This window comes from Clostridia bacterium (assembly GCA_035628995.1).
Taxonomy (GTDB): Bacteria; Bacillota; Clostridia; order Lutisporales; family Lutisporaceae; genus BRH-c25.
Map to the genome: position 1 here is coordinate 1 of DASPIR010000009.1, position 57,671 is coordinate 57,671.

Sequence of the window (57,671 nt, forward strand, 5' to 3'; positions counted from 1 at the left end):
AAATGCTCCAACGTAATACTTACACAATAAACGCATGGACGACGCGGCCTTTTGCCTCATCTGTCCGGTAACGGGTTCGCACTCACGACACCACTGAACCGGACCCACAGAGCCTTTCCCCTTGGCGGAGCTTCGTTCCCGGTGAAGGGGTGTGGTTGCTGACCTTCTCCAGAGCAATGGCTTCTTCAACCCAAGGCATGCCTGCTTCTTGCTTCTACCCTCTGTGCCGCAGCGTGAGTGTTGTGTTAAGTGATGTTCGGTGCCCCTAGCTTCAGCAGTTGGCATGGATGCCAACATCCCTAAAATAATTATCCTAACTTACTTCGCCAATCCGTCCAATTAATGTCTCTCCCTGGAAAGGCTACTCTCTCAAATGGCCATTCTTTAATCCAAGTCTTAACCATTTGATACAAATAGTCTTCCAACCCATTTGCAAGCTCACTTTGCCTTGCCCATAAGTATACCTCTGCATCATACTCTTCAGCTTCACTTGGGTTAATATATACACAACCTAAACAAATAGTCTCATCTAATGATACTACTGTATATGTGAAAGCTCGTCTATTTACAAAATCATCTTGATGCCTTTTCAAATCCCTCAAACATACTTCAACTGTCATGTCTTCTTCTGGCCATGTATCATCATCCATTGGGTCTAGTATACTTCTCAGGTATTCTCTGCTAGACATTACTGCTTCGTAGTCTTTCTCTACATCTTCTACCGTTAATATTCTTAGTCGAAACTTTTCTGCCTCAAGGCAACCCGGAATAATAAACCCATCGGGCACAAACTTATCTTTCATTATAAGCCCTCCTTATCTAGAATTATCTTAATAAATCCACGGCACGATGCCACGGTAATGCACCGAATGTCATTTAACGTCTCCGCACTCACGACTCCGAGACACTTAGAGCCACGTCTCTTAGTGTCGCAGGTGTGGTTGCCCTGCCCCTGCTCCGAAGCAAATCCATCCGGCAACCCAAGGCACGCATACTCCCTGCCCTTGCTATCGTGCCGCAGCGTGAGCGCATTGTTATATGGTGTCGACTGGTCTATTCGAAGGCTGTCATATTTTACAGCCTACCTTTTTAGAAATCTATCCCCTTCTCATATAAAGCAAACTCCCTCTCCCCAAGAATCCTCTTTCCAACTCTTATGAATCCAAGGCTCTCGTATAGCTTACAGAGAGGCTCCCTACCCCAACCAGTATCCAATCTCAAATATCTTATTCCTCGTTTCTTGCATTCAGCTGCTGCAAATTCAACCATCTTCCCAGCCAAACCTATTCCCGAAAACTTTCTTCTGACACAAAGCTTATGTATATAACCTGCTTCATTCCCTTTTGATTCTGGCCAAAACAAAGTGTCATGCCATTGAAGAATCATGCTGCAAGCATTTTCTTCTCCAATCTTACCAACACAGAAGTTCTCCTTCTTCACTCCAACTAATAAACTCTTTTTTGTCAAATCACTTACCTTCCACATGTTCATCCTATTGTCTTCACACCATTGTGCAACTTCTCTTAGTATGTCAATTGAAACGTCAACCTCACCTACAGTCACATTGAAATTATCAATCATAATCAAAATCATCCTCTCTATCTAAATAAACTGTTGTCGTTCTATACAACACTATTAATGTCCATCATCCGAACTACCCATTCGATATCATATAACGGTTTCGCACTCACGACGTCCCTGAACCGGACCCGCAGAGCTCTCCCCCCTGGAGGAGCTTCGCTCCCGGTAAAGGGGTGTGGTTGCCCTGCTCCCGCTCCGAAGCAAATGCATCCGGCAACCCAAGGCACGCACACTCCTTGCTCGTACCCGACGTGCCGCAGCGTGAGGGCATTGCTATATGATGTCACCTGCCCCACGAAGTAAGGAGCATCATTTATAAAGACATTCATGAATCTATATTCCTTATGCCTATCAATCCTCAATTAATTGCTGTAATTCAAAAATGTTCGCTCCCACATGTTCTGGCTTATGTGCATCAGATGCTGTCCTTATCTTTACATCATTTTCTTTGAATACCTCAAGCATAATCTTATTCAAGCCAAGTTCTGATAAACCATAATTCAGAGCTAATCCGCCGCTTTGCTCAGCATACATTTTTGACTTATTAAGCAAGTTAGCAATTTCTATGTATGTATCCCTCAAATTATATGATGGGTAGTATTGAAAACACTTTATTGAATCTGGATGGGCTACACCATCGAAGATCTCTGTTTTAATCAACTCTGCCATTATCTCATAGTATCTTCTGTATGCATTATCTGCATTGATATCTTTCCAGAACTCTGCTTTATGGTCAAAGCCCCAGCCATCAATATAATGTACCGACCCAGTTAAAAAATCAAATTTATATTCCTTCAAAATACTATCAAGTAGATCCGCTGTCTTTGGAATAAAACACACTTCCAAACCGAACTTAATCTTCAAATCATATTTTTTCTTCTTTGCTGATTCTATGAAACTTAGGTAATTTTCTATTGTCCCTCCCATTCTCGTTGTCAGCCAATCATGTTGATATAAATTAAAATTATCAACTGGCTCATACACCTTTCTGAACTCACTGAACTGATGAGTATGCTCAAGCAAGTAAATCTCATCCATTTTGGAATTGACTGCTGCAGACACTATTTTATCTAACAGTTCAAAGGTATATTTACCAGTAGTATTGTGAAGAAAATGAACATGTACATCTTCCAATATTTTTCCTCCCTATGCAAGCTATTACCACTTATAAATAAAGCTATGCTCATTCCGATCGTCTCAGAAGAATCTATGCAGGTGATATCATATAACGGTTCCGCACTCACAACACCACTGAACCGGACCCCGGAGCCTTTCCCTTAGGTGGAGCTTCGCTCCCGGTGAAGGAATGTGGCGAGCCCTTCTTCATGTCCGAACAACAGAGCCCTACTTCATGCTTCAACCCGCGAGCCCTTGTGTGAAGCCGTTGTTAGATGACGTTCACCGGCTTCTTGTTCAGAGAGTCACACGGACGTGACTCCCTTAAGCAAACCTAACATAGTGCTACATTACTTCAGTTCAATCTCCACAATTGACTTAACAGTATCATTATCATATACTGCAACATCCAAAGTTTTTATCGTTCCACATATATTTATATTACTTGAATTTATACTATCTACAAGCTTTTTACATATCCTTTTATCTTTTGAATTTGCTACACCAATGTGTGGTACAAATTGTATTTCAAGATATAATGTATCAAGTAGTACATCCGAGTATAACTTATCATGAAGCTTTACAATTTCACTATGTCCCTCATCTGGAACTAATAAAACATGCCAATATTCGTTAAATGCATTTTTGTTTATCACAGCACATCTAATACAAAAGTCGATAGGCTTAAAATCCTTTACTTTCTTAAATACTTCATCTTTAAATTCTTTCTCATCTTTACCAAATGTCGGAAATACAAATGTGAAATGTGGATAAACAATATTGTAATTTAATTCATCATGTTCTTTCCTAAAATCCTGTATCCAATTATAATCACTTTCTTTTATATCAAGTTTTCCTAATACTAGAAATGCCATCAAATCAACCTCCTTGGTTAAGCAATGTTTTAATTAAAATCTTCAGCGCCCTGCCCGTAAAATGAAGTACATGGATGTGCGTGCTTTTCGGTGCATGTCATCTAACGGTTCCGCACTCACGACGCCCCTGAGCCCTAAGGCGCCGGCCGAACCTTAGATAACTCCTATCTTAGGTTCGGCCAAGCCGGGTCATGCCTGACTTGGGCTCAGGGAGTGTGGGCGGCCCTTCCCAAAAATCCTGACTACGCCGCCCCCTGCAGGAATGCCTTGTTAGCTGATGTCGGACTCCCGTAATCCAAAGGCTGCCATGTACGGCAGACCCTTTAGATTACATTGCAACTATAGTTTCGCAATATATAGAAGATACACATTAGCACCTGCTAGTTAAATTAAACATAACCTTCTTTTAAGCTTGTTATTCTCAGCTTCAAACTCAACAATCCTTTTGATTTCAACATCCTTTCATAATTTAGTTATACAATCACGATTCGTATTCGTCAAAGTGGGAATTAGCACTTCTATTCAATTTATCACATATAATGTATCAGCAATTTTGTAAGGAGGTGATACTTTGAGTATTGATAAATTTACACGCGCGAAACATCCTGTCAAAGGAGATCAAATCCCGCGACCTCCCAAAAAATGTGACGGTCAACTTTATACTGTACAACCTAACCATACAGTCTTCAGTATTGCTCGCAAATTCGGAGTAACAGTTGAGGAGATTCTTGCTGCGAATCCACAGATCATAAACCGGGATATTATCTTTGTGGGTCAGGTAATATGCATCCCCACCAGGGCACCCAAACCTGTTTGTGATCTTCGTGTGCTTACACTAAGATTCCTGACAGAGGCTGGTCAACCACTGCCCGTAGTTGGCGGAGCTGTCCAGCTTAATAAACGTGTAATTGTACGACCCACATTCAATCGTCCGGTTTCCCGAGCCTTCTTTTTCCTGGAGCCTACCGGAACTGAAACCTGTGAACTTGCCAGTCTCATCGGTGTTGATTGTCCCAGTGCTGTTACTGGTGTAGCTGAGATACTTTGGCAGGTACCCCCAGGCACTTTGGGACGTGTTTTTGTTGTGGCATGCATTAATAGTTGCTGTGCGAAATCAGATGAGGTCCTTGTTGTCCGGAATTCTTGATAAATCACAGACGTAAGTCCATGGTACATGATCATTGTGCACTATTTTGTTTGCTGTCTATAACATAAAAGTCTTCTCGGCAATTATGCCTATAACTCTGTGCCATGGACGGCGCAGCCATAGTCCGATTTCAGCTAACGTCTCCGCACTCACGACACCACTGAACCGGACCCCAGAGCCCTCCTCCCTGGTGGAGCTTCGCTCCCGGTGAAGGGGTGTGGTTGCTGCCCTTCTTCAGAGCAATGGCTTCTGCAACCCAAGGCACGCACGCCTCTTGCTTCTGCCCTTCGTGCCGCAGCGTGAGCGCTTTGTTAGGCGACGGAATTATTCTAGACTAATTCATCCAACAAACTTAAGAAAGTATTAATTGTCTCAATAAAACGGTCAAAATCATCAACCAGAATACGATGACCTGCATTTTCAAATACTTCTACTCTACAATTACTAATATTATTTAAATATACCTCAACTGCTTCATCTGTTAATTGTGAGGAATCTTTCATACCCCTCATAACTAATGTTGGACATTCAATTACATGAAGCAAATTGCTAAAATCAACTTGCTTAGACTCTCGTTCGATACCAAGAATGGCAGCATACTTAATATTAGTATCTGGGAAAACGTTAAAAAATCCGTCAGCCCAACCTTCAGTCATCTTCTTATGTAGAGCTGGATATTCTTCTATAATTAGTCCTTTAATTTTCATATTATTATGTATAGCATAATCAATTGTATAAGAGACCCCTCTTGAGTATCCCAAAAGGTAAAAATTCTCCAATCCAAGGTGGATTATCACAGATTCTATGTCACTCACATGGTCTTCTAATGAATAGCCATTCTCAGGGCAATCGCTCTTACCACGTCCACGGAATGATAAAACAATACATCTTCTAGGTGCTAATACGTGCATAAGGTTTGTATAGTCTTCTGCTGATTCGGATAGACCAGAGCAAATAAATAAGGGTGTAAGGTTGCCTTCACTTTCATAACTTTCTAGATAGTGAATCATTACTCCTTTGTTATCGACCCAACCTTCTCTTATAATCATAATTCCACCTACTTTACTATAATTTCATTAATCCCTCTGTCGCCTAACGGTTTCGCACTCACGACACCACTGAACCGGACCCCAGAGCCTGTCCGTCTGGCGGAGCTCCGCTCCCGGTGAAGGGGTGTGGTTGCTGCTCGCACCCCAAAGCAATGGCTTCTGCAACCCAAGGCACGCATGCTCCTTGCTCTTTCCCTCCCGTGCCGCAGCGTGAGGGCATTGTTAGGCGAAGTTATCAGATGACTTTATAATCTTAAGGTTTTATATCTACTTTCTTATTAGTTCAAGTTCAGCACTTGCCGGATTCGCCTCACATACACAACATATTGTTATGAAAAAGCCAGTCATCTTATTTTTATAATTTGATACTCGTAATAGTGCTGAACCATACTGATGATGTTCTTGACTTCTGCTTTCCCATTCAAATTGAAAAATTCCACTAGGCGTTATTTTACCTACAACTTTATCCTCACTTATTAATTTTTCATCATTATATGTTCTACAAGCACCCTTAACCCTTGAACCGAATTGTGTAAGTTCCATGAATTCTTTATCTTCTGGACTTACTTCATTGTTATATATAACTTGCCATTTCCCTGAGATATTAGGATAAACACGGAATAAAACTAAATTAGCAAGGTTTTGAAGTTGTGACTTAAAAATATAAATAATAATTGCTGCTACTATTGAACTCATTACACCTAATAAAAAATCCATATAGACCCCCTAGTAAAATTTTTAAACTTCTTATAAGAAAATAACTAATCTGCCACAATGTCGCCTAACGGTTCCTCACTCACGACACCACTGAACCGGACCTCGGAGTCCTACTCCTTGGCGGAGCATCGCTCCCGGTGAAGGGGTGTGGTTGCTGCCCTTCTACAGAGCAATGGCTCCTGCAACCCAAGGCATGCTCGCTCACTGTCCTAGCCCTAAGTGCCGCAGCGTGAGTGAATTGTTAGGTGTAGTGTGGTGTCCCTAGCTTCAGCAGCTGCCATGGACGGCAGCTACCCAGATTATATAATTATAAATTTTCTTTTCATTATCTATTTATTTCTAACAAACCCGAGAACCTCAATAATAATCAAATAAAAGTAAAAACTAAAAGATAATTCAAATCCGATTTATCCGTTTAATATCTTTAATTCTGCTCATAGCTAACTGCCTATAATACTTAATCCAATCGTTTTCTTGTTCAGTCAAGCTTTGCTGTTTATCACAGTAATTAATGAACTCAGCAAATGCCGCTTCTGCATTTGAATATTTTTTCTCATGAAACCAATTATCAGCAACCTCAAATAAGGCTTTAAACCTTAAGTAGTGATTTGGATTATCATCAAAAAACTTCTTATACAAGTTTCGCGAGTTATAATAATCTCTTGCTTTCTGAAGTTCTTGGGCTATGACTAAGATTTTTGGAATGTCAACATTTAGATTCTTATGCATAAGCACCTCTATTTATCTATTCTCTCCGTCAATCTCCGCCACGGATGGCGGAAAAGACACCACATTGCACCTAACGTCCCCGTGTTTGCGACGGCTCTGAACCGGACCTCAAAGCCCCACCCCCTGGCGGTGCTCGCCACTCGGTGAAGAGTCGTGGTGCGCTCACTTCATGCCTATCCTCAAGAGATTAGCTCCGTGCCTTTACTCTACGCACCCAGAGCGCAAACACGTTGTTATATGTCGTACCCACTTCTTACCTTGTTGATAGTAGACCCTTAATAATGTCCCTAGAATTAATTATATCCTCATCACTTTGTATTACTTCTAATACTATCTTTCCAGAGAATTCATGCAGAATCTCATTGAAAACACGACCATAATCTATTTCACCTTGACCAACTGGTAAGTGCTCATGTATAACATCGAAGTGTTTATCTGCAACGTGCAATACCTTTGGTTTCTTAATCGTGACAATATCTTTGAGATGTTTATAGCTTTCCATATGAGCTACATCAAGAATAAACTCAAGCCCCGGATTCTTTTCAAACATGATACTAATCTCTTGGGGCGTATTGAAAATTGGGTCTATCTTACTATTATTCTCAAGGTATAGCGTAATGCCCTTATCACCGAGCATGTTCAAAGCAAATGATACTTGGTTAGCTAGCTTATGTATGGTCATTTCAGTAATCACTTCGCTTTCACATATTGGATGGATTATTACTTCCTTCTGATTAAGATAGCCAAGTAAGTCCATGACCTTTGGGACATGCTCTTGAAATTCATTAATGTCAAGTACAGCGTGAATTATCGTTGGAAAGCCATGGTATTTGATGACTTTCTCTTTCGGGGATGTATCTTTACTTAACGCTATCCCATTACGATCATACCAAACTTGCATGAAATCAAATCCATGGCGTATTGCGAAAGCAACTTCATCTTCATACTTATTAAAATATCTCGCTAAACATCCTATCTGCACCATTTTTCATTCTCCTTGCTCGTACCCTGGTACTTTAATTAGAAGTGGGTATGTCATATAACGGTTTCGCACTCACGACACCACTGAACCGGACCACGGAGTCCTTCCCCATGGCGGTGCTTGTCACCCGGTGAAGGGGTGTGGCAGCGCCCAAAGCACGCCTGCATCTTGCTTCCGCCTGCTGTGCCGCAGCGTGAGCGTATTGTTAGCTGATGGCTCATGCCCCACAGAGACTCACCCTATTAATCAAAGTAGACTCTCTATTTATGCTTTATATTAGCTTTGCTCTTGGCACTTAAAGATTCATTTATATGTACGGTATGGTGGCGTGTAGCTGGCATTAACAAAATTCCAGCTACATTCTTCTTGCCCCAAAAATCTACAAGCCAACTTGCTGCTTCATGTCTTGAAACTGCGCCGATATCAAAAATCTTATTAAGTGTTATATCATCAAACTTTCTCTTAAGATCAGTTGGCTTTAATCCTTGAATAATCTCTCTGGTTCTTCTACCTACAGTTATTCTATAATTGTGTAATTCTTGCATGTTGATATTTTTACTAAACTCCAATATTTCACCGACATTCATAGCATTTCCGGTATCATATATACTTGACTTTATTCTTACAAGCCAATTATCTGAATCAATAACCTGATTACTACCAGCAACTATTATATTCATTGTAATATCTTCTATTCGAGTTGAATGCCACATCCCGTATGCGACAGTGCGTCCTTTCACCCCAACTGCGGTTCTAAATGTTGTATCGTCTAGGTCTTTCCATAATTCATCTTCAAATGTCTCGACATTTGTTCCGCTCATTTCTGATGAATGCACCATGGAATGCTGTTCTAAGCATATTTTCATAGCTTCATAAAACTTATCAGGCTTTAACAATATCTCTCTTAAATGAGTCTGCTGTGCATTCCATAAAGACCTTCTACTATCCATCTATATTCCTCCCCTTGGTTTTTTTATCTCACAATCTATAGCTTATTTGGCATGAGCTGTCAGCTAACGGTTTCGCACTCACGGCACCACTAAACCGGACCCGCAAAGCCCTCCTCCCTGGCGGAGCTTCGCTCCCGGTGAAGGGGTGTGGTTGCTGCCCTTCTCCAGAGAAAATGCTTCTGCAACCCAAGGCACGGCCTGTTGCTTGCTCTTTCCTATCGTGCCGTAGCGTGAGGGCATTGTTAGCTGTAGTCGAATGCCCCGTGAAGACATGCCTTAATAATGTTCTACCAATAGAAACTCTTTAGTACGTATTTCTAATTACCCACTCGTAACGACATTTCTTCTGTTCATCTACTGAAAATGCATCAGACGTTTCAGGTATATCCACTATTTCTATTAACTTCGCTCCAATAATCTCACAGGTTCTTTTGGATGCATAATTATCGGGATTGCAAGTTATTACTAGCTTCTCCATTCCAAGGTCATTTGCAACTTTTTTGACTAAATTACATGCTTTTGATGCGAATTTATTACCTCTAAATGCTTCATTTATGCCATATCCAATGTGTCCAATATACCTAACAATTTTTTCTGTATCTTTTAGTCTTAGATTAATATAGCCAATCTTCTCCCCTGTTTTATTCAGTAGTATGCTAAATTTAAATACTGGAACAAACCCTTTAGTAGAATCTCCAGGATACTTTTCATAAAGTACAATATCAATTTCTCCATCACTTAAATCATCATATTCTACGTTCATTGAAATAACCTCCAATTACTTAATTTATAGCACTTCTTAGAAGAATTGCTTCAAAATGAATATGCTATGCGTCCGATTACAGCTAACGGTCTCCCACTCACGACGTCCCTGAACCGGACCCCGAAGCTTGTCCCTCTGGTGGAGCTCCGCTCCCGGTGAAGGAGTGTGGTTGCCCTGCCCCCGCTCCAAATCAAATGCATCCGGCAACCCAAGGCACACATTCTCCCTGCTCCAACCCACCGTGCCGCAGCGTGAGGGCATTGTTATCGGATGCTACACGCCCCTCGGAGCCGAAGCTGACATGGAGGTCAGCTCCTTAATTATTCCGTACCATACATATCCTAAATATTCTTTATGCTTGCATACCTTTCCACTAGACTCTGTATCACTGGTTTTACTGGAGGGCTTATCTCTCTAGGAAGATCATCAATACTGAAAAACTTAAAACCGTTGCTCTCATCATTTGAGTTTGCTTCTCCATAGTATTTGCTTGTCATAAATACAATGTCAATGTTATATACTTCATCACCATTTGGATACTTATAATACAATTCCTCTCCTGAGAATATATCAAACAAATCTAATGCTTCTACTTTTAATCCAGTCTCTTCATATACTTCTCTTCGTGCGGCATCTTCTACCTTTTCACCAGGTTCAATTGACCCACCTGGGAAACACCAGCAGTCATTATCTGTCCTATGAAGCATTAACACCTTTCCTTCAACTCCAAAGATGATTACACTTGCTCCACATTGGAGTAAAGGTCTATGTCCAACTATTTCTCTCAAGCTCTTTATGTATCCAGTCATTTGTTATCCTTCCATTCTGTTCAACATATTTAAGTAGATATCACAGTTGTATAATACCTTATAGAAAGATTTCAACAAATTCGGGCATGGACGCCCGGTTCTGCGTGTAGTGTCGCTAACGTCTCCGCACTCACGACACCACTGAACCGGACCCTCAAAGCCTCTCTCCATGGCGGAGCTTTGCTCCCGGTGAAGGGGTGTGGTTGCCCTGCCCCCGCTCCAAATCAAATGCATCCGGCAACCCAAGGCACGATTACTTCTTCCTCTTACCCTCCCGTGCCGCAGCGTGAGGGCATTGTTAGCTGATGGATAATGCCCTGCAACGCTTAGCTCAATCATCTTTATATACCGCTTCCGGTACCCGGGACCTGACATGAGTCGCTTGTGTAAATATTGTCTCTCTTGGGTTAAAATCTCTACCAAACTCCGCATAGGAGTTTGAACCTTATAGGAAAATAGCATATTACCTTAACAATTTATATATATACATAATAATCTCTGTACCGTTTGCTGTATTATCTACATACGAACCAATCCACACATTATCTGAAGAAACATACAATCTCCAATTAGTTTTGTTTCCATCTTTTTTATATATGGTATATTGGTACTTAACATCATCACTAATTGAAGTATAAACATCAGATAATGTAGATAAATCGTTTTTGATTTCTTCTTTCACATAATTAGGAGAACTGATTTCAACAGTATTATCTGAAGTTTCAATTTTGAATAAATCTGCTTCAATGGTATACTTAGTCCCTGCCATTCGTTCACTCATATAGTTAATAGTGGAAGATGATAAAAGTGATAAATAGCTTACTTCCTCAAATGTGTATGTGCCATAGAAATCCCGTTTATCACTATTTCTGCTACAAGATAAACAAAATAATAAAATTAATCCAGCTATAATTATAAATACTCTTCTCATAATTCAACCACCTTACAAGAGATAAAAAATTCTTGTTTTTCATTATTCTGCTGTTGTACAATTTAAGAATATACTTCTTACATAAATCAATCTGCATTATCTGTCAGCTAACGGCCGCGCACTCACGACGTCCCTGAACCGGACCCCGAAGCTTGTCCCTCTGGTGGAGCTCCGCTCCCGGTGAAGGGATGTATATCAAAGATTTATCCGAAAGCTACTCTTTAACTTACCACACATTATAGGCTTAACCCACGTGAGTGCCGTATTCTGTGAAGTGGCAGGTCCCACAGCGCTTAGCAGCCATGGACGGCTGCTCCCCCAGCAGATAACTTGCTATTTTTACTGTTCTTTTTCTCTAAATGATACTGAAAAATACGGTAATTGATTTGGTAAAACATTCTTTTTAACCGTATACTCTTTAGTTATGTCTTTAATACCAACTGTAAGATAAGTTTTGTTATCTTTCTGGCTTATTTCTAGCGATGAAATAAATTGATTCCCTTCTACATTTATCTTTTTCCGGTTCTTAAATTTACTCCCTATTTGATCTGTAGTAAGTTCAAAAATCATTTGATTCTTTTCCTTGTCATAGGTTGTTGTAGTCGGAGGTATATCTGTAGCAGCAGTATAAAATTCCATATCATTACTATTTCTAGGTTCAAACAATGCCTCAAAACCATTGAGGGTTACAATGATATCTGATAGAACAGCATGTTCTTTACTCCCTGATTTTACTGAATAAGATAAATCAAAATATTTTTCTTCACTAAATGAGGCAAAATCATCATCTGCCTTCAATTCATTTTTTGTTCTTATATTGTTAATGAGATGTGGAAAATTACCGTAAATGCTCTCGCTATTCTTACCACTTGATAAAAAAATGAAGTAATTTTCATTTACCACTTTCTCTAAAGTCACATATTCAAACCCTGATTGTATTGTATCCATATCGCCTGTTTCTAAATTGTAAACATCAAATCTATCAGCAAAAGTTTCCTTTTGTGATTGAACAAGTACCCATTCTTTACCGATATTTTGGATGCTCTTTATCTTAACATCTGAATCTGTATACTTCCCTTTAACCTCGTCCAAAGTTAGTTTCGGAACACTTTCATTAGTACTTGTTTGCTCGGTATTGACCTTATTATCTGACTTGCTTGATTCTGGTGTACAACCAATTAAAAAAGTATTAATTGATAGTAACAGTAGAACCATAAGAGCTGAAATTACTTTTCTCATTTAAAATCCCCCCCCCAATTCATTATGCAGTTTAATATATATTCACTAACTGCTAATATGATAATTACTATTTAAAGTAATTTATCGAAAGGCGCATGGAGGCGCCGTACTTTTCCTGCCATTTTACAGCTAACGGTTTCGCACTCACGACACCACTGAACCGGACACACAGAGCCAATCCCACTAGCGGAGCTTCGCTCCCGGTAAAGAGGTGTGGTTGCCCTGACCCTACTTCGTAGCAAATGCATCCGGCAACCCAAGGCACGCACACTTCTTGCCTCCGCCCTACGTGCCGCAGCTTGAGTGCTTTGTTAGGCGACGTTATTGACCCTAGCAATTTATTTTTTCTTCTTCTTTTTGATACACATACTGTAAAATTCAAAATATGACTTCATAGTTTCATAACACTTTTCACATAAAATATGAATGTCATCCGTACCAGCATCATTCAACGCTTTTTTAATTTCTTCGGTTCTCGGATGCAAAATAAATTCATATTCAACTTTTTCAGCAACTACATCTTTTATTTCTTCACCGTTCTCATCATATGCTATCAAAGTCATTTTTTTGAGGAATATGTTCTGAAAACGGATCGCCTAATCCCCAAATAACTTGTGGAATAATATACCCATTATATTCATTTCCCTCTTCATCATCTAGTACTTCAGCAATATAATACTGACTTTCACGAACGTTAATTACCACTGGGAACTCATGGTAGTCAGAACGTCTTAGCTTTTTAAATAGTTTAGTGGTATTATCCCACTTATCAAATTTGACAGCTTCCCAATCCTCACCTGTATGAGATTTATATTCTTTTCTCATAGTTTCAGTCAACTGTTGCGCTAAAGTCAAAAAACGCGCAAATGCTCTTCTAACTGAAACTGGTGAGTTTCTATTATTTTGTAATTCTTTCAGGGAATCGGTTAAATCCCCAAAGGTCATCTGAGAATCACTAATCATAAATCTATAACTCCCTTGTAAGTAAATAATGTCGTCTAACGTCCAGTATCTCCAACGTTACTGAACCGGACCCATAAGGAATACCTCTTGGCGGTGCTTGCACCCGGTGAAGCAATGTGGCGCGCCCACTTCATGCCTTCTCTCCAGAGTCCTGCTACATGCTCCATCCCCACGCGCCCTCGTGGAGATATAATGTTAGACATCGGACTCTGCCCCGTGAAGCCAAGAGCAGCAAGGAGGCTACGGCCTTAAACCTCTTCTGATTCGTATTTTATAAATGTTATGACATAAAAAGACTAATGTTTAATTTTATAACCAACTTACAATATTTTTAGAAATATCTCTTCTTTTGGATTTTAAATCATTTTTATTTGAATAACCAACGGCTATAACAGCCATTAATTGTAGGTCATTTGAAACTCCTAGTAAATCTCGTACCTTATCTTCATTTTTTAATATTTCTCCAATCCAACAGGTAGATAAACCTAGCTCATGTGCAGCAAGTAATATATTCTGTATTGCAGCCCCTATTGATTGTACATGTTTCAAGTAAATATTCTGTATTTTGGAATCTATTGCTTTGGTATCAAGAAACACTGAAATTAAGCAAGAGGAATTTTGTACCCAATTACGAAATACAGTAAGTGACGATAATTCTTTTATTAAATTTTTATTATTCATTACTACGGAGAATCTCCATGGTTGCAAATTATTGCCGGATGGAGCCCAACTAGCAGCAGTTAATAATTGCTTTATATCATCCTTGCTTACTTCATTTGGAATATATGTTCGAACACTTCTACGGCTTAGTATAGATGACATTACTGGTTTCATATTATCACTCCTATCATTTTTTCCGATTTTTATAACTCATGTTACTACGCGATTTTCTACAAGTGTGTATAAGCAAACTCTACAAAGTCCTTCTTTTGCAAATCCGTGCAGGACGCCCGGCCAATTGCAGAGTCTGTTGTCTAACGTTTCGCACTCACGACACCTCTGAACCGGACCCCCAGAGACATTCCCCCTGGTGGAGCTACGCTCGCGGTGAAGGGGTGTGGTTGCTGCTCCCACTCCAGAGAAATGGCTTCTGCAACCCAAGGTACGCTTGCTCCTTGCCACTGCCCTACGTGCCGCAGCGTGAGGGCATTGATAGACGATGTTGCAACAATGACCCTAGAGCTAATTAACCTTATCTATTCGTTTTCTTATATTAGTTATTAATAGTACAATAGTAATCAGTACAAATATTGGCGTAATAATAATCATAAAATCTGTGAGCCACGATAGTTTGGTAGAGGTTAAGAAGTTTGGCAAGTATCTATCTGGTTGCCACTTATATACTTCATAGATCGGAACTATCCCATCTCCGGTCGCAATATATTCACTCGTGACACTAACAGCCCGCCCATACACAATAAAGTCAGCTTCATAGTAGCTAGGGTACTCTAGCTCCTTCATTGGTGTATTTCCAACCAATTCTACTGCACTATTATTAATATTTGGATACAGTTCTTCAAAAGAGTGTTTAAGTGGGTCATTACCCTTTAAAATAACTGCTTCAGGTCCAGTAACTGCTTGATAAGAGATGAGAAGCCTTCTCTCGTTAAATTCTGTATTTAAGCTCCCAGGTAGTTTTACTGGTAGAGATGAGATTATCGCAGTAATGATATATAATACCAGTAAAGCACGATATAACATCGATATATTCAGCTTTCTAATCAATCGTAAATAATCCCTCCTTAGAAATACCCAGGCAAATGAAACCAGCAGAGTGTTGCAATGTCGTCTAACGTCTCGCGCTGCCGACGTCACTGAACCGGCCCCATAAGGAATACCCCTTGGCGGTGCTTGCACCCGGTGAAGGGATGTGTGCGGCCTACTCCAGCGCCTTGCTTAACCGCACGAACGGCAGAGCATTGTTACATGCTGTGCCATGACCCTGACTTCAGCAAGCGTCATGGCAGACGCGTCCCTTAAACATCATTTGCGGCATAAAATATAATATGGCTAGAAGTAATATTTGTAATTATTCTACCGCTTGGTCAGTGTCTTATGAAGTTCATTAAAAATTCCGGGACTTGATACAATAATGTCATTTCCATTAAGACAATCTGGAATAATCATGTTCTGTTTAGTGCTGAAGTAACCGGTTATTGCTCCTGATTCCGTCGCAATAAGTTTTGCAGCTGCAACATCCCATGGTTGTAGTATCCCTTCATAGAATCCCTGCAGCCGTCCACATGCCACCCAACATATATCCAACGCCGGAGAACCGAGTCTCCTAATGTCTCTAACGTTGGGCAATATATTTTCTAATAGTACAATAACATCCCGTATATTATCTCTTTTATGTGGGAAACCAGTACCTATCACACATTGTTTCAAATCATTAATATCTTTTACCTTTATGGGTTTGTTATTGAGAAAAGCTCCAGAGCCCTCGGTAGCATAAAACATTTCATCAAGAAATGGATTATATACTACACCAACTCGGACCTTATCTTCAATTGCAAATGCAATTGAAACAGCCACTTGATAGTGATCATTGGCATACCCCACAGTGCCGTCAATCGGATCGATGATCCATGTCGGTTGTTGAATCGATATGTCCGTCTGTTCAATGTCTTCTTCCGATATCAAACGGTGATCGGGAAATAAAGTTGAGATTTCCATTTTTATAAGGTCATTTGAGATTAAATCCGCAGTTGTTACAAGCTCATACCCATGCTTTAAAGATTCATGATATTGATTATTTTCACGGATTTCTTTAATTCTCATGCCTGCTAAACGAGCTATTCGAATAGCTTCTCTTTTTATTGATTCCATTTGAGATCACACCCTTATCCTAATAATATAAATATACTACTACTTATTGTTTCTATTTGCACATCAACAACCTCTACATAGCCAGCTTTCGCAACCCGCGCATGGAGGCGCGGCCAACCCATGGCATTGCATGTAACGTCTTCGCACTCACGACGTCCCTGAACCGGACCATCAAGGAATCCCCCCTGGCGGAGCTGTGCTCCCGGTGAAGGGATGTAAATCGAAGATTTATGAGAAAACCTATTATTTAACTTGTCACATACCTTAGGCTTTACCAACGTGAGTGCCGTGTTATGTGACGTTGGTCGACCCGCAGAGCCGAGACCGACATGGACGTCGGTCCCTTACGTTACTCTAAGGAAACTCTAATTTCTATAATTGAGTCTTCAATTTCATTAATTATCTCCACAGTTATCTCATTAACAGTCGTTCTAAATGTATCAGCTATATTCTTTGTCTCATTAATTGCCAATTCAAAAGTTTCTTCGCTCTCAAAATTTCCGACCGTCATATGTGGTAAAAATATATCTCCCTTCAACCACTCAGGAAAATGTTCTTGTAAGATAGCGGTATATAATAGTTTGTGCAACTCAATAATCTTGTCACTACCTTGTTGAATGTTTAGAAACAGATATTTACCAAAGGATCTAGTCGGTGTAATCCCGTTAAGAACTACCTCAAAGGGTTTGTACCCCAACAAGACTGACGAAATATGCTCCTTTAGTTGACGAGTTTCTATATCGCTATCAAACGGAAAAACAAGCGTAATATGAGGTCTCACATGATTCGCAAGTGTATCATATTTCATTCTGACTTCATCAATAATTTCCACATTCTCAAATTGAGGAAAAATCATTATACATCTTTTTATCATCGGTACCCCTCTTTCAAATTTAACTTAATATAAATCCGCGTAAGGATGCGCGGCTCCCTTCGACCAATGTCATATAACGGTTCCGCACTCACGACACCACTGAACCGGACCCCATAGCCCTTCCCCTTGGCGGAGCTTCGCTCCCGGTGAAGGGGTGTGGTTGCCCTGCTTCCGCTTCAGAGCAAATGCATCCAGCAACCCAAGGCACGAATGCTTCCTGCGCTTGCCCTACGTGCCGCAGCGTGAGGGCATTGTTAGATGATGGCTCATGCCCCTCAACGTCTTGCTTAACAACCTTTATATACTGTTTCCGGTATCCGGAACCTGACATGGGTCAATTATGTAAATATTGTCTCTCGCGGGTTTAAATATCTCACAAACTACACATAGGAGTTTGCACCTAATATAAAAATTGCGTAATACTATATTAAATATTTTGTTCATATTTACTTTAGTTGAGTACCTGTAACACGTTTCTCTTTGTAAGTAAATCCTTTTTCAAAAATCTCCAGTTCATCTTTCTCTATTTTAAAAGCCTCATCTTCATAAAACTTGCCTGAAATACCGTTCAAGCCGCCGTCATAAAGTTCTAATGCCATAAATGCCTCAAAGTTCTCACCCCAAGATGTTTGAATCCCATATTCTTTGGCATTTATAAAACCAAATCTATGATAGTATTCTGGGTTTCCAAAAATAATTATCGCTTTATATCCCAGCTGCTTTGCTTTTTCAATAGAATAGTTCATTAACAAAGAACCAATCCCTTTTCCTTGACAAGATGGAAATACTCCAATTGGTCCCATGCACAAAACTTCGAATTCCTTATTTTCATCATTGAATACTTTTGCTTTTGAATAGATTATATTACCGACAATTCTATCATTGTCACATGCAACAAAACTCAGTTCTTTAACAAATGCAGGTACTTTTCTTATTTTATGAACAATTAGGTGTTCATCGCATCCTGGTTTGTATAAATTCCAAAATGCTTCTCTTGTCAGATATTCTACATCTCTATAATCATTTTCTTTTTCTAGTCTGATTGATATATTCATCTTATTTCTCTCCTTAAAACACTCTTATTTCACATTATCACACCGATACGCAGTATAAGAATAGTACTTCTTACATAAATCAATCTGCATTATCTGTCAGCTAACGGTCTCGCACTCACGACACCACTGAACCGAACCTCGTAGCCCTGCCCCTTCCCTCCGTGCCTTATCGTGAGTGCTTTGTTATCTGAAGTTATTTTGGGTTACCTTTTTAAGAACAGCTTCTATTCTTTCTTCTACAGTAAAATCCCCTTCAATCCTGAGTGTGGGACATGTTAGAGTTGACATCCAGTATTCATGTAACGCTCTACTTCTCATGTCCAATCCTGCTTCATCATATTTTGATGCCCATTCAATGAAGTTCTGATAACTTTCATATCTGCTCCCACCAGGTTCAATGTCTGAACCATACCTCTGTCTTTCTCTTTCAATAAGTCTTTTAATTCTAATATCTTTGGGTACCCAAAGATATACCACTAAGTCAAAGTATGGAATGAATATATCTCCCCAACCACATAATGTGCCTGTTAGTATCCAACTCTCATATTTATCCAAATCCATACGTAGTAACTCTTGCCGATCAGTTCTTTCTCTCTTTTGCGTAAACAATGGAGGCTTAGACAGCCAAAAATAATCATCAGTATCAAAATGCTTATAGCCTAAATTCTCTGCTAAAGCTCTTCCTAGAGTGCTTGTTCCTGATCCAGAGGCACCAATGATGTGTATTCTTTTTATCATTTTATCCTCCCTACATAAATACCTTATCCAGTAATATAAACAATATTAACAACCAAAATAATTTTAACTACTGCATTGATGCCCTGTTTCATCAATACCTTCATATCTCTGTTGTCGTGCTGCTCTGGTGTCCCAAGAGTCCGCGATATATGAAACCTAATCACCACTTTCCCTGTTCTTTTCCAAATAAGTCTCCATACACCTAATAATCAAATATAAGACTTCGCAAGTTACTTTCAAAACTACTATGGAAATTATAAATGAAACAATGGCACCACCTACACCTAGCGGAAAGTTATTTACTGGTTTTGAAGTAAACCATCGCTGTCCATCTTGTATAAACGAGATGGCTTTATCATATGTGTTTGTCATATACAAGAACTTCCCAAACAAAAATGATGAAATTGCTGATAGAACAGTTCCTACCCAGAACAAATTCTTAGCGATACGACTTGCTCCCGTTTTCCCAAAGTCTAAGAACCTATCAAGCATGCTACTTCCCCCTTTGTTGTATACTCGGCTGGAGTATATGCCAACATTTACCTATTATCTCTTCTATTATACGATATATGAGCCCTTGTGAAAATGCACCATCATATAATAATTCCCATCATTCATATGACAATTTTCGCTATTTTCCTACAAAAATGAAAAAGTCGGGATTATCCAATAATCCCGACCATTGTTATTCCTTCTATATCTCATCTATCTTAGTAAATCTGAAATTCACCACATCAAACAGTCCCAAGTCTGTGACTTTTAACTCCGGTATAACCGGAAGTGCCAGAAACGCTAGTGTCATAAAGGGATCATAGTCTCTTGAGACACCCATCCTATAAGCTACGCCCAGCATATCCTCCAGCTGCTCCTGCAGCTGCTCCAGTGGTATATCGCTCATCAGACCGCCTATTGGCAGCGGGATTGAGCGTATTATACTGCCCTTGGAAGCTATTGCAATTCCGCCTCCAATTTCCTGCAGATGCTCTGCTGCAGTGCGCATATCCAGGTCGCTGTCCCCGATGACTACGATATTATGTGAGTCATGGGCTACAGTGGATGCTATCGCACCGTTCTTGAGTCCTAGGCCTTCCACAAGACCTAACCCTATATTACCCGTAGCATTATGCCTTTCGATAACTGCAATCTTTAGAAGTGCTTTCCCCTCACTAGTGGCATACTTCCCATCTTCTTCACTTACATTGCGCCACAAATCCTTCGTAACCAATGAGTGGGACTGTAGACCAATAACTCTTAACCCCTGTTCTTCGGTTGTTATGCTGAAGCAATCTTCTGTTAGGGGCTTGATGTTCACAGAGTTTCGCATCTTTGAATCGTTGATGCTCTTTATTTCAAATAGTGCTTTTCCTTCTTCGGCAATCAGCTTGCCTTCCTTGTATACCTGATATATCTCCAAATCCTCCAGGTCATTCAACACCACCATGTCCGCCTTATAACCCGGTGCAATGGCTCCAACCCGCTCCAGGTTATAACATCTTGCCACATTGAGTGTAGCCATTTGTATGGCTTTCACCGGATCGACTCCCTGCTTTATCGCCAGTCTTATATTATTATCAATATGTCCATCAATCAAAATATCCTCAGGGTGCCTGTCATCTGTGCAGAACATGCACCTCGCTGCACTGCTTTCATTCAAGGCCGGCAAAAGGTCGATAACGTTCCTCGCCGCTGAGCCTTCCCGCAGCATAACATGCATTCCCAGCCTCAAGCGTTCCCTCGCTTCCTCTGCGCTTGTACATTCATGCTCCGTTCTTACACCTGCTACAATATATGCATTCAAATCTTTTCCGCTCAGAAGAGGCCCATGCCCATCTATGAATTTGTTTGCATTCTTTGCAAGTACTATCTTATTCATTATGGATTTCTCATTATGTATGACATTTGTAAAATCCATTAGCTCGCCCAGTCCCAGTACCCTTGGATGGCTGATTATCTCCATCAAATCTTCTGCTTTAAGCACACTGCCTGAATTTTCAAAGGGTGTTGCCGGTACGCAGGATGGGAGCATTATATAGACATCAATGGGGAGATTCTCGGTTCCTTCAAGCATATACTTGATACCTGCTATGCCCTTTACATTAGCTATTTCATGGGGGTCGGCAACCAAGGCTGTAGTGCCTCTTGCTGCTACAGCTCTCGCAAATTCTCCCGGGGTAACCATAGAGGACTCAATATGCACATGCCCATCCATAAAACCGGGAGCCAGGTATTTGCCTTCCATATCCAGCTCAACGGCGCCAGTATATTCGCCTATTCCCGCTATGTATCCATCATGGACCGCAACATCCGTCTTATAGATTTCCCCGGTAAAAACATTCACAAGGCTTATATTTTTAAAAACCGTCTGCGCTTTCGCCCTGCCTGCAGCTACATCAACCAAGGCCATAATAATATCCCTCATCCAAACACCCTTTCCCTTTATATTTAGGCTGAAGAAATTCATGATCTACCATGGAGGTTTCATAATTATTTTCTACAATTATATCACACTTTTTGAATGCTTCCACAATATTTCCTTTTCTTAGCTTATAGTGGTAAATCATATTCCAGGATTCCCCTGAGGAGAACTGGCACAAAAAATAAAAGGCGATTAGAGAACTCAGTTCCCTAACCGCCTTTAAAGAGATTTTTACATTTATATATTGTTATCCTGCCATTGTAACAAACCTAAGCGCAAATAGTACGGCAAGAATATATACTATTGGGTGTACTTCCTTACCCTTACCTACTGAGAGCTTCATTATAGGATATGAAATGAAGCCTACTGCGATACCGTTTGCTATGCCATAGGAAAGTGGCATAATTATTAGTGTAAGGAATGCTGGTAACGCTTCTGTAAAGTCTTCAAAATCAATTTCCTTTACTGCACCCACCATCATAACACCAACAATAATAAGTGCCGGTGCTGTTGCTGCTGCTGGAATCAAACCAGCTATAGGAGCTATGAACAAGCTTGCAATAAACATTACTGCAACCACAAAAGCGGTTAAACCTGTTCTTCCGCCTTCCATAACACCAGCTGCAGACTCTACATATGTAGTTGTGTTTGAAGTACCGAAAACCGCACCAACTGAGGTAGCAACCGAGTCAGATATAAGAGCTTTGTCAATTCTTATAACTTTACCGTTCTTGTCAAGCATTCCAGCCTTTGTGCCGGTGCCTACAAGAGTTCCAATAGTGTCGAAAATATCAACAAAGCTGAAGGATATTATAAGTGTGATAATTGCAATCAATGTACTCCATACATCAACTGCTCCTGTTGCCTTTGCAAGTCCTGCAAAGTCAAAATGCATGAATGTAGGAGCCAAACTTGGAGGAGCCGAGAAAGGGCTGAATCCCGCAGGTATTGCTACTACACCCAACGGTATGCCAATAAGTGTTGTTGCTAAAATACCGATAAGCATTGCACCTTTTACTTTTCTTGCAAGCAGAATTCCTGTTATGAATAAACCAATAACTGCAAGAAGCGTATTCGGTGCTGCAAAATTACCAAAGCCTACTACAGTTGCGGGGTTTGCTATTATAATTCCAGCATTCTGGAAGCCTATAAATGCGATGAAAAGTCCAATACCAGCACTGACTGCATGCTTCATTGAATCGGGGATTGCATCAACAATAGCCATTCTGATCTTACTAACTGTTATAATGATTGAGAATATACCAGACAGGAATACAATGGCCAGACCCTGCTGCCATGTAAAGCCCATTGTAAGAACAACGGTAAAAGTAAAGAATGCATTAAGTCCCATACCTGGTGCTTGTGCATAGGGGCAATTTGCATAGAGTGCCATAACCAGAGACCCTACAGCAGCTGCCAAACAAGTAGCTACCATTACTGCGCCTACCACCGGGTCATTAAATGCATTGAAGCCGGCAGCTCCGTCACCCAGGGCATTGGCTGCGTTCATACCTGCCATCTTCAGGATTGACGGATTGACAAATATTATGTACGCCATTGTTACAAATGTAGTAAGTCCAGCCAGTATTTCAGTCTTTACATTGGTTTTGTTTTCTCTGAGCTTGAACAGCCTCTCCAGCATACCGGAATCTTGTACGTTTGATTTTGTTGTCACGTAATTCCCTCCTTAATTTTTGTTGATTGAACTTCGCTTCTGTATAATTTTATGTACAATAAATATATTACTATACTATTATAATTAAAAACTATACCTTACCACAACAACTTTATGTGATAAGTATTAATTATATATATTAATAAGCTGATTAATTATTATAATAAGCACCTTTACAGATGATAAAGTTCCCTTTTATGGTAATATTAGTATTCGGGCGGGATATATAAAAATCCTCCTTTTGTGGAGATGGAATTAATTAGAATTTTAAGAAATCATACTTGAAAGCCCTGGAATAGTTTATCTGTTCCAGGGCTTTGCTATTCAATATTATTCAATTCTGTCCAAGGCTTTCAACATTCCATATATAATAGCCTGAGGTCTTGGTGGACAGCCCGGGATATAAACATCTACGGGTACAATGCAATCTATTCCGTTCCTGGTTGCATAGCTGTCCTTGAAGATACCCCCGCTGCATGCGCAAGCACCCACAGCTACTACAAGCTTGGGATCAGGGGCCGAATTATAGGTTTTTACAAGAGCCAGCTCCATATTCCTTGAAGCAGTTCCGGTAACCAGCAGCATATCAGCATGCCTCGGTGATGCAACGAAGTGAAGTCCGAACCTTTCCAAGTCATTAAACGGATTGTTCAATGCATTTATTTCATAATCGCAGCCATTACACGAGCCGGCATCCACTTCTCTTATCTGCAGACTGCGTCCAAACATTTTTTTCACTTTCTCTTCAAGCTTCCTGCCTATTATTTCATAGGATTCATCGGGTACTTCCCTGATTTCAACAGCTGGAGCTTCTTTTCGCAAGAAGACGCGGCTTTTTTCCGCCAATTCAAACTCACTTGTCATTGTAACAGCCTTAGCCGGACATACTTCCTCGCAAAGGGAGCAAAATATGCACTCATCCAGGTTTATTCCTATTTCCTTCTTTTGCTTATCAAGCACTATAGCAGCCGAAGGGCACCTGTTAACGCACTCCCCGCATGCTGTACAAACCGAAGCGTCTATAGCCGGCTTTCCCATGATAAATCCGGGGTTAGTGCGATCTTTAGGGTATTCATTTGTTAATCTGGGGTATTTAATTATTTTTTTCAATGTATCAAACATAATTAATCATCCTTATCTACATATTTCATACCAAATCCATTACATAATAATAGAATACTGCGACACAAGGGAACGGGTACCACTGAACACACGGATATTCCACGGATTCCTACGGAATTGCGCGGTTAATTTATATAATATATAGCGACATTAGAGAGTTTTGATACTTACTCTTTATCAATTATTCTTATGTTTCAGAATATTTTTTCCCGCCGTGTATTTAGTGGATTTCAGTGTTTTTCCGAAGGAAAACCGTGGTGCCGTTCCCTATTACTTAAGACGCACTATAAGTCATTTCCCGCATATGACAAGTTGAAGCTTTTGTTTATCAACGGAAAATCAGGTACCGTATTACCTTTGACTGCATGGCATAATGCCGGCCAATTGCAGAATGACGGGGTTCTGACCTTATACCTGAATATTGTGTTATTCTCGCCTGTCATCACCCAGTGAATGTTTTCCCCTCTGGGAGATTCAGTATAGCCTAATGCAAACTCATAAGGCTTAACTTCAGTTATGGTTGATAGTATTTCTCCTGCTTTCATTGCTTCAATAGCCTGTGTTATTATTTTTATTGCTTCGTAGCATTCTTCTATTTTTACATTCATTCTGCTGTTTACATCGCCATAATCATGTTCCGGTACATTGAATGCTGTACTCTCATACATTTCATAGGGGAACTCACGTCTTACATCGTATTTTATGCCCGAAGCACGGCCTGCCGGCCCGGTTGCATTCATGTCAAGGGCAATGCTGTTTTTAAGCACTCCTGTATTCTCCACCCTATCTATAAAAAAGCTGCTTGCCTTAATTATCTTTACTGTATCATCAAGTTCTTTTTTTATTACCTTGATCATATCAATGATTTTCTTCTCATTACTGCTGATAAAGTCTTTTCTTAGCCCTCCCGGCTTGTTCACACTCCTCAAAAACCTGCTTCCGGTCAGTTCTTCTGTAAGCTGATACATCCAACCGCGCAGCATATTAAACTGTGAAGCCGCAAACCCATATGCCACATCGACGCATATCCCTGAAAGGTCGCCAAAGTGGCTTATCAGGCGCTCAGTCTCAGCAAATACAACTCTTGAATAACTGGCTCTTTGAGGTACCACAACCCCTGCAATTTTCTCTATAGCCTGGCAGAAGGCAAGGGAATTGGAGAAAGTCTCATCCCCGGATATCCTTTCGGATATGTAGAAGCATTTTTCTATGCTGGTGCCCTCGCTCAATTTTTCTATTCCTTTATGAACAAAATAAAGCTGTGCCTCAAGGTTTATTATTGGTTCCCCAGCTACGCTGAACCTGAAATGACCCGGCTCTATTATGCCTGCATGCACCGGGCCTACCGGAATTTCAAAAACCCCTGTTCCTTCGATTTTAACAAATTCCTGATCGTTTTTTTCAAAATGCGGCTTATGCTTGCTGTCAAAATCCTTCCTTAACGGATACATATTCTCCGGCCAATTGCCGTGAAATACAAAGCGCCTTGAATCCGGATGTCCTTCAGGAATGATACCAAATAAATCCCTTATTTCACGCTCGTAAAGGTGAGCCTGGTGTATATCTATTGTGATAGATTTAAATGTGGGATTTTCCGCTCCTACACCGTATTTCAGGATGAGAAAGAAGCCTTCCTCTTTAATTGCGAAAACGTAGTAAATCCCGTACTTACCGCAAATCGACCTCTCATCGTTTGCAAATAGGGATACCAGCGACCCTCCAACGCTGCACACATGTTTGCAGATATTCAGTATATTATCGCCGTTGACTTCCACATATATCTCATTTGAATTGTGAGTGCTGCAGCTGTATATATCATCTGGAAAACTCCCTGAAAGTTCATCTAATACTCTTTGAAACGACATATTATTGTCCCCCCATTATTATTCTGGACGCTGATTCAATAAGCATTGAAAGCGGCTTGGGCATATAAAGACCCATCACAGCTATGACAACAAATAAAACGATTATTACGGCAGTGCCGGGATAGTTTATATCTCCCCGCACCATATTCTTGTTCTTGACTTCACCGAAAAACATCATGAGCATTGATACTGCTATACCAACAAATACAAGACTTATAAGCAGTATCAGCATTATTCCGAGTGCAGTGTGATCAGCATCAAAGAAAGCAATTATTATATTCAATTCACTTGCAAACACGCTGAAGGGCGGCATACCTGCAATAGCAAACAAACCAAGGAGAAATGCAGTGCCGGTAATCGGGAGTATCCTAAGTAATCCGGTTACCCTGGAAATCTCCTTTGTCTTATATTTCAGATACACATTCCCTGATGAAAGGAAAAGCATTGATTTCGTGAATGCATGATTTACCATATGAAACAGCGCCCCGAATACAGCAATTGGTGTAAATGCCCCAAAGCCCAAGGCTATAATACCCATGTGCTCAATGCTGGAGTATGCAAGAAGACGCTTATAGTCTCTTTGTCTGAGAATGAATAAGGCTGCTGTTGCAATTGATAAGAAACCTGCAATCAGAAACAGCCTTCCAGTATAAGCAGTGCTCCCAAGACTCTTATTTACAATTATTGTCACTCTGATTATTCCATACATTGCGCTGTTGAGTAAAACCCCTGAAAGCAGGGCGCTGATAGGTGCCGGCGCCTGGCTGTGTGCATCAGGCAGCCATGTATGCATTGGAGCAAGTCCCACCTTTGTGCCGTATCCCACAAATATAAATATAAATGCTATTTTCAGTATACTCGCATCAAGCTTGGCCGCGTTTTGATTAAGAAACAACCAGTTCAACTGAATGCTTGGATTATGAAAAACACTGGCTGAAGCGTAGTTTATGAAAACAATTCCTAAAAGCGCAAGTGCAATACCAACTGAACAAATTATTACATACTTCCATGCAGCTTCTATTGAGTGCTTGTTATTATAGAACCCTACCAGAAATACGGAGGCCAGCGTAGTGGCTTCTATTGCTATCCACATCAGTCCCAAGTTCTGAGTAGTAACAACCAGCACCATTGTGAATATGAATGTATATATCAATATGTAAAATAGCTTAATGCTCCTCAGTTCAATGGCTTTATGCTTATACTCCTCATTAAGATATCCTATTGAATAAATACATACCAGAGAGCCAAGTATCAATATTATATCCAATAAAAGCACACTTAGGGAATCTATATAGAAATAACCCGCAAGCTCTGGGAAGCTTAGATTTCCAAAGGCAAGAACCCCATTGGTTATATATATCGAAGCAAGCAGCAGCAGTACTGCCCCTGTCGCATTTATCGCGTGTAATACGCCCTTCTTATTTGTTAATAAGAAAAGCAGTGCGAATATTAACGGAATTAGCAATGCAAAGATTTCCATGTCTTATCCCCTCAAGTTCCTCAATTTGTTTAAATCAATCGAATCAAAATTCTCATTTATTTTAAATACCAATACACCCATTATCATAACTGCTGTAAGCAAATCGACAAGTATGCCAGCATCAATAATTATAGGCATTCCATGGGTAATAAACAATGCAGCGGTAAACAAACCGTTTTCTATAACCAGAAAACCTATTATCTGGCTAATAGCCTTTTTCCTGTTTATCATAAAGAATAGACCTATCAACATAACTGAAATTGAATTTACTAGATAAAGCCTTATGCTGCTGTCATTAATGCCCTTAACCGCAGAAACAGAAAAGTATGATAATATTACCAGTCCGAAACAGATCAATACAGCTAAAGGTATATTCAGAAAAAAGCCCTTCTCAACCTTGTGCTCGACTTTAGCAGCAGTACCTCTGAGAAGCTTTGGAATATATATAACCTTTAGTGCGATTATCAAGCCGCATACTACAAGAATGTCGATCTTTCCCTCCTTGAAGAGGTTCTGGATGCCGAGCAAGCCGGCGGCTATAGCAATAAGAAGCGACTGAATCCTGAAGGTCTTGATGCAGGAGTCCACCCTCTTGTTTGCCACCAGCATAAATGATGATAACAATATAAGAATTGATAATATACTCAAATAGTCCTTCATGCTTACCTCCCCACAATGAAATATTCCGCAAATCCAAGAAAAGAAAGTATAAACGAAATAGCTGCCAGATTCGGAACGCTGAAAAGCCTAAGCTTTACCGTACTGATTTCAGCAATAGCAACAAGCACTGATATAAATATGACCTTAGCTAAATACAGCAAAAGTGATACGATCACGACCATTGCAGGATTGACCATATGTATTAATGCATCAAGCGGAATAAACAAGTTTGCAAGCAAGGTTATAAGTATCAGCTGTTTTATTGATGCTCCCAGTTCCATGAGTGCCAGGTGCTTTCCTGAATATTCAAGGATCATTGCCTCATGCACCATAGTCAACTCCAAATGAGTTGCAGGGTCATCTATAGGTATTCTTGACGTCTCTGCCATCAGAATGATAAAAACAGCCAGAAAAACCAATACATAAACAGGTTGAATAATCAAAGGGCCAAGCTGTGTGGCATTAACCATCATCGTATATGCAGAAGTTGATTTTGCCATAAGTCCTATAGTGAACAGGGACACAAGCATGGAAGGCTCAAATATTGAGGAAATCATCATTTCCCTGCTGCTTCCCATACCTCCAAAGGTACTTCCTGTATCAAGAGCAGCCAGTGTCAGAAAGAACCTGCCCAGAGCCAGTATGTAAATCGATAGTATTATATCTCCGGCAAAGCTCACCGGTTGTATAAGCGTTGTTACAGGGATTAAGAGCGCCGCGCATAGGTTGGCTGTAAATATTACATAAGGCGCAGCCTTAAAAATCCACGATGAAGTTTCAGATACCACAGTATCCTTTTTCATGAGTTTAAATATATCATAATAAAGTTGGAGCACTGGTGCGCCTTTTCTCTTTTGTGAAAGAGCCTTGATTTTCTTTATTATGCCATTCACTAAAGGCGCAACACATATCATAACTAACAATTGTATCAATATGTAAACAATACTGTCCATTTTAATTCTCCTTAAATGTTTCTGTAATAAAACACATCAACGCGTTTAGCTTAGGACGTAATAAACCAACAGAGCAATCATTGTAACAAATATATAGATGAGATATGCATGTATGCTGCCTGTTTGTATGGAATGCCTTGTTCTTTTTGAAAACTGAGCAAATAAGCGTATTATAGGTGCATAAAAGTACAGTTCAAACAGAGATTGTGTAGACACTATATATTTGATTGACTTATGATAATACGGCGATGCACCTTCCTCTGTCTTTATTTCTCTACCAGGCATATAAAGCGGCTTCAAAACAATACGCAGCGGTTTTGAATATCCCGTAGCACTATACTGCATCCGTGGGTTTAGTCCAACAAATCCACAGTCCCATGTGCCATATTTTCTTTCTTTTGAATGACCTCCTGCCAATTTTACCAATATAAAGGTCACACTTGCGATGACAACCCCCATAATAACAACCGCAATTGGTGAAATCGCGTTTTTATTTATACTTAAAGGATAATAAACGAAAAATGCTCCTCCTTGCAGATCGGATATAAGCGTTGTGCCTATCATTTCAAGGTTTACCCTGTCAATAAGTCTCAAGGCCAATGTTGGGAAAATACCCAGTATGACACATAATAGAGTAAGCAAGCCTTGCCCTATTCTCATGCTTGCTGGAACCTCCCGCGCACTTTCTGCATGCTCACTTCTGGGCAATCCCAGAAAAGATATTCCTATCAGTTTTACAAAGCAAGCCGCTGCTAATGCACCTGCCATAGCAAGTGCCGCCACGGTCAGCATGGATATGAGGTTTATTGCCGAGGTGTTTGAGCCTAAACTCATAAATAATGACTGATAAGTCATCCACTCGCTGGCAAAACCATTAAAAGGAGGTATTGCAGATATCGAAAGAGCTGCTATCAGAAAGAGGAGTCCGGTAAAGGGCATCTTTTTTATGAGACCTCCCAATTCCTCCATATCCTTGGTGTGAGTTGCATAATGTATTGAGCCGGCCCCCAGGAAAAGTGCACCTTTGAATAGTGTATGGTTCAAAAGGTGAAAAAGCGCAGCCATCATGGAAAGACCGCATAAAACCATATTCCCGCTGGAGTATGCCATAAAGGAAATACCCATTCCCATCAATATTATTCCTATATTTTCTATACTGCTATAAGCAAGAAGCCGTTTGATGTTGTGCTCCATTAGAGCATAAGCCACTCCCAGCACTGCAGAGACAGCCCCGGCAGTAAGTATCAAAACACCCCACCACATAGGCTTGTCCGTAAAAGAAATAAATGCAAAACGGAGAATTCCATATATAGCGGTTTTTATCATTATTCCTGACATAAGGGCCGATACATTGCTTGGAGCTGCCGGATGCGCATAAGGAAGCCATACATGAAAGGGAATCACACCGGCTTTTGTACCGAAGCCAATCAGAAGCAAAACAAATACTATACTCTTGATACTTGCCGGGACAGCACCAATATTAACTCCAATCTCAAGGCTGTGGGTGTACTTGTACGTTAACATGAAAGCTATCGTTAAGAAGGCTGTACCGATATGAGTCATTATTAGGTATAGTGTCCCTGCTTTTCTGTTTTCTGCATGCTCGCCTTCAAATATGACCAGGAAGTATGATAATAAAGACATTAGCTCCCATGATATCAGGAAGCCTATGACATTGCCTGATGTCATCACAAATATCATCGATAATATAAAAGTGTTATATAAAAAATTAAACATTCCTACGTTTCTCTTGTTGTAATAATGCGAAATATACCCTATCGAGTATATTGACACTGCCAATACCAGAATTGAAAGAGCAAGTATGAAAAAAGCCGAAAGCTTGTCTATATACAGATTGAAGGCTATATGAGGCACAGACATGGAAAAGCTTGCAATGACAGTCTTCTGTGTTCCTTCCACGATATTGGCGATAGAAAGCCAGATACCCGCAGCTGCGGCTATAGAGCTTAATAGGTTAGATAGTATATTGCAGATTTTATGTTTATTATAGAAAACAAGCGATGTTAGCGCGCTTGCAGTATAAAAAACCAACATAGCTGCAGCTAATGGTCCGTTATTAATTATGTACATTTTTTAACCTCCAAAAAGACGTATGAACGCTTCCATTATACTCCTCGAGTTCAGAAATGCAAGAGTTTATTGCTGGAATTTGTTGTTTTTTGCATGAAAATAAACCCGTCTATGAGCTAAATCATAGACGGGTTTTGATTATTACTATGCTTGTGGTTTCATTGTCGGGAAGAGTATTACATCCCTTATGGAGTAGGAATCTGTAAGGAACATTATTATTCTGTCTATTCCTATACCAAGTCCTCCTGTAGGAGGCATACCAATTTCAAGAGAATTTACAAAGTCATCATCTGTTGCATATGCTTCGTCGTCTCCAAGTTCCTTATCATTTGCCTGCTGCTCAAATCTTTCCTTTTGGTCGATTGGATCGTTAAGTTCAGTATAAGCATTTCCAATCTCTCTGGCATATATGAAGGCTTCGAACCTCTCTGTCATTGTCGGGTCATCATTCTTCTTCTTGGTGAGTGGTGATATCTCCACCGGGTAGTCCATAATGAAGGTAGGCTGTATGAGGTGCTCTTCAGCATATACTTCAAAGGCTGCGTTCAGTATATCACCTTTAGAGCAGTCCTGAAGCTTTTTCTTCAGCTCATCAACAACCTTGAGCTTCTTAGCTACTTCTCTTGCTTCCTCATTGCTCTTTATTTCATTGAAGTCAACACCGGAATATTTCTTAACAGCTTCTACCATGGTCAATCTGTTCCATGGTGGTGCAAAATCCAATTCAATTCCCTGGTAATTGACCTTAGTTGTTCCCAGGACCTTCTCCGCACAATATGCTACAAGGTTCTCCGTAAGCTCCATCATATCGTTGTAATCGGCGTAAGCCTGATATAATTCAATCATTGTGAATTCAGGATTGTGTCTGACGTCAATACCTTCATTTCTGAAGTCCTTGCCCATTTCATACACTCTCTCAAAACCGCCGACTATAAGTCTCTTCAAATAAAGCTCTGTAGCTATCCTGAGATATAAATCTATATCCAAAGCGTTGCTGTGAGTTTTAAAAGGTCTCGCTGCAGCTCCGCTGGCTATTGTAGCAAGTATTGGTGTATCTACTTCTATGTAATCCTTTGCATCAAGGAATTCTCTTATTGCCTTTATTATCTTTGTCCTCTTATAGAATGTATCCCTTACATCATCATTGACAATAAGGTCTACATATCTCTGTCTGTACCTCATTTCAGTATCCTTAAGTCCGTGCCACTTCTCCGGAAGGGGCTGCAGTGACTTGCACAATAAGAGTACCTGCTTTACATGTACTGATATCTCGCCTCTTTTTGTCTTGAAGACAAAACCCTTTATGCCGACGATATCACCGATGTCATAGGTCTTGAATATCTTGTATTCCTCTTCACCTATCTCATCCTGCTTAATATATGTCTGTACTCTTCCATATCTGTCCTGAATATCGCAAAATGATGCTTTTCCCATGTCCCTGAATGACATAATTCTTCCAGCTATAGAAACATCCTTGCCTTCCATCTCTTCAAAATTATCCTTGATGTCCCTTGAATGGTGAGTCTGATCATAATTCAATATTTCAAAGGGGTTTCTGCCTGCTTCTTTCAGCTGCTCAAGCTTATCCCTTCTGATCTTTAGTATCTCACTCAGGTTCAGTTCATCATTAGCCATGTTAATTCCCCCTACTTATTTATGTTGAGTATCTCATATTTGATTACTCCATCCGGTACAACAATGTCGACAATACTGCCAATGCCTTTGCCCATCAAAGCTTTACCTACAGGAGATTCATTTGAAATCTTAAGATTGAGTGGATCCGCTTCAGCAGATCCTCCGATTGTATATTCAACCTCGTCGCCGAGTTCAACGTCCTTAAGAGTGACCTTGCAGCCCACGCTTACAATGTCTGTCTGAATATCGTCCTCATCTACTACCTTGGCAGTTTTTAGAATGTTCTCTACCTGTGCAATTCTACCTTCCACAAATGCCTGCTCATTCTTTGCTTCGTCATATTCTGAGTTCTCAGATATGTCTCCAAAAGCTAAAGCCTGCTTTATTCTAAGTGCCACCTCAGCCCTTCTTTTACTCTTTAAAAAGTCCAATTCCTCTTCAAGTTTAGCAAGACCTTCTATTGTTAATATGTTCTGTTTGCTCACAGTCTCCTGCCTCCCGTTCCATAAGATTTTGTGCGAATACACATAAAATCTGGCTCGTAACCTAGCCAGTACAATGAAACCCTATACACTGTTCGTATTAATGATAAGTAGTATTGATAATATGCTCCTAATACTTTTTTTTATGCTGTGTATGTATTCCTATTATCCATTTTCTTTCTTGACACGGTATTATTAGCCTTTGTAAAATCTAGCTTGTTCAGCGTTCTTTTTACTTTATTTGTTTATTATAATGTAGTAGTTTCCGTATGTCAAGTATTAGTGAAAGGCTCCAAATAAAGCAAGGCAATACCTGTAAGGTGTTATTATCGACTATGACCTGAGTTACTGTCTTGAGATATATAAATAAGGAAATCTCTTTATAAAACCTATAAGACTTCTTTCCTTGTAAAAGTGCCTCAATATCCCAAGCATTTCATCGTTAAAGCAAACAAGGGTGTTGTCTTCACTCAAACCCTCCAGCCTGTCATTCCATAATAGAACCTGACTGATTTTTTCGAAATTGCCTGTTGCAGAATTATCTCCAACTAAGATCTTTCCTGTCAGTTCAGTCTGATATGGTTCAAGGTCCACACTATCGTCTGCCAGTATAATGTCACTTTGGGAGATTGCTCTGTCTAAATCCTTCGTAAAAACAGCTGATATTCCCTTCTCAGCCATAAGCTTTTCGAAAACCGCCTTTTTAAAGCTGCTATCCATTTTGTCATGCTCATAAATAAATACCCCGCAGGCTTCCTCTGACATTGTGCTGACATACTGATAGCTGGTGGACTCCCCGACAAAGCACAGGTTCTTTTTCAGCAGATTGGCATTTTTCTCTCCTGATAGTTTAATAAGTACAGCCAAACCTTTGATTGCCTTAATTTCATCAATAATACCCCTTTCTATGCTGCTTTCCATATGCTCCATACCGCTTCCAAAATAATACTCAGTATTCTTCCCTATAAAAAAGCTGATGCTATTCTCCATGCACAAGCTTTTCAGTGCCTTGGCCATCCGTCTGTTATCAGCAGGCACTTTCATAACAGGGCATTCTATTATATGCACTTTAATTTTATTCTGGGCATTGCCTACTTCAATGATTTGGCTAATACTCGGCATAGCAAAAAAATTCAATATTTTCGGCAGAGTGCTTCTTCTAAAAATAACTATAGCAGCATTATACATAGCATCCCCTCCGAAAATATTGAAATTTGAAGCCCGCATGCCGTATTATGAAATAAAATAACCGTCAGGCAATTTCCTCATATAATAATATTAGAGGCCTGACGGATATATGCTTGGTTTTATTTAACAATTGTTCTATACCTGATTATCCGCATAAATCACCTCTTCATTATCAAAGTGTTCCACCCTTGGCTGGAAATTTATCTCCTTCAGCACCCTCAGATAGTCATCGGTCGTTATTTCATCCATTCCCATGCCTATGAGTGCTACCAGCAGTGCCTCAATAACGTTGGTGCCGAAGGAACGCCCCTCCAGATCCGGAGTCGATGTAACCAGTGTGCGTATTCCGCATTCCTTGAGCCATTTCATATCTTCTTTTGTCACAGTATTCGTAACAACCATTTTTCCCTGCATTCCACCGGGCATATACTGTTTTATATAGTGAAAATCGCCGGCTACAATATCTGCATCATAAAAGAATTTATCAAACTTGCCTGCCCTGTTGATATCTTTGTTCTGCTCCTTACCTGTAGGATACAGCATTTCAAACGGCAGACGGCATGCTATAGGAGCGATTATGCTTGCTATCCTGTCCAACATTTTCAGGGACTTAATAGGTATGTTGATGCCCAAAGCAACCATAAGGTCTCCAAGAATAAGTTCGCAGCCCATGTCCTGAAAGCCTTCCGCCATTCCATACCTGTCAATGGCAGGAAGAATAAACACGCTCTTCCCCTTAAGCTTTTCCACATTATCATTTATAAAGCGAGGTATCTCCTTTTCCAGTGACACCTTAAGGCCAGAGCCGTCAACCATTGGGGTGATCTTTGCAGCTTCCCTTATAGGAAGAGCATCTTTTATCCTGTAACGATTTTTACCCGCATTCAGGTAAACATCAATTCCCCCCATTCCAAAGGCATCTACCTTCCCATCCAGCTCCTCGATTAGTTTGATTGCTTTCTGAATGTCACCGTCAGTTCCTATCCTCTCAATAATTACATTTTCATTGTTGATATCCATGGACACCCTATGGTCCCTTTTGGAAGAGCCTATGCTTATACTAACTATATGCTTCATATTGCACTATCCTTTCAGTGTAATTAATATATCCGTCAAATTATCCAGATTCACATTGACATCTTCTTTTATCGGAGATTTCCCTATATCTATCTCTATAATCTTGTTGTCCAACAAATCTCTGGCTATCCGGTTGCGATAATCAGAGGCCATGACAATAACAGTATCAAAGCTTCTGAATTTATTGATAAGCTCCATTATTTTGTTGGAAAGCTGCACCCCGCTGCAATCGTTAACAAAATCCGTTCTTTCTTTCTCTGACATAAGGATGCTATACTCAACTCCATAGGTTCTAAGCACCTTCTCCACTTCTATTTTATTCTTTATTGGAAAGCCTATTGCCGCGATGCTTTGACCTTTTCTTATCTCTCCCAGTCCTTCAAGCCGTGAGATAAAGGTTCTCTCCACTCCAAGCTTCTCTGCTACCTCCTGCTGTGATAATCCCAACATACGAAGCGCAAGAATTTCCTTGACTTTACTATTTATTTTTATCCTGCTTATTACCTTATCCCCAATTCGTACAATATCCATTCTCACACCTCTAACATTCTATTATCGGTTTGTGCACCATATTGTATACAGCTTAATTGTAATACTTATGTTTTTCTTTCACAATATGGAAATTGACCACACCAAAAAGAAAACTCCCGGGAAGCCTAACTTCCCGGGAGAAATAGTAGAACGGTATGCATCAGAATAGCAAAGCGGTCCTGTCTTTAGCTGAAGTATACTTATACAGAAATTGTCAATGGCTCTTATGAACGAAACCTTAGACATTACCGTATGCGAGGCATGGACGCCAAGCAAGCTTCCACGTCCACGGATGGATATTGGAAGCGTTAGGTAATTCTTAGGTTAAGAGAATTAGTGCCATCAATTTTTGTATACCTATACGCAGCTATAGACAGGGCCGCTCTTGTTACTTGCTTGCCTTACTAATGTAATCCAAATACTCCATTAATATATCCTTAACCTCCGCACAGGTGGTCAACTTGAATATCTCAGTCTTTACTTTGGTGGAGCCAGGCATTCCCTTAAGATACCACGCTGCATGCTTGCGCATCTCCTTAACCCCTACCCCTTCTCCTTTAAGCTCTGTCACCATGCTCATATGCGTTATGATTGTTTCCACCCTCTGTTCAAAGGTAGGCTCAGGCAGAAGCTGTCCAGTCCTAAGGTATTCTATCGTACGCTTGAATATCCAAGGGTTGCCTTGTGCCCCCCTCCCAATCATTACTGCGTCACAGCCCGTCTCTTCAAACATTCGCTTTGCATCCTGAGGTTTTACTATGTCTCCGTTTCCTATTACAGGTATATTGATTTCCCTTTTTACTTGTTTTATTATGCTCCAGTCAGCATTGCCGCTGTAATACTGTTCTCTTGTTCTGCCGTGGATGGCTACTGCTGCTGCACCCTCTTGGGCTGCAATGCCGGCTATCTCTACAGCATTGACCAAATCAGCATCCCAGCCCTTTCTGGTTTTTACAGTAACAGGCACCTTCACGGCTTTAACAGCAGCTCTAACAATCTCCCTTACCAGGTCCGGCCTTCTCATAAGGGCGCTGCCGTCGCCATTCTTCACTATCTTAGGCGTAGGGCATCCCATATTAATATCTATTATTGCTGCCCCATTTGCTTCTGCCTGTCTTGCAGCCTCCGCAACTATCTCAGGGTCACTTCCGAAAACCTGCACTGCCGCCGGTCTTTCCTCCTCAGCTATCTCCAATAACACTGCAGTATTATCGCTTTTATAATGCAGCCCCTTGGCGCTGACCATTTCTGTATAAGTAAGTCCGCAGTCCTGCCTTTTACACAGTATCCTGAAGGCCATATCAGTAACTCCCGCCATAGGAGCCAGAAATACATTGTTATTTAGCTTTACACTGCCTATCTGCATCATGATTTTACCTGCCTAAAAGCCCTAATTGCCACTAGCTTTCCCTGTTTCTTTCGTAAATTATTCTCAGCCCTTCAAGAGTAAGCAGGCCGTTTACTGTATCAATGGTTTCAGATTCTGAGGCAATCAGCTTTGAAAGGCCTCCGGTAGCAACTACCTTCGCATCCGGCTCCCCCAGTTCCTTTTTCATACGTCTTACCAGATAATCCACCTGTCCTACATAGCCGTATATTACTCCGGACTGTATACTGTTAATGGTGTTCTTGCATATTACTGCTCCAGGCTTTATAAGTTCAACTCTCGGCAGCTTGGCAGTCCTTTCAAAAAGTGCATCCATGGAGATCCTGATGCCGGGTGATATTGCTCCTCCCAGATATTCGCCGTTCCTTGACACTGCACAGTAGGTAGTAGCTGTACCAAAGTCCACGATTATAAGTGGCCCGCCATATATCTCATATGCGGCGACAGCGTTTACTATCCTGTCCGCTCCCACTTCTTTGGGATTATCAAGCTTTATGTTTATACCTGTTTTGATGCCTGGGCCAACTATCAATGGCTCCCTGCTGAAGTATTTTCTTGCCATATGTTCAAGCGTGTACATTATAGGGGGTACCACTGAGGAAATTACTACAGCTTCTATATCAGAAAACTTATAGTCTTGGATTGCAAACAGCTGACTTATAATCATCCCATACTCATCAGAGGTCTTTTCCGCATCAGTTTTTACTCTCCAGAAGTTGACAAGCTTTTTCTCCTGATAAATTCCCAAAACAATATTTGTATTTCCAACGTCAATAACAAGTACCATACTATATCCTCCACAAAAATAATTCTATTTTTATATTCATATATTCAAATACCTCAAAGCCTTGCCCGAATACCTCGAACCTCGAACCCGCAATGTCAGCAGTAATATTCTAGCATCACTGCAGTTTTTTTTCAACTATGCCCCCTATATATATCCGTGCAAGCCCCTTACAGATACCTCTCCAGACATTATCTCCTTTATTGTTCCGTCTCCAAGCTGTACCACAAGATGCCCTTCTTCAGATATATCTATTGCCAAGCCTATTATTTCCTCTTTCTTGCTTATTACCCTTATCTCCTTGCCTAATACTGCGGATTTGCTCTTATATCCAGCTAGTAAAGACTCTATGCTGCCCTCTCTTACAAAATCCTCATATACTTCTTCCAGCTCGTTGAGCACTGCAGCTACTAAGGCCTTCCTCGAAACAGCACTGCCCTTTTCCAGTCTAATGGATGTTGCAATGCTTGAGATTTCAGTTCCAAAATCCTCATACTCCAGATTTGCATTGATTCCTATGCCCACAATCACGTTCTTTATCTCATCGGCCTCTGCACTCATCTCGGTCAGTATCCCGCAGAGCTTTTTACCGCCTGTCACAATGTCGTTAGGCCATTTTATTCTTGCATCCAGTTGACAGCAGCTCCAAAGTGCCTTAGATACAGCATAAGCAGCTGCAATTGTCAGTTTTGGAGCATCTGCGGGCAGTATGTCAGGTTTCAGCATAATGGACATCCATATACCTTTGCCCTTTGTGGAGACCCACTGTCTTCCCAATCTTCCCCTTCCGGCAGTCTGCTCATCAGCAATTATCACTGTTCCTTCCTCGAAGGACTCCTCTGCTGCTTTCTTTGCAAATGTGTTTGTAGAAGTAACGCTGTCTAAATATATAATCTTCCTGCCTATGTATTTAGTGTTCAATAAAGGTTGAATTTCACAAGATGACAGCACATCCGGGCTTCCGATCAGCTTATATCCGCTGTTGGTCTGGGATTCTATGCTGTAGCCTTCACTTCGAAGCTTGGTGATATGTTTCCATACAGCAGTTCTGGATATACCGAGCTTTCTGCTTATCTCCTCACCGGATACCGATTGTCCGTTGCTAGCTTTTAATTGTTCCAATATCTTGTTTTTCACATCTTCACCTCGCCCTGATTTAATCCTCGGACCTCGCACCTCGAACCCCGCACCTCATATTTACTATTTTACTATAACTCCAAAAAAAAATCAGACAATTTCTTGTCTGATTTTCATTTCTATTTCTTTCAAGGCATTATGCCAATGTGAACAGCACCTGTCCAGTATTTACTGAATCACCCTGGGTTATTGCTACTGATGCTATTGTGATCTCGCCACCCGCCATTATTTCGTTTTCCATTTTCATAGCCTCAAGTATGCAAAGAACATGTCCCTTTTTCACTGTGTCCCCTGCTTTTACATTTATACTCAAGATTGTACCAGGCATTGGTGCTGTAATTGTGCTTGCACCTGCTGGGACTGCAGCTGGAGCAGCTTTCGGTGCAGGTGCTGGAGCAGCTTTTGGTGCTGCTGGTGCCGGAGCCGCCGCCGCCCTTGGTACAGGCTGAACTGCAGGTGCTGCGCTTACGCCGTCTTTTATTTCTTCTACTTCAACCTCATAGCTTTTACCGCTGACATTTATCATAAATTTTCTCATGATATATTCCTCCTAAATTTAATATTTAGAACCTGTTAGCCATCTGTTCCGTTCTGCTGATCTTGCCCCAGACAGGAGTCTGGTCGTCAACACGCTTGATATTTCGCACTACTATGTTGCTTCTGCCGCCCAGACATGATATCAGCGCTGCTGTTATCACTGCAATAAGTTCGTTATCCTCGGCAGCTCCATTGTTGTTTTCCTGCGGTATTGCAGCCTCAACTGGTTCTGATTTTTGAACCTGAGCCGCCTCTGTGCCTTCTTTCTTCTCTTTACCCTTTCCAAAAAGGGTTGCTAGAAAGTTGTTGCTAGAATTAGCCATTATTTCACCCCATCGCTCTTATTATAACGAGTAGGAGCGTATATTCCACCTTAATTTGTCACGCTCCGTTAAACGAGTTTCAAGAAAGGCTTCCTTGGTTGTTAAAATGCTTTAATAGAAGCCTTTTTTATACCGGGAGGTTGCCGTGCTTCTTCGCCGGCCTGCTTTCTCTCTTGCTTGCCAGCATTTCGAAGGCACTTGCAAGTCTCTGTCTTGTTTCCGAAGGTTCTATAACAGCGTCAACAAAGCCTCTGCTTGCTGCTATATACGGTGTAGCAAACTTTTCTCTATATTCCTGTATCTTTTCTGTACGAGCTTCTACAGGATTCTCTGCATTTTCAATATCCTTCTTGAATATGATATTAGCCGCACCTTCAGGTCCCATAACTGCAATTTCAGCCATCGGCCATGCAAAAACCATATCAGCTCCAAGATCCTTGCTGCACATTGCAAGATATGCTCCGCCGTATGCTTTTCTTACAATCATTGTAACCTTAGGCACTGTTGCTTCACAATATGCATAAAGCATCTTAGCGCCGTGCCTTATGATTCCGCCGTATTCCTGGTTTGTTCCCGGCAGGAAGCCTGGTACGTCAACAAGATTTAATATAGGAATATTGAAGGCATCACAGGTTCTTATAAACCTTCCAGCTTTGTCGGAAGCATTTATATCCAAGCAGCCCGCCAGAATCTTAGGCTGGTTTGCTATTATCCCTATGCTTGCACCATCTATTCGGGCATATGCAGTAATTATGTTCTGTGCATAATAAGGCTGGACTTCCATAAAGTCGCCATTGTCTACTATAGATTTTATTATGTCCTTCATATCATAAGGCTTATTTGCATTTAGTGGAACTATTGTATTCAGTGACTCTTCTATTCTATTAAGATCATCACCTGTTTCAATAACAGGTGCTGTCTCCATATTATTTGAAGGCAGGAAGCTTAGAAGTCTCTTTATTTCTTCGATACAAGCTGTCTCATCAGGGCTGATGAAATGAGCTACACCGCTTACCCTATTATGAGTCATTGCACCGCCAAGATCTTCCGCTGAAACCTCTTCTCCTGTAACTGTCTTTATTACCTGTGGGCCTGTTATGAACATTTGGCTGGTCTTATCAACCATGAATACGAAATCGGTAAGAGCTGGGGAATAAACCGCTCCGCCGGCACATGGCCCCATTATTACAGAAATCTGTGGAATAACTCCTGATGCTATAGTATTTCTGTAGAATATCTGTCCATAGCCTGAGAGAGCATCAACACCTTCCTGTATTCTTGCTCCGCCTGAATCATTCATTCCTACTACAGGTGCTCCCATTTTGAGAGCCAAATCCAATACCTTGCATATCTTCTTTGCATGCATCTCACCAAGGGATCCTCCAACTACGGTGAAATCCTGCGCATAAACATACACCAATCTGCCGTCAACAGTACCATAGCCTGTAACAACACCTTCTGCGGGAGCCTCCAAAGACTCCATTCTGAACTCTGTGCATCTGTGCTTTATAAATGCATCTAACTCCACAAAGCTGTCCTGGTCCATCAGCAGGTTAATTCTCTCTCTTGCAGTGAGTTTTCCAGCTTTGTGCTGCTTCTGTACTCTATCAGCACCGCCACCCTCTGTTATCTTGTCCAACCTGCTATGTAAATCGTTGATTTTATCTACTGACATAGAATCTCCTCCATTTTCATAACTCTATTACTTTCTTTCACAAAGTTCTATCAAAACACCGCTAGTGCTTTTGGGATGAAGGAATGCTATTCTCGCACCACCGGCTCCATACCTTGGCTTTTCATCAATGAGCCTCATGCCTTTTGCTTTCATCTCTTCCAATGCTGCCTCTATGTCATCTACTCTAAAGGCTATGTGCTGAATTCCCTGGCCTTTAGCTTCAATAAACTTAGCGATTGGTCCCTCTGGAGATGTCGATTCCAATAGCTCTACCTCAGTATCCCCTACCGGTAGGAATGCCACTTTTACTTTTTGCTCCTCAACCACTTCAACTCCGTGGAGCTCCAGGCCCAGAACATCCTTATAAAGCTTTACCGCTTCATCAAGATTGCTGACTGCTATGCCTATATGGTCTACCTTGTTTAACACTTACATACCTCCAATCCTTATTACAATGTATATTTCAATCATCAATAATTAAGCTCGCGATTTTTTGTGAATTCATCAATTAATCTGTCTGTAGCTGAATATGGATCCAACTGCCTTTCCATGACTTGTTGCGCAAGCTCATCAATAATGTTGGTGCCCTCACCCAAGTTGTATACTGTTCTCATAACTGTATCTCTGAAAATATCCATTATCTCTGTCCGCAGTCTGTTTATTTTTTTCTGTCCATAGCTTCCGCTTTTATTAAGATATTCCCAATGGTTTTCAATGAGTTCCAGAAGCTCTGCTATTCCTGTATTATCTCTGCCAATTACGTTTAACACGGTCGGTCTGTACTCTTCACTTCTGTTGAAATCCAGCATTGCTTCTATCTCAGCAGCAGTACGCTCAGCACCATCTCTGTCAGATTTATTGACAGCAAATATATCCCCTATTTCCATAATGCCTGCCTTGATAGCTTGTATGTCATCCCCCAGCCCCGGCACCATAATCATAACCACTGTATCTGCAAGCTTTACAATATCAATTTCAGACTGACCCACGCCTACAGTCTCAATAAAAATGTAGTCCATCCCAAAGATATCCAAAACCTTGACAGCTCCATGAGCAGCCTTTGATAATCCTCCCAAGGCTCCTCTTGTGCCCATGCTTCTTATGAAAACTCCGGGATCAGTACTGAGATCAGTCATCCTAACTCTATCTCCCAGGATTGCTCCACCTGTAAATGGGCTCGTAGGGTCCACAGCTACAATGCCTACTTGTTTTCCTGCCTTTCGGAGCAGCTTGGCAAGCTTATCTGTTACAGTACTCTTTCCAGCTCCCGGCGGTCCGGTAATGCCTATTATTCTAGCATGTCCGGTCATACTGTAACACTCTTTAATTATTTGAACAGCTTCTGTATCTCCATTTTCCATCATGGATATCAGTCTAGCGGCAGCTCTTTTATCTTTTTTCAGTAAACCTGCCTTAACATCCATATTAATCCCCTATACGTTTCTCTTAATGTTTTCTTTTATAAAATCTATAGTCACTGACGTAGGAGTCCCCGGTGTAAATATCCCTGCAACACCTGCACTAATAAGACCTGGTATATCATCCTCAGGGATAACTCCTCCACCTACAACAAGAATGTCGTCAGCACCTTTTTCCTTAAGCAGATTGACAACCTTGGGGAAAAGGTGGTTGTGGGCTCCTGATAATATACTCATAGCTACACAATCTGCATCCTCCTGTATAGCTGTTTCAACTATCTGCTCAGGGGTCTGCCTAAGGCCGGTATATATTACCTCCATGCCTGCATCCCTAAGTGCTCTTGCAACAATCTTTGCACCCCTGTCATGACCATCAAGCCCGGGTTTAGCAACTACAACTCTTATAGGCCTATCCAAATTCATAACCTCCTTCAAATTATAACACTATCGACTGCTGGTACTCTCCAAATACTTCTCTAAGCACCCCGCAGATTTCTCCTAATGTAGCATAAACTTTAACTGCCTCCAGAATCAAAGGCATCAGGTTGTCATCACCTTGTGCAGCTTTTCTCATAGCCTCTAAAGCTGAATTCACCTTGCCATTATCTCTTTCACCGCGCAGTTTAGCAAGCTTCTTTTTTTGAAGCTCTCCAACTATCGGGTCAACTCTTAAGAGTCCTTTTGGAGCTCCTTCTTTAACTTGGAACTTATTCATTCCAACTACTATTCTGTCTCCTGCCTCTATTTCCTTCTGATATTTATATGCGCTGTCTTGTATCTCTTTCTGTATGTAGCCTCGGTCTATAGCCTTTGCAGCTCCGCCAAGCTCATCTATCTTGCTTATATATTCCTCTGCCTTCTGCTCTATCTGGTCTGTCAGGCTCTCTATATAATAAGATCCCGCGAGAGGGTCTGCTGTCTCAGTTACGCCGCTTTCATAAGCCACAATCTGTTGTGTCCTAAGAGCAATTCTTACTGAATCCTCTGTCGGAAGAGCAAGTGCCTCGTCCCTGGAGTTGGTATGAAGGGACTGAGTGCCTCCCAATACTGCTGCCAATGTCTGAATAGCAACCCTCACTATATTGTTGTCAGGCTGCTGAGCAGTCAGAGTACAACCACCTGTCTGGGTGTGAAATCTCAACATCATTGATTTTGGACTCTTAGCGTTGAATCTTTCCTTCATAATCTTAGCCCAGAGTCGTCTTGCAGCTCTAAACTTCCCTACCTCTTCCAACAGGTCATTATGAGAGTTGAAGAAGAAAGACAGCCTGGGTCCGAAGTCATCTACATCCAAGCCTGCTTTTATAGCAGCTTCAACATAAGCAATTCCGTCGGCAAGTGTAAATGCTACCTCCTGTGCTGCTGTTGAGCCTGCTTCCCTTATATGATATCCGCTTATGGATATTGTGTTCCATTTAGGTACTTGCTTTGAACAATACTCAAAAATATTCGTAATTAGTCTCATGGACGGTTCTACTGGGAATATGTACGTTCCTCTTGCAATATACTCCTTGAGTATGTCATTTTGTATTGTGCCTAGAAGCTGGTCTGGCGATACTCCCTGCTTCTCTGCAACTGCTATATACATTGCCAGCAGCACTGCGGCTGGAGCATTTATTGTCATTGAAGTACTTACTTTATCAAGTGGAATACCGTTAAAGAGTATTTCCATATCCTCTAGGGAATCTATTGCAACTCCAACCTTCCCCACTTCCCCTTCAGAAAGTGCATGGTCGGAGTCATAGCCTATCTGTGTCGGCAGGTCAAAAGCTACACTTAGTCCTGTCTGACCTTGTTCTAAAAGGTATTTATATCTCCTATTGGATTCTTCGGCAGTTGCAAAGCCTGCATACTGTCTCATCGTCCAGAATCTGCCCCTGTACATGGTGGGCTGTACGCCTCTGGTGTATGGATATTCCCCCGGATACGACAGATTTTTGCTATAGTCAAGGTTTTCTATATCTTCCGGTGTATAAGCCCTCTTTACCTTGATACCTGATGAGGTCTCAAACTCCTTCTTCCTTTCAGGCTGCTTGGCAATTACTTTTGTATTGACATTGTTTTCCCATTCATCATTGGATTTCTTCAACTGTCCCAGCTTTTCCTTATCGAACATATTTACCCTCCTTATTGATTTGAGTATAACTTTATTGCTCTAACTTGCATTATAAAGCCATATTATGAAATTAAACTTTCATGGCGGGTATATTTCTGCAAGTTTTCCTTCTCTTTATATATATTACCATAATATAGACTGGGCTGTGTACTATTTTTTGTATATTTTTTCAGAAATTATTGTGTTAACTTCCAGACATTATATCATTACCTATTATACATTATTTACGCCCTTTCTACCTGCTCTCTCAAGAAATTTTGACAGCTCGATAATATATCTTTCATGAGTGCCTTCCCCAATCTTATCTTTCTCGTCATAAGCTTCAACTCTGAAGGTAAGCTTCTTTCCCTCTATGCTTAAAAGCTCGGCTTTGGCAGATACCTTCATGCCCACAGGAGTTGCGGCCAGATGCTTAACATTCAGGCTGAGACCTACAGTAGCGAAGCCTTCTCCCAGATGTGAATCAACTGTGTTAAGGGCTGCATTTTCCATAAGTGCCACCATCATAGGGGTTGCAAAAACCTTCACGCTTCCGCTGCCAAACTTGACCGCAGTATCATCTTCCCCAACGATTTTTTCTACCTGTGCCGTCATTCCAGTTTTTAAATCAAAACTCATACCAACCACTCCTATCTTATACTATTTGTAAATATTAAATGAATAACCATACTCCGACCTATTAACTTAATATTGAACTACACCTTAATTGGTTACGAGTTACGCGCAACCAGACCCTATACGGATACCCAGCATAATAAAAGACCTAACCTTATATAAGGTTAGGTCTTTGCATTATGCGTTTACAAACACTTCTTCGAATTCAGCCTGATCTAGCTTTTCTCTCTCCATAAGTGCCTGAGCCACCCCATGAAGCTTGCTGATATTTTCTTTTAACAGTGTTTCGGTCTTCTGATAAGCAGTATCTATGACCTTCCTTATTTCCTTGTCGATCATTGCTGCTACCTCTTCGCTGTAATTCCTCGATCTTCCGAAGTCCCTGCCTATGAATACCTCATCATGCTCCGAGCCAAAGCTCATAGGGCCAAGAAACTCGCTCATGCCGTATTCTGTTATCATCTTTCTTGCAATAGCAGTAGCTCTTTCAATGTCATTCTTTGCGCCTGTGCTTACATCGTCAAGGACAAGCTTTTCGGCAACTCTTCCGCCTAACAGGCTTACTATTTGCTCTTCCAGTTCGGACTTGGACATATAGAACTTATCCTGCTTTGGCAAGGATATTGTGTAACCGCCGGCTCTTCCTCTCGGAATTATTGATATCTGGTGCACAGGGTCAGCATTTGGCATTAGCTTTTGTACAACTGCATGGCCTGCCTCGTGGTAGGCTGTAAGCTTCTTGTCATGCTCGCTGACTACCTTGCTCTTTTTCTCAGGTCCTGCAATAACCCTTATTGTAGCTTCATCAAGGTCTACTACTTCTATTTTTTTCTTACCTCTTCTTGCAGCCAGAAGTGCTGCTTCGTTCATTACATTTTCAAGATCTGCAGGAGTAAAGCCCGTCGTTCCCTTAGCTAAGGTTTCCAGGTTTGCATCCAGTGAAAGGGGCTTATTCTTTGCATGTATCCTCAAAATCTCTTCTCTTGCTTTAACATCGGGTATACCTACCGGAATTTGTCTATCAAAACGTCCGGGCCTTAGAAGCGCCGGATCCAGTATGTCAGGCCTGTTGGTCGCTGCAATGATTATAATGCCTTCATTGACACTGAAACCATCCATTTCAACCAGAAGCTGGTTAAGTGTCTGCTCTCTCTCGTCATGTCCTCCGCCAAGTCCTGCGCCTCTGTGTCTTCCCACTGCATCTATTTCATCTATGAATATTATGCAAGGCGAGTTTTTCTTAGCCTGTTCAAACAGATCCCTTACTCTCGATGCGCCGACTCCAACAAACATTTCCACGAAGTCAGAACCGCTTATGGAGAAGAATGGTACTCCCGCTTCTCCGGCTACCGCTCTGGCAAGGTATGTCTTACCTGTTCCTGGAGGTCCTACAAGTAGTATGCCCTTGGGTATTCTTGCCCCAAGTTCGATGAATTTTCTCGGCTGCTTCAGAAAGTCAACTATCTCTCCAAGCTCTTCCTTTTCTTCATCTGCACCTGCCACATCCAGAAAGGTTATCTTCTTCTTATCTTCCGTATGAAGCTTAGCCCGGCTTTTCCCAAAGGACATCACCCGGTTTCCCCCGCCTTGGGATTGCTGCGTGAGTACAAAGAAGAATACTACGAATATCACGATCAGCACTATCGACGGCAATATTGAAAGCCATGCCGCCCCTGTCTTAACCTCGTACTTGACGTTTAACCTGTCACGTTCTATATAGTCCTGCACCAACTGATTGAATTCAATAGTGGGGACGATAGTCTCGAAGCGTTTGGTGTTTGCTATCTTTCCCGAAACAATGGATGTATCGCCGGCATTAGATACAGTGACTTCTGTTATCCTTCCGCTCTCAATTTCTGTAACCAACTTGGTATAGGACAGTTTTTCCTTAACAGGTTCTGCATTTTGAATAATCAGTACAAACATATATATTATGATGATAATCAATATATAAAAGCTTATACCTCTCAAGAATTTCTTCAACAATAGCCCTCCTCTTCAAGAGATATGATACTAAAACCAATCTTTTTAATATGAATTAAAAAATTATTGCCTTTTTTATTGGCAATAGCAATATTTTAGCATACCCGAGTTTAAAACACAACAATGCCGGCATATTCATAAAGAGCCTAAATAGCTGGCATTTCATTAAATTTACAGTTTATTACTTTGAATAAACCTCAGGCTTAAGCACACATACAAAAGGTAGGTTTCTGTAAATTTCCGCATAGTCAAGTCCATAACCTACGACAAACTCATCTGCGATTTTAAACCCAACATATTCAATATCCACTTGTGCCTTTCTCCTGTCAGGCTTGTCAAGAAGACTGCAAACCTTAACACTTTTAGGATTCCTTGTTTTAAAGTTTTCTATCAGATAGCTCAATGTAAGGCCTGTATCTACAATATCTTCTACGATAAGGACATCTTTGCCCTCTATTTCCCTTTCCAGATCCTTAATAATTCTCACCACACCTGATGATTTGGTTGTTGAGCCATAGCTTGATACTACCATAAAGTCCATTGTCAGGGGCAAATCGATAGCCCTTACCAAATCCGAAAGAAATAACATGCATCCTTTAAGAATGCCCACTATCAGCAAATCCTTGCCCTTGTATTCCTCTGTAAGCTGTTTGCCTAACTCCCCAACTCTTTTTGCTATTTCCTCTTCACTTATCATTATGTTTTTTATATCCTTCTGCAAAATGTTACCTCCTTATGTATTTGATCACAACAGCGGCTGAAGTTTCATCAGTTATTTTATACTTTTCGCTAAGCCTTCCACCTGCAATCCAGACAATCTCATTTCCGTCGGCAATAAGTTGGATCTCATCTCTTTCCTCTCGAGGCACCTTCTCATCTATCAGATACTCCTTGAGCTTCTTGGTTCCTTTCATGCCTATAGGGGCAAACATATCTCCAGGCTCGCGGTGTCTGAGTACCAACCCCTCTTTGATTTTGGAAGGATCAATGTAAATCATATCCCTTTGCCCTCTTAGCTCGCCGATATCCTTTGCCTTTCTTTTTTCAATTGTGATCCAGCCATTTGCGGTGTCAATACTATTGTCATAATCATATTTTAACTTATAATAACACTTTTTATCAGCCTTAACAATATCTTTTACCAATACAAGCTTATCATAGGATTTGTATGCCTTAAGCTTATATGGAAGCATCACCGCAGCTCCTGTTGATTTTTGCGCAAGCTTAAGCACTCCTTCAAAGTGCTTGAACTCAAAACCATTCAAAGTGTTTGAAAGTTTTTCTATGCATTGCCGGATGATTCTTCTCTGCAATGCTGTATGAAGTGCAGTAAGCTTTGGTACATCCATTACCACCCTGTCATCAAAAATATCTGCTACTGCGTAAAGTTCACTTTCAGCCTCTGTCTCCATGAAATCGTTCTCATCCTTTATTAGAATGGAAAATCTGTTTAATGCCATCATTATATTGGGATTAAAATTCTTTTTTATGTATGGGATCAACTCAAGCCTTACCTTATTCCTGTGATATATCGGCTCCAGATTGGTCTTATCCAGGCGCGGGGCCAAGCCGTTTTCCGCACAATACTCCTCTATTTTGCATCTTTCAATTTCCAGCAGCGGGCGTATGATGTTTCCTCTTACAAACTCGATGCCCTTGAGCCCATCTATACCACTTCCACGCATAAACCGCATCAATATTGTCTCTATATGGTCGTTCAGATTCTGTGCCACAGCTATTTTGTTTCCGCCAACCTCCTGGCATACACGGTCGAATAGCTTGTATCTGATTTCCCTGCCTGCTTCCTCTGGAGAAAGTCCAGTCTCCTCAATGTATGCAGGCACATCAAAGGTCTCTATGAAAGCCGGAATGCCCCATTCCCTGCAAATCTCCCCGACAAAAACTGCATCAGCATCTGCAGCCTCCCCCCTGAATTTGTGGTTCAGATGCGCTGCATAAAGACTGCAGCCGTACTCTCCGCATAGCTCCTTCAACACATGGAGCAAGCATAGCGAGTCAGGACCGCCTGATACTCCCACCACGATTTTGTCTCCAGCATTAAGCATATTATGCTCATATATTGTTTTTCTTACATCCTCGGCAAGACCTGCCATAAGCTCACCCTCTAATTATTTAGCTTTTCAACAAAATGAGAAATAGTATTTCACACTTTTGTCTCCTTAGTGTAAATCACGGAAACATAACTCATTCCTTAAAATCCTTTCCGTGATATATTCTATATGAATATGCTATCATATAGTATTTACAATTAAAAGTATAAAGTACAAATTGAATAATTGAACGGTTTTCACTTGTCTTTATCAAGCAAAAACCGTTCTTATTAAAACCGCCAGCAATACAGATAGGACAGCTATCACAGCGTTTAACGCATGTGTGAGTCTTCTCCCTGCAAAGCTGAAGCGGCATATAGTATCCAAGCTGTCGCATAAACTGCCACAGTCTGCAATGCTGCCATCAAGGCAGCTATTTACCATATCATACAAACCTTGTGGAAAATTGCACTTTTTTAATCGTTTAAGCACCATCGGAAGCTTCTCAGTCTCGGGATTGATGTCCTTATTCAGCAGCATGGATATTAATAGTATAATAATCGCAAAAACCTGATAGGATAAGTCCGCTGTCCTGCTGCCGGCATTCCAATTGCTTCTGTCATACATGGGAGTATATTCCTTCACTCTGTCACCAATTGGGGTGATGCTTCCCAAATCAATAAGTCTTATAAGCCTATTACTTTTATCAATCATTATATTTTCATATTTGAGGTCAGTATATACATACCCTTGTTCATTAATACCCTTTAACACATCTGCCATGATTCTGACAATATCCAGCTTGCTGCCGAAAGGCAGTTTTTCTTTCGAGATGGCATCCCTCAGTGTATAACCCTCAATGTATTCCATGATGAAAAAATGATAAAGCTTATTGTTCTTTTCACAGTCATCAAGCTCATATACTTTTGGAGCAAAGCACATGCGGTCGAATTTGTTCAGGTTGGCGTATTCCTTTGTTATGCTGACTAAATCCTGACTGATTTTCATTGCAAAGCTTTTTCCATCATCGTCAGCCACCAGATAAATCTCACCTATTCCGCCAGCACCAAGCTTTCTTAAAGTAGTGTAGGTCTTTCCGCTCCATCGGCCCTTGACTCTGTCATATTCATTGCTATACATAATACTTCAAGGCTTCGTGCTCCTCTGATATAACTGCTCCATTCACTTCATAATACTGATACATAAGCTCACAGGCCTTGAGTATAGCTGGTCCTGTAGGTGTGCCGCCTCCTGAGCTTATAAGCTCAAGCTTCTGCCTAAGTATGCTTATGTCACTGGTAAAACCGCAGATAATACTGCACATCCCGGCGTCCTCTCCTGGATAGGTTATGACAGCAATACTGCTGCTGCCTTTTCTTCCCTGCAAGCTCTCCAGAAGCTCAACCACACTCCTTCTTGCAATTGAAAGCTTCTCTCTCATACTTCCGCTGGTATCAAGCACAACAATGCACTTAAGGTTGATATTCTCTCCATACTTTTCAATAAAGTCTACGATCTTAAGCCTTGATTTGGGCTCCAGGTTCTCGATTTCCTCTCCCATCATGGCTTTAAGCTGTCTGCTAACTATCTGCTCAATTGTCCTTTGGGCGGTTCTGTGGGTGAGGTTCTGTATAGTCCTGCTCAAATCCTCTATATGGGAATACTCGCATAGCCCGCCTCCTGCCTTTGCTATTTCCTCAACCTCTTCAATATCCTTTTCATCACTGCTGCCTCTAAAGTTAATAACACCGATGGTGCTTAAGGTAATGCCGGCACTGTATGCCCTCTTTGCTGCATCAATAGGACTGATACCCACATTGGACCTGCCATCTGTGACAACTATTATCTGCTTTATTTCTCCACTCTCGATAAGTATAGCCATAAAAAAACCTCCCTACTTGGTAACTGTGTGAAACTTACTTTATAAGTCCTTACATAATATTTTCCAAAAAATAAGGTTGTTATTCAACATATAGCTTACATAGTCTCCCATACCTTTGCGGCCATCACTGTCATATCATCCGGAGCCACCCCGCCGTTTGCCTCCAGACAGCTTTGGACTATATCCTCTGCCATTTTCTGCGGATTCCTTGTACTCATGTTCATTATCATCTCTGCCAGCCATTTCTCCTTATCCACAATTTCCTTGTTGCAGTCTAGAACACCGTCGCTAACCATGATCACAAAGTCACCGTCTGTAAGTTTTTTCTTCACAAGCTCCACATCGATATGGCTGAGTATACCGACAGGCAGAGTGCTATTTCTTATGACCTGAACTTCATCCTCATGTTTTATAAAGGCGGATACGGCACCTACCTTTACAAATTCAACCTCTCCTGTATACTGGTTAATCACTGTCATATCGACTGTTGAATAGGTTTCCTCATTGGATTTTAACAGCATCATCGAATTTATAGCCTTTAAGGCTACATCCTTGTCAAAACCGGCATATAAGAACTTTTCCAGCAGGGTTATGGTAGTATTGCTTTCCAATGCGGCTTTTGGCCCGGTACCCATGCCATCGCTCAGAGCCAGCATGAATTTTCCGTCCTTCAGCTCTATAAAGGAATAATTGTCCCCGGAAACAGTGCCCGATTTGTTCATCCTTGCAATGCCTGTAGCAATTTGATACCTATGAGCCTCTTTCAGCTTTATGCTGCATATGCTTTCATGGATCAAATCGCAGGCCATTTCCTTCTTATTGAACTTCTTTCCCGTTATTTTGTTTACAATCGGTATGATGCTCTTCATACATTCACGCTTTCCGCCACAGCTGCTCATTCTTATATCGACATCCAGGGAACTTCCTGCTTTAACTACTATTACGTCCTTCACACGCACCGCCTCATTATCCAGCCCTACCATTATAAGCTCCTCCATATCCCTGTCAAAGTCCACATCCATGTCTATCCTTAAAGCCAGATCAGACACCACAGCGGATACCTCCTTTAGCTGATCGCTTACAAGCAACCTGCTTTCATTCATTTTTTTTCTCCAGCCGAGTCCATTCCTATATATATCATAATAATACCTCAGCCCTTCGATTATCTCCTCAGGCTTCAGGCAGCGCTCCTTGAAGCTCTTAACGCCGTCATTTCTCTTGGGGTCTCCCCCGTTTTCTATCATGGTGAGCATATTGAAAAGGTACTGGTAGCTCTTGTAGAAGTCCCTCTTCCAGCAGCTGTTGCTCATTCCACATCCAGAGCAGACCTTTCCGACTACTTGGTCTATTATCTGTGCTGCATCATTCTGGGAGAAGTAATTGCCATCCGGTGCTGCATCCTTCATTGTCTCAGCAAGGGATTTATATACTCCCGAAAGCTCAGAAAGCCTTTCTATGGTATGCTCCTTCACTCGCATATTGTAGGACCTTTCCTTGAGATACTCTCCAGCAATGATCGTCTTATAGCCAGACAGTCTTTTCATCAAGCTTGCAGGCAGACAAGCAAAAATTACAGAAGCAGCAAATATCTCATAAAATCTTATCAGCACCTCTGTCGAGCCATTTATGTAGAAGGTCATAAGAGCATTGCTGATTATGAATCCCATAGGGCAGCCAAACCGGCCAAGATTCTTCAATAATCCGCACATCAAGCCGCAAAGGCCATAGACACCTATGGCAGAAGGGAGAATCGAGCCAGATAAGGCTTGCACTATTCCCATTATGATTCCAACTGCAGCACCTATGCCCGTATTGCCAAGATGGGCGAAAACCATGATTATAAAAATAATGAGTATATTTTTTATTGAAAGGCCCGCTACATAGAACTCCGCTCCGACAAAGCAGAATGCTGCCATAACAGTAACAGCTACCACCTCCTCCGAGGAAAGCAGCCTTCTGTTCTTATAGTTCTTTATAATAGGTATTGAACAGTCATAAATATATATGAGTGTTACAATCAAAAGTGATTCTATAATGACCATTATGAGATCATAAAGGTAGTAATTCTGGACATAAAAAATAAAATAGCCTGCCGCAAAGTTAGCTAAAGCTGCTACTGCAGCAACCATCAATTTTTTATCAGCTTTGATCTTATGTGCAGCTACATACAAAATAATGAACACTAGTGCAGAAAAAAGATATTTCAGCAGTATTGTCTTCTCCCCAACACTTAGTACACCAAGCAGTATGCTTGTCCCTACAATAAAGACATTCAAATCCTGAAGCATTGCCGCTGCCAGAAAAGCCATACAAAAGGGATTTAGAAAGTCCAATATGACTGCTCTGCCCAGAAGCAGCCCCAAAATGCCCAATATCACATACAGCTTGAAATTACTGTTCATAAAAAGATCAATAGTGTGCTTTAACTTTCCACGTTTGCTTGTAACGCTATGATTTGAAATTGTTGCCAATCCTGCCACCGCCTAATACTTTATTGTTTTTTATATGCATTGCCGTTAGTGCTTGTACACTCATAAAACTCCAGTATAAAATTATCGTATATGAATTCTAACACAAGGAATTAGAATAATTTGTCAGGTTTGGTGGCTGAAACCGGAAAACTTTTAGACAGTGGGGAGGGTTTTTTGACATATGAAGTGTTGTATGTGCAAGATAAGACAAATCAATGCCTCAGGTGCAATAATCCGTAGTCAGTAATTGGCGCTCTAAGAATTACGGCAAAAAATAAAAAAACCCAGATTTCTCTGAGTTTTTTCACACTATTTTAGCACGTTTGCATTGATGGATAATATCTTCTTGGGGAGAAATACATCCTTCTGAGTTCCATCTCCTACCAAGGCATTGCCATTAAACCCCCAGGACCATAAATCCCCATTTGTCGTAATTACAGCAGTTGTTTCACCCCATACAAATATTTTTTCTGCCCCATCAATCACTTTTTTAGGAGTAGCTACAAAGTCCGGATATAAGTCAGAACCTGTCTGGCCTAATGAATTAGACCCCCAGGCAAACACTTCTCCTCTTTTATTGACAGCTATTGTATGATCTCTGCCTGCAGCTGCCTGTACCACATCCTCCATTACCTTTCTAGGCACAAACCCTTCTATAAACACGTTAAAAAATCTATTGTCACCAATTTCCTCCAATGTTATGTTACCAATACTACCCCATTCCCATAACTCACCGTTGTTTTTTATAGCCTTAGTAAGGCCTTCCGATATCGACAATTGAACAACATCATCCATAATCTTCACAGGTTTTGATATTTCAATCGGTATTATGACATGATCATCAATTCCATTTACCTTTTTAAATCCGGCGCCTATCTGTCCTGCATTATTGCGGCCCCAACCCCACAACTCACCGTTAGTCTTAATGACAAAAGTATGATCCTTTTCAAAGTAGGCATTTTTCACTTCATCAATTACCTTCTTTGGCTTAAGAACATCCATTTTCGTCCCATCACCTATGCGGCTATGCTCATTTACTCCCCAACCCCATAATTCCCCATTGCCTTTTATAACCATTACATGTTCTATACTTGAAAATACATCATTAACTCCATCCATCACCTTTATGGGTTCCTTGACAATTTCACCCCTGCCGACGGCAATAATCCCATTTTTATTATTCCCCCAGCCCCACAATTCGCCCTTGTCATTAATTGCATAGGTACGTCTTATATCTGGATATACCTTTGTTACGTTGTCCATTATCTTTTTGGGTTTAGGAACGGATTCTAATGTACCATCACCTACTTGACCATTGTAATTTGCTCCCCAGCCCCATAGCTCATTTTTATCATTTATAACCATGACATACCATAAACCAATATAGAAACCCTTAACTCCATCCATTTGCTTTACAGGTTTTTTTGTATGCATTTCCCTTCTGGCTCCAATATCTCCCCAACCCCACAGCTCACCATTATTCTTCAAGACATATGTAGAATCAGTAGATACTTTCGCTGTAGCGACTCCATCCATTATCTTCTTGGGTTTGGTTATAACATTATAATCAGTTCCATCTCCAATCTGACCATATAGATTATCTCCCCAGCCCCACAGCTCCCCGTTCTCCAGAACTACCATCCTGTGCTCGCCACCGATAGCCACTTGTTTAATTTTACTGGACAAAACCGTAGCAGCATTAGCGCTTGTATCCATAGCTTCAGTATTCATCACAAGCAGTATCATCATAATCAGTAAAGAAATGTACCTTTTTATTCTCATATGCATTTTCTCTCCTCCTAATATACAAAAACTACAAAATATCGGATTCTTTTCAGGAATATTTTTTTATAGCAGTAATATTTTCTACATTATGAGACAAATTTCCTCTAAACAAAGATTTTCTATATTTCTTTTACAGCAAAAACTAAAAAACTCAGACCTAAGTCTGAGTGTTATAAACAATATGGTAGCGGCGGGGAGATTTGAACTCTCGACCTGTCGGGTATGAGGTGAACACTGCGCTTTAAGCCAGCTGTGGAACTTGTTTTTTCCTTTCCTTATGCCATGCAACAAAGTTACTATAATTCATCTCATATTATTCCCGCTTTTTCTAATTCAGTAACTGTCTCTCTGAAATAAACATATAACACCTTATCCGCTATTCTTGCTTTGGGGGTTTGCTAGTAATGAGAGCAGATTAAACTATATAATTCTCTAGTAGACAAAAGTCTTATTTTTTTATCTTGGATCCTGACGGTGATTGAATTTCAGTTATCTTTATTGAATGTGTTTTGCAATAATACTCTAAAAAGTCTCTTGCCAATGATTCTTCACCAGTACCTGTCTTTATCAACGCTGCCTGTTTAAGAATCTGTGCTGCTTGTTCATCTTCGAAGTAGCGAAATAGACCACTACTCCAGCGGCACTCTGGAGTGTTTTCGTTAGAATAATAATCCCAAAACATTAGTTCATTAGTTTCGCTTCTTGTAAAGTTAAGCTTATATTTTGAATTGCAAGCCACATAGCCCTCGCTTTCGTTGCTATATGTATCAACTCCACCTTCATAATAATCATCAATTAGAAACAAGGCGAAAATACGGCGATTATATTCTGAATCATTAGGGGTTACAAGAGTTAGTACTGCAAGGCTACCTATCTCTGCATTCTTTATGGTGCGTGCTTCACCAGCTCTTATACCATTATTATTGTATCCTGCTAACGCTTTCCAATCATTAAGCATAGAACTTTCGTAACAAACGGAACCTTC

The 57,671-nt window shown here is 40.8% G+C and carries 56 protein-coding genes (1 of these 56 running past the window's edge); 1 reads left to right on the top strand and 55 read right to left on the bottom strand.

Annotated features, from left to right (window positions below):
- Nucleotides 1-308 precede the first annotated feature (308 nt).
- The 4 genes from VEB00_02345 to VEB00_02360 all read right to left on the bottom strand — a co-directional run bounded on the left by VEB00_02345 (nt 309) and on the right by VEB00_02360 (nt 3,572).
- Nucleotides 309-803 (bottom strand): GNAT family N-acetyltransferase, encoded by a 495-nt coding sequence (locus tag VEB00_02345; protein ID HYF81855.1) that lies wholly within the window; start codon nt 801-803, stop codon nt 309-311.
- 286 nt (nt 804-1,089) lie between these two features.
- Entirely contained in the window at nt 1,090-1,581 is a 492-nt protein-coding gene (locus tag VEB00_02350; protein HYF81856.1) for a GNAT family N-acetyltransferase, read from the bottom strand.
- Nucleotides 1,582-1,932: 351 nt separating this feature from the next.
- Nucleotides 1,933-2,715 carry a PHP domain-containing protein gene (locus VEB00_02355; GenBank protein ID HYF81857.1) on the bottom strand — a complete coding sequence of 261 codons (783 nt, stop codon included), beginning with the start codon at nt 2,713-2,715 and terminating at the stop codon, nt 1,933-1,935.
- 332 nt (nt 2,716-3,047) lie between these two features.
- Complete coding sequence (locus tag VEB00_02360; protein HYF81858.1) at nt 3,048-3,572, bottom strand: 2'-5' RNA ligase family protein; 525 nt, start codon at nt 3,570-3,572, stop codon at nt 3,048-3,050.
- A 571-nt stretch (nt 3,573-4,143) separates the two neighbouring features.
- Between VEB00_02360 and VEB00_02365 the strand changes: the two genes are divergently transcribed.
- A complete protein-coding gene (locus VEB00_02365; GenBank protein ID HYF81859.1) occupies nt 4,144-4,719 on the top strand; it encodes a LysM domain-containing protein in 576 nt (191 codons plus the stop codon).
- 329 nt (nt 4,720-5,048) lie between these two features.
- Here VEB00_02365 and VEB00_02370 read toward each other — a convergent pair whose 3' ends face one another.
- The 51 genes from VEB00_02370 to VEB00_02620 form a co-directional block, all read right to left on the bottom strand.
- Nucleotides 5,049-5,768: an alpha/beta hydrolase gene (locus tag VEB00_02370; protein HYF81860.1), complete on the bottom strand. Its 720-nt coding sequence runs from the start codon at nt 5,766-5,768 to the stop codon at nt 5,049-5,051.
- A gap of 267 nt (nt 5,769-6,035) precedes the next feature.
- Entirely contained in the window at nt 6,036-6,485 is a 450-nt protein-coding gene (locus tag VEB00_02375; GenBank protein ID HYF81861.1) for a hypothetical protein, read from the bottom strand.
- 396 nt (nt 6,486-6,881) lie between these two features.
- Entirely contained in the window at nt 6,882-7,214 is a 333-nt protein-coding gene (locus VEB00_02380; protein ID HYF81862.1) for a tetratricopeptide repeat protein, read from the bottom strand.
- A 253-nt stretch (nt 7,215-7,467) separates the two neighbouring features.
- Complete coding sequence (locus VEB00_02385) at nt 7,468-8,199, bottom strand: TIM barrel protein (GenBank protein HYF81863.1); 732 nt, start codon at nt 8,197-8,199, stop codon at nt 7,468-7,470.
- Nucleotides 8,200-8,456: 257 nt separating this feature from the next.
- The gene (locus VEB00_02390; GenBank protein HYF81864.1) at nt 8,457-9,146 is read right to left on the bottom strand and encodes a DinB family protein; all 690 of its coding nucleotides are present in this window, start codon (nt 9,144-9,146) and stop codon (nt 8,457-8,459) included.
- Between the two features lie 304 nt (nt 9,147-9,450).
- Complete coding sequence (locus VEB00_02395) at nt 9,451-9,909, bottom strand: GNAT family N-acetyltransferase (GenBank protein HYF81865.1); 459 nt, start codon at nt 9,907-9,909, stop codon at nt 9,451-9,453.
- Nucleotides 9,910-10,250: 341 nt separating this feature from the next.
- Entirely contained in the window at nt 10,251-10,718 is a 468-nt protein-coding gene (locus tag VEB00_02400) for an NUDIX domain-containing protein (protein HYF81866.1), read from the bottom strand.
- Nucleotides 10,719-11,181: 463 nt separating this feature from the next.
- On the bottom strand, nt 11,182-11,649 hold the full coding sequence (locus tag VEB00_02405; protein HYF81867.1) for a hypothetical protein: 468 nt from the start codon (nt 11,647-11,649) through the stop codon (nt 11,182-11,184).
- A gap of 339 nt (nt 11,650-11,988) precedes the next feature.
- Nucleotides 11,989-12,888, bottom strand: coding sequence for a hypothetical protein (locus tag VEB00_02410; GenBank protein HYF81868.1), 900 nt, complete (start codon nt 12,886-12,888; stop codon nt 11,989-11,991).
- Between the two features lie 338 nt (nt 12,889-13,226).
- Nucleotides 13,227-13,445: a hypothetical protein gene (locus tag VEB00_02415; GenBank protein ID HYF81869.1), complete on the bottom strand. Its 219-nt coding sequence runs from the start codon at nt 13,443-13,445 to the stop codon at nt 13,227-13,229.
- The gene (locus tag VEB00_02420; protein HYF81870.1) at nt 13,432-13,851 is read right to left on the bottom strand and encodes a hypothetical protein; all 420 of its coding nucleotides are present in this window, start codon (nt 13,849-13,851) and stop codon (nt 13,432-13,434) included. The genes VEB00_02415 and VEB00_02420 overlap by 14 nt, the downstream gene beginning before the upstream one ends.
- Before the next feature lie 309 nt (nt 13,852-14,160).
- Complete coding sequence (locus tag VEB00_02425) at nt 14,161-14,685, bottom strand: nitroreductase (GenBank protein ID HYF81871.1); 525 nt, start codon at nt 14,683-14,685, stop codon at nt 14,161-14,163.
- A gap of 348 nt (nt 14,686-15,033) precedes the next feature.
- A complete protein-coding gene (locus tag VEB00_02430) occupies nt 15,034-15,576 on the bottom strand; it encodes a hypothetical protein (protein ID HYF81872.1) in 543 nt (180 codons plus the stop codon).
- Between the two features lie 309 nt (nt 15,577-15,885).
- Nucleotides 15,886-16,680 (bottom strand): inositol monophosphatase family protein, encoded by a 795-nt coding sequence (locus VEB00_02435; GenBank protein HYF81873.1) that lies wholly within the window; start codon nt 16,678-16,680, stop codon nt 15,886-15,888.
- Nucleotides 16,681-17,029: 349 nt separating this feature from the next.
- Nucleotides 17,030-17,554 carry a 2'-5' RNA ligase family protein gene (locus VEB00_02440; protein ID HYF81874.1) on the bottom strand — a complete coding sequence of 175 codons (525 nt, stop codon included), beginning with the start codon at nt 17,552-17,554 and terminating at the stop codon, nt 17,030-17,032.
- Nucleotides 17,555-18,000: 446 nt separating this feature from the next.
- A complete protein-coding gene (locus VEB00_02445) occupies nt 18,001-18,609 on the bottom strand; it encodes an N-acetyltransferase (protein HYF81875.1) in 609 nt (202 codons plus the stop codon).
- Between the two features lie 183 nt (nt 18,610-18,792).
- On the bottom strand, nt 18,793-19,347 hold the full coding sequence (locus tag VEB00_02450) for an AAA family ATPase (GenBank protein HYF81876.1): 555 nt from the start codon (nt 19,345-19,347) through the stop codon (nt 18,793-18,795).
- A 156-nt stretch (nt 19,348-19,503) separates the two neighbouring features.
- A complete protein-coding gene (locus tag VEB00_02455) occupies nt 19,504-19,839 on the bottom strand; it encodes a hypothetical protein (protein HYF81877.1) in 336 nt (111 codons plus the stop codon).
- A gap of 202 nt (nt 19,840-20,041) precedes the next feature.
- On the bottom strand, nt 20,042-21,766 hold the full coding sequence (gene ade, locus VEB00_02460) for an adenine deaminase (protein ID HYF81878.1): 1,725 nt from the start codon (nt 21,764-21,766) through the stop codon (nt 20,042-20,044).
- Nucleotides 21,738-21,908 (bottom strand): hypothetical protein, encoded by a 171-nt coding sequence (locus VEB00_02465; GenBank protein HYF81879.1) that lies wholly within the window; start codon nt 21,906-21,908, stop codon nt 21,738-21,740. The genes ade and VEB00_02465 overlap by 29 nt, the downstream gene beginning before the upstream one ends.
- Before the next feature lie 102 nt (nt 21,909-22,010).
- Nucleotides 22,011-23,405: an NCS2 family permease gene (locus VEB00_02470; GenBank protein ID HYF81880.1), complete on the bottom strand. Its 1,395-nt coding sequence runs from the start codon at nt 23,403-23,405 to the stop codon at nt 22,011-22,013.
- Nucleotides 23,406-23,768: 363 nt separating this feature from the next.
- A complete protein-coding gene (gene nuoB / locus VEB00_02475; GenBank protein ID HYF81881.1) occupies nt 23,769-24,560 on the bottom strand; it encodes an NADH-quinone oxidoreductase subunit NuoB in 792 nt (263 codons plus the stop codon).
- Nucleotides 24,561-24,844: 284 nt separating this feature from the next.
- Nucleotides 24,845-26,425, bottom strand: a complete 1,581-nt coding sequence (locus tag VEB00_02480) for an NADH-quinone oxidoreductase subunit C (GenBank protein ID HYF81882.1) — start codon at nt 26,423-26,425, stop codon at nt 24,845-24,847.
- Nucleotide 26,426: 1 nt separating this feature from the next.
- Nucleotides 26,427-27,905 carry a hydrogenase 4 subunit F gene (locus VEB00_02485; GenBank protein ID HYF81883.1) on the bottom strand — a complete coding sequence of 493 codons (1,479 nt, stop codon included), beginning with the start codon at nt 27,903-27,905 and terminating at the stop codon, nt 26,427-26,429.
- A gap of 3 nt (nt 27,906-27,908) precedes the next feature.
- Entirely contained in the window at nt 27,909-28,565 is a 657-nt protein-coding gene (locus tag VEB00_02490) for a hydrogenase (GenBank protein HYF81884.1), read from the bottom strand.
- Between the two features lie 2 nt (nt 28,566-28,567).
- A complete protein-coding gene (locus tag VEB00_02495) occupies nt 28,568-29,518 on the bottom strand; it encodes an NADH-quinone oxidoreductase subunit H (protein ID HYF81885.1) in 951 nt (316 codons plus the stop codon).
- 45 nt (nt 29,519-29,563) lie between these two features.
- Complete coding sequence (hyfB, locus tag VEB00_02500) at nt 29,564-31,609, bottom strand: hydrogenase 4 subunit B (protein ID HYF81886.1); 2,046 nt, start codon at nt 31,607-31,609, stop codon at nt 29,564-29,566.
- Between the two features lie 144 nt (nt 31,610-31,753).
- Entirely contained in the window at nt 31,754-33,244 is a 1,491-nt protein-coding gene (lysS, locus tag VEB00_02505; protein ID HYF81887.1) for a lysine--tRNA ligase, read from the bottom strand.
- 11 nt (nt 33,245-33,255) lie between these two features.
- The gene (greA, locus tag VEB00_02510; protein HYF81888.1) at nt 33,256-33,729 is read right to left on the bottom strand and encodes a transcription elongation factor GreA; all 474 of its coding nucleotides are present in this window, start codon (nt 33,727-33,729) and stop codon (nt 33,256-33,258) included.
- Nucleotides 33,730-34,071: 342 nt separating this feature from the next.
- A complete protein-coding gene (locus VEB00_02515; protein HYF81889.1) occupies nt 34,072-34,914 on the bottom strand; it encodes a hypothetical protein in 843 nt (280 codons plus the stop codon).
- Nucleotides 34,915-35,049: 135 nt separating this feature from the next.
- Entirely contained in the window at nt 35,050-35,991 is a 942-nt protein-coding gene (locus VEB00_02520) for a quinate 5-dehydrogenase (protein ID HYF81890.1), read from the bottom strand.
- Nucleotides 35,992-35,997: 6 nt separating this feature from the next.
- Nucleotides 35,998-36,522 (bottom strand): transcriptional regulator, encoded by a 525-nt coding sequence (locus VEB00_02525; GenBank protein HYF81891.1) that lies wholly within the window; start codon nt 36,520-36,522, stop codon nt 35,998-36,000.
- Nucleotides 36,523-36,910: 388 nt separating this feature from the next.
- Nucleotides 36,911-37,888 carry a tRNA dihydrouridine synthase DusB gene (dusB, locus tag VEB00_02530; protein HYF81892.1) on the bottom strand — a complete coding sequence of 326 codons (978 nt, stop codon included), beginning with the start codon at nt 37,886-37,888 and terminating at the stop codon, nt 36,911-36,913.
- A gap of 34 nt (nt 37,889-37,922) precedes the next feature.
- Nucleotides 37,923-38,696 carry a type III pantothenate kinase gene (locus VEB00_02535; GenBank protein HYF81893.1) on the bottom strand — a complete coding sequence of 258 codons (774 nt, stop codon included), beginning with the start codon at nt 38,694-38,696 and terminating at the stop codon, nt 37,923-37,925.
- Between the two features lie 144 nt (nt 38,697-38,840).
- Complete coding sequence (locus VEB00_02540) at nt 38,841-39,830, bottom strand: biotin--[acetyl-CoA-carboxylase] ligase (protein HYF81894.1); 990 nt, start codon at nt 39,828-39,830, stop codon at nt 38,841-38,843.
- 136 nt (nt 39,831-39,966) lie between these two features.
- On the bottom strand, nt 39,967-40,368 hold the full coding sequence (locus VEB00_02545) for a biotin/lipoyl-containing protein (GenBank protein HYF81895.1): 402 nt from the start codon (nt 40,366-40,368) through the stop codon (nt 39,967-39,969).
- Nucleotides 40,369-40,393: 25 nt separating this feature from the next.
- On the bottom strand, nt 40,394-40,690 hold the full coding sequence (locus tag VEB00_02550) for an OadG family protein (protein HYF81896.1): 297 nt from the start codon (nt 40,688-40,690) through the stop codon (nt 40,394-40,396).
- 127 nt (nt 40,691-40,817) lie between these two features.
- The gene (locus VEB00_02555; protein ID HYF81897.1) at nt 40,818-42,365 is read right to left on the bottom strand and encodes a carboxyl transferase domain-containing protein; all 1,548 of its coding nucleotides are present in this window, start codon (nt 42,363-42,365) and stop codon (nt 40,818-40,820) included.
- A 27-nt stretch (nt 42,366-42,392) separates the two neighbouring features.
- Nucleotides 42,393-42,794 carry a methylmalonyl-CoA epimerase gene (gene mce, locus VEB00_02560; protein ID HYF81898.1) on the bottom strand — a complete coding sequence of 134 codons (402 nt, stop codon included), beginning with the start codon at nt 42,792-42,794 and terminating at the stop codon, nt 42,393-42,395.
- A 41-nt stretch (nt 42,795-42,835) separates the two neighbouring features.
- Nucleotides 42,836-43,789 (bottom strand): methylmalonyl Co-A mutase-associated GTPase MeaB, encoded by a 954-nt coding sequence (gene meaB, locus VEB00_02565; GenBank protein ID HYF81899.1) that lies wholly within the window; start codon nt 43,787-43,789, stop codon nt 42,836-42,838.
- A 9-nt stretch (nt 43,790-43,798) separates the two neighbouring features.
- Complete coding sequence (locus VEB00_02570; GenBank protein HYF81900.1) at nt 43,799-44,200, bottom strand: cobalamin B12-binding domain-containing protein; 402 nt, start codon at nt 44,198-44,200, stop codon at nt 43,799-43,801.
- Between the two features lie 19 nt (nt 44,201-44,219).
- Nucleotides 44,220-45,899 carry a methylmalonyl-CoA mutase family protein gene (locus VEB00_02575; protein HYF81901.1) on the bottom strand — a complete coding sequence of 560 codons (1,680 nt, stop codon included), beginning with the start codon at nt 45,897-45,899 and terminating at the stop codon, nt 44,220-44,222.
- A 213-nt stretch (nt 45,900-46,112) separates the two neighbouring features.
- A complete protein-coding gene (locus VEB00_02580; protein HYF81902.1) occupies nt 46,113-46,517 on the bottom strand; it encodes a thioesterase family protein in 405 nt (134 codons plus the stop codon).
- 174 nt (nt 46,518-46,691) lie between these two features.
- A complete protein-coding gene (gene ftsH, locus VEB00_02585; protein HYF81903.1) occupies nt 46,692-48,497 on the bottom strand; it encodes an ATP-dependent zinc metalloprotease FtsH in 1,806 nt (601 codons plus the stop codon).
- Between the two features lie 181 nt (nt 48,498-48,678).
- Complete coding sequence (gene hpt, locus VEB00_02590) at nt 48,679-49,194, bottom strand: hypoxanthine phosphoribosyltransferase (GenBank protein HYF81904.1); 516 nt, start codon at nt 49,192-49,194, stop codon at nt 48,679-48,681.
- Nucleotides 49,195-49,222: 28 nt separating this feature from the next.
- Nucleotides 49,223-50,611 (bottom strand): tRNA lysidine(34) synthetase TilS, encoded by a 1,389-nt coding sequence (gene tilS, locus VEB00_02595; GenBank protein ID HYF81905.1) that lies wholly within the window; start codon nt 50,609-50,611, stop codon nt 49,223-49,225.
- Between the two features lie 207 nt (nt 50,612-50,818).
- Complete coding sequence (locus VEB00_02600) at nt 50,819-51,688, bottom strand: AarF/UbiB family protein (protein ID HYF81906.1); 870 nt, start codon at nt 51,686-51,688, stop codon at nt 50,819-50,821.
- Complete coding sequence (locus VEB00_02605; GenBank protein HYF81907.1) at nt 51,681-52,430, bottom strand: VWA domain-containing protein; 750 nt, start codon at nt 52,428-52,430, stop codon at nt 51,681-51,683. The genes VEB00_02600 and VEB00_02605 overlap by 8 nt, the downstream gene beginning before the upstream one ends.
- A 95-nt stretch (nt 52,431-52,525) precedes the next feature.
- On the bottom strand, nt 52,526-54,901 hold the full coding sequence (gene spoIIE / locus VEB00_02610; GenBank protein HYF81908.1) for a stage II sporulation protein E: 2,376 nt from the start codon (nt 54,899-54,901) through the stop codon (nt 52,526-52,528).
- Nucleotides 54,902-55,210: 309 nt separating this feature from the next.
- A complete protein-coding gene (locus tag VEB00_02615; protein HYF81909.1) occupies nt 55,211-56,689 on the bottom strand; it encodes a hypothetical protein in 1,479 nt (492 codons plus the stop codon).
- 445 nt (nt 56,690-57,134) lie between these two features.
- A protein-coding gene (locus VEB00_02620) for a hypothetical protein (GenBank protein ID HYF81910.1) crosses the window boundary here: on the bottom strand, nt 57,135-57,671 show its 3' portion. Its footprint extends 213 nt past the window's final position; only the last 537 of its 750 coding nucleotides appear in the window; its start codon lies off the right edge, out of view; the stop codon is at nt 57,135-57,137.

What these genes read in the sequence shown, in the direction of transcription:
- VEB00_02545 (HYF81895.1), bottom strand. Translation starts at nt 40,368, where the DNA reads ATGAGAAAATTTATGATAAATGTCAGCGGTAAAAGCTATGAGGTTGAA.
- VEB00_02550 (HYF81896.1), bottom strand. Translation starts at nt 40,690, where the DNA reads ATGGCTAATTCTAGCAACAACTTTCTAGCAACCCTTTTTGGAAAGGGT.
- VEB00_02400 (HYF81866.1), bottom strand. Translation starts at nt 10,718, where the DNA reads ATGACTGGATACATAAAGAGCTTGAGAGAAATAGTTGGACATAGACCT.
- VEB00_02525 (HYF81891.1), bottom strand. Translation starts at nt 36,522, where the DNA reads ATGGATATTGTACGAATTGGGGATAAGGTAATAAGCAGGATAAAAATA.
- meaB (HYF81899.1), bottom strand. Translation starts at nt 43,789, where the DNA reads ATGGATGTTAAGGCAGGTTTACTGAAAAAAGATAAAAGAGCTGCCGCT.
- VEB00_02390 (HYF81864.1), bottom strand. Translation starts at nt 9,146, where the DNA reads ATGGATAGTAGAAGGTCTTTATGGAATGCACAGCAGACTCATTTAAGA.
- VEB00_02345 (HYF81855.1), bottom strand. Translation starts at nt 803, where the DNA reads ATGAAAGATAAGTTTGTGCCCGATGGGTTTATTATTCCGGGTTGCCTT.
- VEB00_02615 (HYF81909.1), bottom strand. Translation starts at nt 56,689, where the DNA reads ATGCATATGAGAATAAAAAGGTACATTTCTTTACTGATTATGATGATA.
- VEB00_02455 (HYF81877.1), bottom strand. Translation starts at nt 19,839, where the DNA reads ATGCTTGATAGGTTCTTAGACTTTGGGAAAACGGGAGCAAGTCGTATC.
- VEB00_02410 (HYF81868.1), bottom strand. Translation starts at nt 12,888, where the DNA reads ATGAGAAAAGTAATTTCAGCTCTTATGGTTCTACTGTTACTATCAATT.
- VEB00_02450 (HYF81876.1), bottom strand. Translation starts at nt 19,347, where the DNA reads ATGATAAAAAGAATACACATCATTGGTGCCTCTGGATCAGGAACAAGC.
- VEB00_02495 (HYF81885.1), bottom strand. Translation starts at nt 29,518, where the DNA reads ATGGACAGTATTGTTTACATATTGATACAATTGTTAGTTATGATATGT.
- VEB00_02485 (HYF81883.1), bottom strand. Translation starts at nt 27,905, where the DNA reads ATGGAAATCTTTGCATTGCTAATTCCGTTAATATTCGCACTGCTTTTC.
- VEB00_02520 (HYF81890.1), bottom strand. Translation starts at nt 35,991, where the DNA reads ATGAAGCATATAGTTAGTATAAGCATAGGCTCTTCCAAAAGGGACCAT.
- VEB00_02380 (HYF81862.1), bottom strand. Translation starts at nt 7,214, where the DNA reads ATGCATAAGAATCTAAATGTTGACATTCCAAAAATCTTAGTCATAGCC.
- hpt (HYF81904.1), bottom strand. Translation starts at nt 49,194, where the DNA reads ATGATAAGTGAAGAGGAAATAGCAAAAAGAGTTGGGGAGTTAGGCAAA.
- VEB00_02605 (HYF81907.1), bottom strand. Translation starts at nt 52,430, where the DNA reads ATGGCTATACTTATCGAGAGTGGAGAAATAAAGCAGATAATAGTTGTC.
- VEB00_02385 (HYF81863.1), bottom strand. Translation starts at nt 8,199, where the DNA reads ATGGTGCAGATAGGATGTTTAGCGAGATATTTTAATAAGTATGAAGAT.
- VEB00_02580 (HYF81902.1), bottom strand. Translation starts at nt 46,517, where the DNA reads ATGAGTTTTGATTTAAAAACTGGAATGACGGCACAGGTAGAAAAAATC.
- VEB00_02370 (HYF81860.1), bottom strand. Translation starts at nt 5,768, where the DNA reads ATGATTATAAGAGAAGGTTGGGTCGATAACAAAGGAGTAATGATTCAC.
- VEB00_02395 (HYF81865.1), bottom strand. Translation starts at nt 9,909, where the DNA reads ATGAACGTAGAATATGATGATTTAAGTGATGGAGAAATTGATATTGTA.
- VEB00_02420 (HYF81870.1), bottom strand. Translation starts at nt 13,851, where the DNA reads ATGATTAGTGATTCTCAGATGACCTTTGGGGATTTAACCGATTCCCTG.
- tilS (HYF81905.1), bottom strand. Translation starts at nt 50,611, where the DNA reads ATGGCAGGTCTTGCCGAGGATGTAAGAAAAACAATATATGAGCATAAT.
- VEB00_02440 (HYF81874.1), bottom strand. Translation starts at nt 17,554, where the DNA reads ATGATAAAAAGATGTATAATGATTTTTCCTCAATTTGAGAATGTGGAA.
- VEB00_02490 (HYF81884.1), bottom strand. Translation starts at nt 28,565, where the DNA reads ATGAAGGACTATTTGAGTATATTATCAATTCTTATATTGTTATCATCA.
- VEB00_02445 (HYF81875.1), bottom strand. Translation starts at nt 18,609, where the DNA reads ATGAATATATCAATCAGACTAGAAAAAGAAAATGATTATAGAGATGTA.
- VEB00_02515 (HYF81889.1), bottom strand. Translation starts at nt 34,914, where the DNA reads ATGTATAATGCTGCTATAGTTATTTTTAGAAGAAGCACTCTGCCGAAA.
- VEB00_02425 (HYF81871.1), bottom strand. Translation starts at nt 14,685, where the DNA reads ATGAAACCAGTAATGTCATCTATACTAAGCCGTAGAAGTGTTCGAACA.
- VEB00_02465 (HYF81879.1), bottom strand. Translation starts at nt 21,908, where the DNA reads ATGATTTACCACTATAAGCTAAGAAAAGGAAATATTGTGGAAGCATTC.
- VEB00_02435 (HYF81873.1), bottom strand. Translation starts at nt 16,680, where the DNA reads ATGGAATCAATAAAAAGAGAAGCTATTCGAATAGCTCGTTTAGCAGGC.
- VEB00_02470 (HYF81880.1), bottom strand. Translation starts at nt 23,405, where the DNA reads ATGCTGGAGAGGCTGTTCAAGCTCAGAGAAAACAAAACCAATGTAAAG.
- VEB00_02350 (HYF81856.1), bottom strand. Translation starts at nt 1,581, where the DNA reads ATGATTGATAATTTCAATGTGACTGTAGGTGAGGTTGACGTTTCAATT.
- VEB00_02375 (HYF81861.1), bottom strand. Translation starts at nt 6,485, where the DNA reads ATGGATTTTTTATTAGGTGTAATGAGTTCAATAGTAGCAGCAATTATT.
- hyfB (HYF81886.1), bottom strand. Translation starts at nt 31,609, where the DNA reads ATGTACATAATTAATAACGGACCATTAGCTGCAGCTATGTTGGTTTTT.
- VEB00_02480 (HYF81882.1), bottom strand. Translation starts at nt 26,425, where the DNA reads ATGTCGTTTCAAAGAGTATTAGATGAACTTTCAGGGAGTTTTCCAGAT.
- nuoB (HYF81881.1), bottom strand. Translation starts at nt 24,560, where the DNA reads ATGTTTGATACATTGAAAAAAATAATTAAATACCCCAGATTAACAAAT.
- VEB00_02555 (HYF81897.1), bottom strand. Translation starts at nt 42,365, where the DNA reads ATGTCAGTAGATAAAATCAACGATTTACATAGCAGGTTGGACAAGATA.
- lysS (HYF81887.1), bottom strand. Translation starts at nt 33,244, where the DNA reads ATGGCTAATGATGAACTGAACCTGAGTGAGATACTAAAGATCAGAAGG.
- dusB (HYF81892.1), bottom strand. Translation starts at nt 37,888, where the DNA reads ATGCAGATAGGCAGTGTAAAGCTAAATAACAATGTATTTCTGGCTCCT.
- VEB00_02535 (HYF81893.1), bottom strand. Translation starts at nt 38,696, where the DNA reads ATGGTACTTGTTATTGACGTTGGAAATACAAATATTGTTTTGGGAATT.
- VEB00_02575 (HYF81901.1), bottom strand. Translation starts at nt 45,899, where the DNA reads ATGTTCGATAAGGAAAAGCTGGGACAGTTGAAGAAATCCAATGATGAA.
- VEB00_02360 (HYF81858.1), bottom strand. Translation starts at nt 3,572, where the DNA reads ATGGCATTTCTAGTATTAGGAAAACTTGATATAAAAGAAAGTGATTAT.
- ade (HYF81878.1), bottom strand. Translation starts at nt 21,766, where the DNA reads ATGAGGGATATTATTATGGCCTTGGTTGATGTAGCTGCAGGCAGGGCG.
- VEB00_02405 (HYF81867.1), bottom strand. Translation starts at nt 11,649, where the DNA reads ATGAGAAGAGTATTTATAATTATAGCTGGATTAATTTTATTATTTTGT.
- VEB00_02600 (HYF81906.1), bottom strand. Translation starts at nt 51,688, where the DNA reads ATGTATAGCAATGAATATGACAGAGTCAAGGGCCGATGGAGCGGAAAG.